The following is a 57,671-nucleotide window of genomic DNA, read 5'->3' on the forward strand; positions in this document are numbered from 1 at the left end:
TTTTCCCGATATTCCTTAGATTTCAGGAATTACCCCCCTCTATGGTTTCACATTTTTCCAATCCTAGAAATTTTAGTGGGAATCTAATACGCATTAGCCCAAAAATGCGCCCCTATAAAAACACATCCCTTATCTCCCTATTCATTTTGGCTTCATTTTTCCCTTGTGGATATTTTGCAATAATTATGCGACACTTATAATCCCCTTGCTTAATCTCTCCAAATCCGTTCACTAATTCAAAGCTATCCATATTTTAAATATCAAAACCATCTATTCCTTTTATAAATGGATTTGTCCAATCCATTCCTGTTAAAAACAATATGTTCTTTGGTTTCCATAGATTTATCTCCTCTTTTATTATTTGAGCACAGTAATCTCTCTGGGCTTTCTGTAATTTAATCCTTTAGGTACATATTACCATTCATGATAAAATAATTGTACAAATGGAGGTAACATTAATGAATGAGAAACAATGTATGAATTGTAATGCTCCAATGTATTTGGATTGTTGGGATACTGTTGACGAGCAAGAAGATGGAACTTTCCTTTTAGATATATTTGAAGCATGAGTGTGTATGGATAGATGCGTTTTTTTTTGAACGGGTTGAAAAAGGAAAGACAAATCTAATATGAATTTGCCTTAAAATAGCACTGTCTACAAATTAGGCAGCAACAAACCCGTGCGATCTTAGTCAAGAATTGTTGCCGGAAATGGCAGATATGTTATTTAGGTGTGTTGTTAATTCTTCTGGTGCTGATAAAAAGGGAGAGTGATCTGTATCAATTGTAAAGGCAGCTTGGCAAGGAACATTCATATACATTTCTCGTTGTGTTTTAAAAGATAAAGCATTATCCTTGAGCGTTTCAATATAATAGCGGGGAATTTTCCCATAGTTTTCATCTGTTATTTCGATCTTTGTTATATAAGGTAGTAACGGTTGAGGACTAAGCTTTTTCTCCATTTCTATTACAATTTCGTCTGAACAATTATTATAGAATAGTCCTCTAGCCGAAGAAGGTTTCAACGTAATATGCATTTGATCTTCGCTTAAAGTGATTGGCAGAGGTGGCATTTTGTATTTTTCACTCAAAATCATTAAGCTTTCCCCATTCATTGGGATGAGTGCAGACAAATAAACAAGTGCTTCAATTTTATGGGAACGATATTCTGTCACCTGTGTGATGACCATGCCACCAAAACTGTGTCCTACTAAAATCACCTTATTTTCCTCTTCATCAATTCTTTGACAAACTGCATTACAATAATCTTTTAAGGAAACATTTGACGGTGGAGTAGGATCATTTCCGTGACTTGGTAAATCAAAGGTAATTACTTTATGACCTGCTTCTTGTAATAACGGGGTTACCTTTTCCCAACACCATTCGCCTAAAAATGCTCCATGTATAAAAACAAATGTACTCATTTTCACTTATCCCCTTCATTTGTCTATTTGTCGTTTTGAATTCCTTTGAAAATCAAATCGATAACAGTGTCGACTTGCTGTTGAGCTTCCTGTTCTGTAAATTCTCCGTTGGCAAACATATCAATCGAATAAGTTAACGCCCCCCAATATACATGAACCATTAATCTAACATTGCTTTCTTTTAACGTTCCTTCTTGAATTCCTTGTTCAAATAACTGAATTAATGGTTGCCTTGTATTTAAGGTATAGCTTTTTAACACATCGTCAGATACACCTTCAAAAACATACCCAATATCCTGTTCCATCTGGCGGTAAAACTTCATGAATCGTGGATTTTTTTGGGTAGTTTCAAGATAAAAACGAACATACTTTTTCAGTTTGACGAGGGTTCCCTCTTCTGAAGTTAAACTTGCTTTAATATATGTTTCAGCTGCTTGAATATATTTTGTAAAAAGATCGCGAAAAAGCTCCATTTTATCTTTATAGTAGTAATAGACTAAACTTCTTGCGACACCAGCCTTTTTAGCAATATCACCAATTTCAGTAGCTCTCACCCCTTTTTCTAAATACACCTCAATCGTTGCATTTAATATTTCTTCGATTCGATTTGAACGTATTTTTTCATTTTGTTCTGATGATCGCGGCGCCATAGTCTTCACCTCTACTATAATCGATTGATTCAATGGTTCTAATATTAAAGTCGGATGCTATTTTAATTGACGCTTATGTCAATTAAAAATATAGAATAAATTGACGTTAGTGTCAATTGAAAGGAATTTTAAAAATTCTAATATGAATTCAACTTAAACCACCCCATCCCTATAACATTTCAAGCCAAACACAAAAACGGCCCGCCCGTTTCTTTTTAAAATGAAACAGACGAACCGCCCCGATGAAGCTTTCTTTTAATTATTATTCAAAGTAAATTTTTACTTCTTGTGTTTCTGAATTATATTCGCTCTTTGCTCCTAGTTCTTTTGCAATAAAGGCAACCGGTACAAAGGTTCTTCCGTTTACGGATTCAGCAGCTGTGTGCATAATGACTTTGTTTCCATTCACGTATGCTTCCTTGCTGCCAAGTGTTAATTTGATTTCTGTATCTTTTACTTTAAGAGTAACCTGATTTGTATTACCGTCCCATTTTGTTTCTGAATCAAGCCATTCTCCAATTACTGCTACCGGTACCATTGTTGAGCCATCTTTAATGTAAGGTGCAGCATCTAATTCTTTAAAATCACTGCCAAGAATTGCATACGGCTCGCCAATTGTAAATGACGCATTAAATTTTTGCAATAATAGCTTTTTAAGCGGAGTGTCATCCGGTAGTGTTCTAACCTTGTTGATATCATTCTCATATTCTGTCACATTTACGGCATCTTTTACTTCCGGTAATTTTACATCCCCATTGACATTCCAAACAAGTGAAGTTGCCTTAATAACTGCACTTCCGTTTTCACCAGTCGTTGGATCTTTTATCCCGATGTTAATTATAGTATCTTCTGATGCAATATATTTTTCTTTTGAAATCCCATACTCAGTTGTAATTTTAAAGTCAATGTCTTTACCAATCATTGCTTCAAGGCTCTCTTCATTCATTCCACTAAGCATTGCTTTAAATTGACCTAATTGAGTTTTCGCTTCGGTAACAGCAGTAGTTAACTCTGCTTCTGTTGGCTGAACTTCAGCAGGCATGAAGCCAGCAAATTCTTTTACAAATATATCCAGTCTTTCATAGTTTGCTAGATTATCCATAGTGTATACTATAAAATCTAAAATTTCATTGATACCAAGCTCAAATTTCACTTTTAAAACTTCTTCTTTTCCTTCGGGAGTTTGGATTGTTTTGAAACCTAAGTCTTGAAGCTTAGGAATTTCATAGTTGAATTGCGATATGTAATTTTTAAATTCGCCTTTCATAAACTCCATAACTTTTTGCTGCATTTCATATTGCGATTGCATGTTAAAATCTTGGCCATCCATTTCGTCCATATCTACTTTGAAAAAGAATGGGTCAGCAGATGTTTTAAAATACATAACATTTTCTTTTACCAATATTTCAGCAGTTGCCTTTTCTTTGGCAGTCCATACACCTAAATCACGAAGCGGTTTGTCATTGTTAGCCGTGATTTTCACATAGGCATTGTGCTCATCCTGCGCCTTTTGCTCAATTACAAAGCCAGCCTCAAATAATTCTGCTATTTTTTTCTGTTCATTAGTTAAATTCATGCCATCAATATTCACATCAGCTGATAATGTTAATTTTGATTCAGATGATGTTTGATTCACAGCGTTGAGCCAAGTATCCTTCAAAGATGGATTAGTCGTTGTACAGCCCACTAACACCAACATTAAGGCTACTAGTAAAAATAAGAATTTCTTCAATTCCTCCACACCTCTCCCTTTTAAATGTTTGTTTATTTATTTTTCTTATAATCCCTATAATACCGGTAACTGGTTTATATTTCCACGCATTTGCTAGATAAAAACAAAAAAGAGGTAATTCATACTAGTCCAAATTAGTAGGTAAATAGTACTTTCTGTTCTTGAAGACGCCAAAATCAAATGCACCTTGGCGTATTTGCGCCCAGATTTTTTAGGCCCACAGGATGTGGGTCACAAAGACGTTGCCACAGGACGTGGCGTTCTTAGTCTTTGATCTTAGCTCGAAAAACTACCTTTGAAAATCTGTGGCATCCGCCGGAGGCTTTAACTTTATTCAGCAGGGGTCTGTACCCCCACTGAATTAAAGTATTAATTCGCATTCATCTCGCCATTTATGGAGGTGGGAGACTTCTGCTGAATAAAGTTAAAAGCCCTTTGCCAGCAAATATCCGATGGCAAAGGGCTCGTACTTTAGTAAGTTAGTTTAAACCAAACTAGTTGGCCTTTCAATTAACAAAAAGTTGCCGGCTCAAGGTTGATACCTCAACCGAGTGGGAAGTGTACAATCCTTAGTTTACCTAGCCAACACTGTACCATTCCCGAATTACCACTTATCTCACTTGCACCCAGCCGTTTTTAATAGCCACGACTACTGCTTGGGTTCGGTCGTTTACATTCATTTTTTGCAAAATGTTGCTGACATGGTTTTTTACTGTTTTTTCACTTATAAATAAGGTTTCACCGATGCTACGATTGCTTTTTCCGTCAGCTAGCATTTGAAGGACTTCGCATTCGCGGCGTGTCAAGATATGTAATGGTTTACGGTATTCAACGTCCTTCAATGTTCCGACAGATTGGCCCACATCTCCTGTAGCTAAGCGACGATATTCTCTTACGAGATTATGAGTCACCTTTGGATGCAGGTAGGAACCGCCGTCTGCAACAATTTTGACTGCTTCAACAAGGGCATCTGCGTCCATTTCCTTTAGCAAATAGCCGCTAGCTCCTGTTTTAAGTGCATGTGTTACATAGCTTTCGTCATCATGAATTGATAAAATTAAGACCTTAACGTCTGGAAACTTTTCAACTAAATTCGCTGTTGCCTCCACACCATTCGTATGGGGCATATTGATGTCCATTACAACAACATCCGGATGGTATTGCTCAACAAGGGCTACCGCATCCTCGCCATCATCGCCTTCCGCTACTACCTCAAAATCTTTTTCAAAATCCAAAATTCGTTTTACACCTTCACGAAACAATTGATGATCATCAATAACTAATATTGACGTAGTTCCATCCACTTGTCATTCCTCCTCAAGATCAAAAAGCGTAGTTTATAGTAGATTCGTATTTATTTTATATCAAATATGTTACACTTAACCGTGCTATGGATATAGGTCAATCATCCTCAACAATCAAAGGCACATCGATCGTAATCATCGTTCCTTTACCGAGGCCTGAGTCAAACGTAATTTCTCCCTTTAAAAGCTCAATTCGTTCCTTCATTCCCATGATTCCAAATGAACCATCTTTTTTATTAGTGGGGTCAAAGCCTTTTCCATTATCCTTGATTATTAGCTTACCAGATTTTTTTCTAAGTTCTATTTTCACTTGGATTTCATTGGCATCAGCATGTTTTAATGCATTTTGGACCGCTTCCTGCACAAGTCGGAATAATGCAACCTCGAAGCGCGGTGGAAGACGCATTTCTTCGCCTAGATTCACGAATTTAATCGGAATCTTGTTGTATTCTTCAGTTGTGGACAGATACCTTTTTAAAGTTGGGATCAATCCCAAATCATCGAGAGCCATTGGCCTTAGATCGTAAATAATTTTACGAACCTCATACAACGCGGATCGAACCATGATCCTTAAATCCTTAATTTCCTTAAGTGCCTCATCCATTCCCCGCTCACGGGAGACTCGCTCAATTAGCTCCGAACGCATCATCACATTAGCAAGCATTTGCGCTGGTCCGTCATGAATTTCTCGTGATAGTCGCTTTCTTTCATCTTCTTGGGCTTCAATAATCCGCAAACCAAATTCTTGCTTTTCCCTTGCATCGTTCAACACTTCGTTGACCTGTTGAAGATCGCTGCTTAAATAATTCAAAATGACACTAATTTGGCTGACAAGATTCTCCGCTCGTTTGACGGTTTGCTCCAGTCTTTTCAAACGCAGCTCTAAATCATTGCGGCGTTCAATCAGCATTTTTTCTTTTTGACGAATATAAGCTAGTTCCATTTGCAACGCATGTGCTTTCTCATAGGCAGAACGCACTTCGTCTTCCGTATACTTTGTAAAATTTCTACTCACTTCAGCAAGACGTTTCCGCGCCAACTTTACATGCGCTTCCAATTGTTCACCTTTATTAATAGTTTCGGTAACTTCTAGCCTAGTTTTTAGTAATTCTGCAGTTAAAATCTCAAATTCCTGTCTGGATTGCTCGCTTATTTCAACAATTTCTCTTTTACTATTAGAAACTGTATCAATCATTTTATCTAAAATTATATCTAATGCTTTTTCATCAATTTTAAACATTTTCTTATCCTCCAGAAAAAGCTCAAAAATTCTTTATTACATTTACATTCGCAAGGCAAGTCGATTTTCTGGGGGGAGAAGATAAAAAAATCAAAATTTGAAGCAATACGAATGTCGTTTTATAATAAGACTGGTTAAGCAGATGAACTAACCCAACCTTTTCCCAAAATACCAAATAAAAGTTTCTAAAGTAAATATATTGAAAAATTGATTGGTTTTGTACATACACGTATGTAACCCTAGGAGGTCATTAATATGCTACTACAATATTATACCGTAAAAAACGCTGGTGAACATGAAATTGTGATCGAAAAGTCGAAATTTGTCGCACAAATCACCCGGGCAACGACGGAGGAGGCGGCACAAGCCTTCATTCAAGAAATTAAAAAAAAGCATTGGGATGCGACTCACAATTGCTCGGCTTATTTAATTGGCGAGCATAATCAAATTCAAAAAGCAAATGATGACGGCGAACCAAGTGGGACAGCTGGTGTGCCGATGCTTGAGGTTTTGAAAAAACGTGATTTAAAAGATACTGTAGTGGTGGTGACCCGTTATTTTGGCGGCATAAAACTTGGTGCTGGCGGACTTATTCGTGCTTACGGAAAAGCAGTATCGGAAGGTCTGAATGCGATCGGCGTTGTTGAAAGACGGTTGATGAGGGTCATTCATACAAAAATTGATTACACATGGCTTGGAAAAATTGAAAATGAACTACGCTCCCATCCTTCTTTTATTTTAAAAGAAATTCACTATCTTGATATGGTTGAAGTCGAAACGTATGTTGCTGAAGAAATGAAAGAAAGCTTCGTTGATTGGATGACGGAACTGACAAATGGGCAAGCTGAAATTTTCGAAGGTGAAACAGAATATTTGGAGACTGATGTTTAGTTTTCTGGGCACACTAATTAATACCAAATCAGAGTATTTAGGGAGTTTAAATAATGGCTCGATTCAAAAAAAGGCGGAAAGTAACGAAAATTTTGATGATCATCTTAATACCTTTGTTAGTCGTATTTGTTGGTGCTGCTGCTTACGCTTCTTATTTGGCGAGTACAGCTAAAACCGTAGTTGAAAGTTCCCAGCATAAATTAGATAGTCGAAAATTTGATGAGAAGTCCGAAATGCGTCTTGAAAAAGTTGACCCAAGGGTTGATAATATTTCGATTTTATTTCTGGGAATCGACGATGGTGAGCATACTTTTAGTGATTCAACCCGAACAGATGCGATGATTTTGGCCACTTTTAACGAAAAATCAAAATCGGTAAAAATGGTCAGCATCCCTAGGGATTCAAGAGTTGAACTTGTTGGCAGAGGCCGTATGGATAAAATCACCCATGCCCATGCCTATGGTGGACTTGACATGGCGGTAAACACAGTAGAAAAACTGTTTGCGATTCCAGTGGATTATTATGTTCGGCTAAATTTCGATGCTTTTATTAAAATTATCGATGCCTTAGGTGGAATCGAAATTGATGTTCCTTTTGATATTGTTGAGCAAAATAGTCATCGGGAAAAAAATAAAATCAAAATCAACAAAGGATTGCAAAAATTAAATGGGGAACAGGCTCTTGCCTATGCTAGAACCCGAAAGTATGACGGTGATGTCGAAAGAGGTCAAAGGCAGCAAGAAATTTTGAAGGCTATTATAAAAAAGGGATTGTCGATCCGGTCGATGACGAAGTACGGCGATGTCATTGAGAGTATCGGTGATAATTTAACAACCAATATGACATTTGATGAAATGCTTGCCTTCCATGACTACGCTTATGCCGGGAAAAATATCGATGTTGAAATGCTGACGTTAAAAGGGAAACCGGCACGGATAAATCGACTGTATTATTATTTGCTAGATGACACGAGTTTGGATGAAGTTAAAACAAAGATGAAACAGCATCTAGAGTTTGATGGGACGGATGCGAATGATAGAGGTAAGACAGAGAGATCGACTGATGATAATGGGGAATAGCGTGATTAACATATTATAAGGCATGGAACGTTGGCTGTACGCCGTTCCATGCCTTTTTTAACAAAGTTTATTTATAAAATTCAACAAATGAATCATAAATGGCTTGTGCTGCTTTTTGACGGAATTCATCTGATTTTAGCAATGCTTCTTCATTTGGATTCGACAAAAATGCCATTTCTACTAAGATTGCCGGTATTTCGGTTTCACGAATAACGTGTAGGCTTTTATCTTGGGAGCCTCGATTCACCGTTCCAAGCTGTGATGTTATTTTTTTGATTGCAATATCTGAAAGCTGCTTACTTTGCTGCCAGCTTGGATTTTTTCCAGAATGATAGAATGTTGTGGATCCCTGTGATGTTTCTTTAAATGAATCTGAATGGACGCTTACAAAAGCATCAGCATCATTGTTATGGGCTACTTTTACCCGTTCAGCCAACGATAAAAATGTATCATTGGATCGGGTTAAAGTAACTTCAGCACCTGCTCCACGCAATAAATCTGCTAATTTTAAAGCTACTGCAAGATTTACGGCTTTTTCTTGAAGGCCTGTTGGTCCTTTTGCACCCGGGTCATGGTCCCCATGTCCTGCATCGACAACGATTCGCTTTCCGGCTAAGCCACTATTTAATAAGGTAACTTTTACATCGTTCGTTGAGTGGCGGACGACGAAATGGTAGCCCGGATTAAAATAAATGCGAATTTTTGAGCCGCTATATTCAATCCGATTAATAGCTGGGTGGCTGCCAGTCCATTCTTCGATTTGTGATGCACTTGCTGTAATCTCTACACCGTTAGAAAGCAATTTATTTGACGTTGTAACTGAACCTACTTTTGACCATTTCAGCCAAGCTCTATTGCCGTCATAAGTTTCTATTTCTGGCTGGGCAAGTGCAGTGAACGGCTGCTTATTCACTTGCATTGTTAAATAATTGGCATGGACATAGCCCCATTGTCCGTTATATTTCACTTGAGCCCATTGGCCTTCAATCTTAAAGACGATGATTTCCTGACCTTTTGAGTAAGCGCCAAGTATTGGTGAATTAGCGTCTGCACTTTCACGAATATTTAGTGAAGTTGCGTTAACTTTCCCCTTGATTACCTCTTTTTGAGAGCGAATTGATTTTGCTTCGATATAGCCTAGATCGTTCTTATACTCGATTTCAAGCCACATGCTAGTGTCTAAATTCTTTGCCTCAGGTTTATCATAGATTTTGATTGAATCACCTTGCGCAAGTTCGCCTAGTTGTTTGCTGTTTGTTGAAGGCTCTTTATAAACTGCTGCGCCTTCTTCATCATCAATGATTGCTGTAGTTGTTGTTCTGACAACATCTTCAATCACTGGTTCCTCTTTGTTTGAATTTGAGGAGGAAGATTCTTCACGCTCTTCTGTTGCCGTTTTTTGTTCAATTATGACTTTTCGTTCTTTTTCATTCCATTGAACGTTGGCACCATAGCTTTCTGCAAAGAAACGCAACGGTAAAACCGTATAATTTTTTACAATTGTTGGTGCCGGATTGATCGCAAGTGCTTCATCATTCACCATTACTTTTGTTTTGTTAATTGTGAATACAACTTTTGTTTCAGCGTCGATTGCTTCAACCTGCTTTGTTTTTTCTAACCATTTTACAGTAATCCCTAGTGTCTCCCCGATGCCTCGAAATGGTACTAACACTCTTCCATCTATAATTGGTGGTTCGATTGGTAAATTTAATAGTTCGCCATTAACGTAGACTGAGATTTTTTTCGAGGAGGATGATGTATTTGGTGTTTTTGTTGCATTAGTAGGTTTATTGGTGTCCGTAGTCTTATCTTTGTCAATTGTGCTTGTTTTATTTGTTGTCGTCTGTACTTTGATATAGTCGCTATGCACATAGCCCTCGACGGATTTCGAGGAAATCTTCAACCACTCACCGGTCCGTTTGATAATCTGGACCTCGTCACCATTTTGTAATTTTCCTACTATGTCACCATTAGTCGAAGGCTCTGATCTTACATTTAAGTTGCCATCTTTCATTATTACTTGCCCTGTTTCATTTGCACTGGCGAGCGTATGCGGAATTGCTATAAATGCCAATAAAATGAGAAAGGTCCATATAACGAAAGATATCGGTGACCTTTTTACCATTAGTCTATCAAATCCCCCTTCTATTCTTGTTTTACTATAACAACTGTAATAGTTTAATAGCAGAATATCAAGGTAAATTAACCAAATTACAACAATTTGAGACAAATGACCCGATTTTGTCATTAATCTGAAATTTTTGTATTATTTTCCGGGAAATGTTGTCGATGTGGAGTGAAATATTTGTCTGAAAATAAGTATAAAAAAACACAGACCTTTTAAGATCTGTGGCGTTATTTGGGATATTTTTTTACTACTTATTCAACAATTCAATCACTTTCTTCGCTGTTTCATTTGCTTTTTGTTGAAGTGGAATGGCCTTTGCTTTCAATTTCTCTACTTCCTCGCTATGTTGACTCATTTGCTTTCCGATCAATTCATACAACTCATCCGCTGACCAATCGTCATCGACATGACCAATTAATGGTTGATCGACTTGGTTAATAAATGAATCGATTTTAGGATCGTAAGAGATACCGATCATTGGTGTGTGAGCAATTGCCGCAAAGATCAGGGCATGAAGTCTCATTCCGATTAATAGTGAAGAATCTCCGATCAAAGAAACCTTCTCTTCAATACTAGCATCATACGGAAAAATGGAAGCCGGATTTTTCATAGCACCCATGATTTCTCTCGAAAATACATCGTCATGCTCACCATGCATGGGCAAAAACACAATCCGGTGCCCTCCCTCATCAGCACAGCGGTCGAGTACCTCAACTATTTTTTCCTTAAATTCGGCAAAACCTAGAGAAGTCCAATCACGGATAGCAACCGTGATGAACGGCTTCTCTGTTAATCCTTCCTTCTCCAACCAAGCACGATTCAATCGTTCCTTATACTCCATGCCCATCACTGGATCGGGAACGAGCTCAATTTCACCATTCAATCCAATTTTTCTTAATAAATCAAAGGATTCCTGATCCCTAACTGATAGAAAATCAGCCTTTGACAGAGCATATTTTACAAGCTTTTGACTCACTGATTGGTCGAGCGGACCAATGCCCTGAGCATACACAAAAAATGGTTTTCGTAGTATCCGGTGCGCAATCATCATGATCCCTGTATAATACGGAACGCTTTTCATACCGGTTTTATCCTGAAGCAAGCTGCCGCCACCGCTAATGACACCATCGGCTGAACGTACCGCCTTAAAAACCTCGCCCAGCTTCCAACGATTAACGGCATCGACACCATATGTTTTTTTCGTATAGTCCGGATCATTTGATAAAACTGTTATTTTAATATCACTTTTTTCAGCACGCAGCGCATGAATGATAGCCTGCAGAATGGCTTCATCACCGACATTATGGAATCCGTAGTAGCCAGATAATACAACCCTCATACTACAACCTCTCCTGAATCATCGGCCAATATTTCTTCGCGAGTCTGTACAAGAAGATTAAAACTAAACCTAACAAAGCACCAAACACAAATCCGTAAACTGTTCTTAAAAGCGAAAGATAAATCGGAATATGTAAATGTGTGAATGTATTAACGGTTGATAAAAATCCGATCGCACCGCCAGCTAATAAATATTTACCGATACGCTGCTCCCAGCCTTTGCCTTGATAAATAATGTACATTCCTAAAACAAGCAGTGGGTAACCGATTAAAAATTCTTTCGTACGAGGACGAACGAATAAAAAATCCTCCAGTTTTTGACGGAGCACTAATTCAGTGCCAGAAACCATTTCACCGGCATCATTTCCGGAACGGACGACTAAAATCATCAATCCAGCGGCAATAACGGCAACAATGACAAGATAATAATTACGGACAACTGTCATGGCTAAATCTTTTACATGATCACGGATCACATGTAGGAATGTCAATACGATTGGTAAAATGAATAACAATTTTACCCCTCTGAATTCTTCGATTTTTACAAGGAATTGATTGCCGTATAACAACGACATAACAAACCAGACACCGATGAGTGCAAGGAACGCCCCTTTTAAAAACTTGAACACCATATCTTTTTTACTATTAATATATTCTCCGGAAATGGCTGCCCAAGTTGCTGCCACAATAGATACTACTAATGATGCGGCTTGTAAAAACATTGTTGCACCGGTCACAATGTAACCTGCAGCAACTAACAGCATTCCTGCAAACGTTAATAATGCAATTTTTTCAGAAACCATTAACGCAGCAAGTCCAATAAATGCTGCGACACCGACCAGTCCGGCAATTGTCATCCATTTTGAAGCCTGTAAAAGATCATAGGATTGAGCAATTCCAGGTTGGTGCTTGTCCGCCATTTGGCTTGTGATAGCTTCTAGTTCTTGGGTTGCTACTTCAAAAGATTGTTCGGCGGTAATCGTTTCTTCCTCTAATTTCTTAATATCAGCGACATGAACATACAATCCACGAATATTACGTTCCTTTACAGCACGGGTTGCACGGTCTGTGTAGCCGCCTCTTCCATCGAAAAAGTCGAGACTGTGAAGGCGAACGATTTTATTATTAAATTGTTTTGCATAAATATTTAGTCCGTCCTGCTTTGTAAATTCAATCGGCATCAAGACGAAGCCTTCATTAACAAGCCTTAATGCATATTGCTCGGCATCCTCCGTCTTTAAATCCTTGTGCGGAGCTACCCCAAGCATTGTATTGCCGGTAAAAATAATTTTGTGGCCGCCCAATTTGTCTTGGAGCTGTTTCATTTGATCTAATACATATTCATTGTTTTCATTAATATTATTACCAATTCGGAAAACTGGCTCAAACCCGTAGGAAGCAAATTCAGTCATCAAATTCTCGTCGAAACCAATTGGTCTTGTTAAAATCGGATTCGCTACCGCACCCATTCCGCGGGTAAGCTCCTCTTTACTTATACCTTTTATAAAATAAATTGATTCACCCTTAAAAATTGGCAGATCCGTTACTTTATCAATTCGATCACCAAACGATTTCACAATCGCATTTTCCCAGCGGTCATCTAAATCATTACGAAGCAACACATACAAACCATTTTCACGTGAATACAATATGCTTTCACGTGTATTTTCATCCTCTTTTTGGAGCATACTGAACAGGTCGCTTTTGGTCAGCGTCATCACAAGTCCTTGTTTCACAAGATCTTGTATACCTGTTGGTTCAAAAGAAATTCCACGAACACCGTTATCATATAACGTTTTTACGATTGTATCCGTATCAAGTCCACGAATGGCTAACTCGCGAATTTCCTCATATGGGACAATCATTTCATATGTATCATTATTCCATTCAATTTTGGCACGATTATAAATGAGCGGTGCTGTTATCAATATCGATATTACAACGATGGCCATTAATACTTTTTTCAAAAGTTCTACATCCCTTCGGTGAAGTTTTTACTAGTTAGGTTGAGCCATGGGGGCGGGTTCTCTGGATCAGTTTTTGGACCGCAGTTCCCGACCCTCTGGCCCAGAACCGCAGAACCCGACCCTCTGGCTCATTTTTTCCTAACTAAAAGGGAAAGCTGAAGCCAGCTCTCCCCCCTTATCCCCTTTTTACTTATGCCCGGTTGGAAATTACGCTCCAAAACTTAGGCTGATCTTCTACCGCTTGCGGTAATTTTTCTAAAAAGTTTATGAACTGGACGGTAGTTTTCTGAAACTAATCCAACTCGTTCAGCTACTAGCTGTGTCACTAATAATACAACCGCAATGATTAATGTTGCTCCCCATAGTGTTGAGTTTGAAAGCATGACTGCTGCGATTGCAAAGAATGCACTCATTGCATAGATGATTAAAACCGTTTGACGGTGTGAAAAACCTAAACGTAATAAACAATGATGCAAGTGTGATTTATCTGGTGCAGATAATGGTTTTTTGTTCACGATTCGGCGAATAATCGCAAACAGTGTATCAGAAATTGGTACGCCAAGAATAATGATTGGCAAAATTAATGAATAAACCGTGATGCTCTTAAATCCAAGTATCGAAAATACTGAAATCATGAATCCTAATAAAAGTGCACCTGTGTCACCCATGAAAATTTTTGCTGGGTGGAAGTTGTATATTAAAAATCCTAATGTACTTGCTAATAAAATTGTACCCATAACTACAACGAATGTATTCCCCATAACCATCGCCATTGCAGAAATAGTAATTAAAACAATGGAAGAAACACCGGCAGCCAGTCCATCTAATCCATCAATCAAATTAATCGCATTGGTAATACCAACAATCCAAAGTAGTGTGAATGGGATTGTAAAGATGCCAAATTCAATCGTGGCTTCAAATAACGGCAGATTAATCGATTCTACTTGAACTCCTCCATAAATAACAACTCCTGCTGCTAGAATTTGTCCTAACAGCTTTACCTTCGGAGAAATTTCAAAGCGATCATCAAATACTCCGGTAATTACAATGATCGTTGCTCCAAGAAGAATCGGCCATGTTGCAATGTCATCGTCAAAAGGCTGGGCAATCGCAAAACCGATAACCATACTAATGAATATCGCCAATCCGCCTAATCGTGGCATTACTCTTTGGTGTACTTTACGTTGATTTGGTTTATCAACAGCGCCGATATAAATTGCAAATTTTTTAACGAGCGGTGTTAGAGCTACTGATGCGAGAAAGCATACAATTGCTGTAATCAATAACATCATATTTGGCACTCCCCAGACGTTTTTCGTCTAATTTTTTTGCGGCCAATTTAGTTATAATCGAACCAAAACCTAGGTTTGTCCGCAATTTTTATCTATCTATTTACTTTTGCAAAAAAATCCTTAATTCCCTAAAATTTGATTCTCTTCTAGCATTCAAAACAAATTATACCACAACTGAAATTAGTAAGAGTATTTTTTTTAGGATAAATTGATTTTTTTCAAAATCAATATGTAAGGCACATTGTTTTTACATTTACTAAAAATGTTCATTATAATCTCTATTTGTATAGGTTAACTCAATTGTGCCGTTGTAATTTGCGAATATAGCGGCCAATTAATGGAAATGCCTGCAATTCCTTGTTGCTTAGGCCTTTTCCAACTATCACTAGTATTGCATAAACGAGCGCACCAATTGGTACGATAACTAGTAAATAGAGCATTGATTGGATTCTTGAGAAATCCGTTACATTAAAATAAAACATAGGCGCAAAAACTACAAATCCCATTATAATACTTGCCCCTATAAATACAAGCGTTTCTTTTCGCCAAATGTTGTACTTTGTCGTTTGAAAAATAAATACAATATTTGCGACCGTTAATAGAACGTAAATTAACAGAGTCGCATAAGCCGCCCCCATAATTCCCGATTGGGACACAAAGATGAGATTGAAAATCCCTTTTAAAACAGCACCAATGACGATAACCCAGGCCGCAAGCTTGGATCGGTTTAACCCCTGAAGGATTCCCGTTGTTAAAACCGTCAGTGATGAATAAACTGAACTGAAGTTAATGATAGCGACGACGTCACTGCCTTGAAAGTCCGTGAAAAGCGCACGATTGACTGGTATTGTTAAAGCTAAAAGCCCGATCGCAGCCGGCCATGAAACAAGGTGGGCATATTTTAAAGACCTTACTATATAACTATTCGCAAGGTCAATGTCGTTTTGGGCCATCGCTTTTGTAATTGTCGGAATTAAAGGCAAAATAACTGCGCTTGAGAACACAGATGCAATTCCTACCAGCGATAAACCTCTGCGATAAATTCCTAATTGTTGTTGAACCTCTTCCGTATGGATTCCCGCCCATGTTAGGCCATGCGGAATCGTAACAGAATCAACAAGATTAAGAAGAGCCATCGTTAGTGAGCCCACCGCAATTGGAATTGAAAGTGCTAAAATTCGCTTCGCCCACTGCCTAAATATATTCATTGAAAAAGATTTCATTCCAACAGGGCGATCCTTGAACTTGGTGTAGAGCGTGCGTAAATAGATTAGTGAGAACAGTGCACCTACTGATGAGCCCACCATTACACCACCGGTAATAATCTCGTTTGGCTCTCCTTTTTTCACCAAAAAATAAGCAATACTAAGGATGAGGATGACGCGTACAAATTGTTCGATCACCTGTGAAACCGCAGTCGGCTTCATATCCTCAAAGCCCTGGAAAAAACCGCGATATACCGCCATATAAGGGGCGACTAAAAGCGTAAAGGATACAATAATGACCGCCGGTCTTGTATATTCCCCGCCGAGGATAATCGAAATTGGCTTAGAAAAAACAAACATAATTGTGAAGCTTACGACTCCGAATATCAACGCAAGCACACTGGCGGAATGAAAAATATCACCAATCTCATGCTCTCGCTTCGCTCCACGTGCCTCAGAAATCAACTTTGAAATCGCAATTGGAATACCGGCAACCGATAAAATCAAGGCAATCATATAAACCGGATAGACAAGTCCAAAAATCCCAAGCACCTTATCACCGGCAATATTTTGTAACGGGATTTGAAAAATACTCCCTATAAATTTCGAAATAATCGTTGCTGCTGTAATAATTAGTGTTCCTTTTAAAAATGAAGATTGGGCCATGCTGTAAGCTCCTACTTGATAGATTTTGGGGACATGGGTCCTCGTTGGTGGGACAGAGGGTCGGGTTCTCTGGCCCGGGCTGGTTCGGGGCTTCCGGGACAGAGTTCCCGACCCTCTGTCCCATCCTCCCCTATTCTAGTTCCGACCGCTTATTTTTTGTCCGACTACTTTAAGGGCGAAATGCGGTAAAGCAAGCATGCGGCGCCACCTTGAAGGTTGTTTTAGCAAACGGTAAAACCACTCCAAGTTTAATTTTTGCCAAAACTCTGGTGCACGCTTTACTGTTCCTGCAATAACGTCAAACGAACCGCCAACTCCGATAAACACGCCTTTTTCTACGTGATCGATATGTTCAGCGATCCATTTTTCCTGCCTTGGCATTCCCAAAGCAACTAAAATCAGATCCGGCTGAGTTTCTTGTATCTCATTAATAATTGCAGGGTCTTCCCATTTAAAAAAGCCGTGATGGTAGCCAGCAATCTGCAAATCAGGATATTCGACTTTTATCGTTTGTACCGCTTTTTCAATTGTTTCTTCTTGGGCACCGAGCATGTACAGCTTTAATTTTTTTTCATTTAAAACCGTTAATAAATTGCGCATCAAATCATAACCTGCCACCCGCTCTGGCAGAGGCTTGCCTAATATTTGTGCCCCTTTCACAACCCCGATTCCATCCGCAGTCACATAATCTGCTTTCTCAACATATTTTTTGTACGTCGGATCCTCCAGAGCCTTCATAACGATTTCCGGATTAGCTGTTACAACAAATCCCTTTTGTCCGCTCTGCATTCGCTCTTTCAAGCGCTCGACCATATCCTTCATATTTGTATTTATAAAATTCACACCTAATATAGAGACGAATTTATCCTCCATTTGTTTCACCAACTTGTAAAATTTTCTAAAAATATTAAGGTTTCGATTTAATTCTACATTGAACTATAACAAAATTAAGGGTAAAAAGAAATAATTTAGTGGTATTTGCACGAAACTCAACGGGACACAGGACCGGGAACTGTGGTCCAGAACTGTGGTCCATATTCAAAAACAAAAATCCCCCCTCAAAACTAGTTTGAGGAGGGTTCCCATCTTCTTCATTAAAATTTTTACTCTTTATTCGTATTCATCTTGATGACACGCTCCATAAAGGATGAGAATTCTGCGCGTGTTGTTGGTTTCGATGGTTTGAAGCTTCCATCTTCGTAGCCACCTGTGACGTTATTTGCTGCAAGGATAGCGATATCTTTAGCTGCCCAGTGGCTTGCTTTTACATCTGTAAATGTTTTGGTTGTTTCGCCTTCCAATTTGTAAGCGCGATTTAAGATGACAGCCATTTCTGCTCTTGTAAGCGGTGCATCTGGGGCAAATTTTCCACCTGGTTGGCCGTTGATGATGCCTGCTTCAGAAACAGCCTTGATGGCTGTGTACGCATAATGTGTATTTTTTACATCATTAAACGGAAGTGCCTTATCTTTTGAGTCTGTTAATTTAAATTCGCGGGCAATCATCGCTGCCGCCATTGCTCTTGTAATCTCGGCATTTGGTCTGAATGTGTTGTCCTCGTAGCCTTTGATAATACCTCTATTGCTTAAAAACACGACAGATTGGTAGGCCCAATACTTGTTTGTAATGTCTTTAAAAGAAACATTTGGATCCGGAACTTGTCCAGAGCCTGTACCGTTGCCATTACCATTCCCAGCACCCTCATTTGGATTCGCCTGTGGTGCAGGATGATTATTCACATAAGCAGATTGTAAGCCATCAAAATAAATGGCACCTTTGTTTTGCTTTTCTTTTACAGCTTCCGCCACATAAATGCGATCGAACTTCAATGGAAGAGTTAAGTTTGCCGGAACCCCGGCACGAACATATTTCCAGCCTGTCCATGTTAATCCGTGTTCTTCTGTAAAATTAATCGTATGCTGCTTGCCTGTTCCATCCGTGATGTTGGCACGAAGCCAATGTCCTGCTCCATCACCTTTTACCCAAAGACCTAATTCTTTTGGATAACCTTTCAAATCGATTGGTGTTTTTGCAGCAGCGTAAGCTACTTTAATTCCTTCCTCGGCTGTTGTAAAGTCATATGAAAGTTTTAAAGAGTTTTTGCCCTCTTGAACATTGCCGCTACCTGATGCAAGTTCAACAGCTGCCTTTGCTTTTGCTTGATCTGCTGACCATTTTGCTAAAGATTCAAAGCCGTCAACCATGACTGGATCAACACCGACTTTTACAGGAATAGATGCCGTAACATTTTCGAATTGAGCAATAATATTTCCTGCTGCTTTTTCCTGACCTGCAATAAATTTACCATCAGGTGTGATTGTGCCGATATTTCCGTCAACTGACCATTTGATAACGGACTTGTCAAAAATAATGGGCTCGCCACCATTGTATATCGCATTCGCCGATAATTGAATCGATTCATTCGTTCCAATCACGACTGATTTTGGTTGAATTTCAATTTTATCAAGCTTGTCCACGACGGTTACTGGTACTTCACCAGTGGCATCGTTGTAACTTGCAATTATTTTTCCAGAGCCAGCATTTTCAGCTGTAAAAGTTAAACCACTAGTTGAGCCGACATTTCCATCGACCGATAAAGTGATGTCGTTCGCATTTACTTGAACCAGATTCATATATTGGTCAAGCGCATATTTATAGGCTAGCTGAACCTTTGTTCCTTTCAAAATTTTTCCATCAGGTTTTGTAAGTTTCAAAGTTTTAGGGTCACTTGTTGGTGCTGTACTAATAACTTGAAAAACAGAAGAAACCTTGCGTTCTACACCTTCTGATGGACTGTTCACTAATTTCGGCTGAGCTGTCCCAAGCTCACGCACCGCTATAGCTGTTGAACCGCCACCATCTAGATTGATAGCATTATAGGCACCAATTGAAATTAAATAGTTTGCAAACTCTCTTAGGGTCGCGCCGTTACTATAGCCGTTTTGACGTCCATCAACGGTTACTAAATAAACTTGGTCACCAGCTTGGTTTGTAGTTATCGCTGTACGTGGATGACGGCTTTTTGCAAAAGAATCATTTTCATCCATTGAAATCGAAACTTGTCCATTTTTCACAAGCTGCGGACCAGTTCCGATCACGTACTGTGCATCCTGCCAAACATCACCTAAAGATAGGCTAAGGTCAACCATGTCTCCTACCTGGACATTCTTTAGCTTCTCACTCCACTCTTGACCATGAGCAGAAATTACAAATCCGTTCGAAGGAATAGCGGCATTTCCACCTTCTCCGAATCTAGTAACCTTTGAAACTGTTCCGGTCATCGTTTGTCCAATGATTTGGCTTGATGGTGATGGTGTTACATCTGAAATGATAATCTCTGTGCCCCATTCATTTGTGCCTGTTGTTTGTTTTGGCGATTGATATAGGTGAATAGCCTTCTCTCCGCGAGTGCCATTGAATTTATCAAGATTTAAAGTCTGACCACCAATAGTTGTAATCATTTCAATTTTATATCGATCGATCACTGCTTTACCGTTACGGTTAATACCGAAGGCAATCGGTTCGTTTGTTGGACTTTTTGCAGTTTTCGTACCGGAAATACCGATATTAATTAACTTATTGTCTTTTGCGATTAAATTTACCGGCATTTTTCCAGCCATATCGAAAAATCCTGCGTTTGCCGCCCCTATTACAAAATGTCCTTCATAGTGATTTTGAAGGGCACGGTTTGATACTGTTGATACTGCCGTTAGCGGCTCAGGTAGACTTACCTCAAGCGCTGTGTACGGATCATTCAAATTAATATTTAATAGATTGACAGCACGGTGGTAACCGCCATTATATTGTTGCTTCGTATAAGTTACCCCTGGTGAAACTTGTGTGCTTACATCACTAAGCAACGTTCCAAAGGATGCAAAGGCAGAAGCGCCAAAGCTTTGGAAGACTAATAAAAACGTCAATAAAATTGTAGTAATCTTGGTGCGTTTCATACGTATCATTCACTATCTCTCCCTTTTGGGACACGGGGTCGGGTTCCGTGTCTCATTTACTTTCTTTTTGCTGAGTTCCCTTAGTATTTCAACCAATAAATGATAAACTTTGCCCACTCTGTCAATACGATTTGTTGTTTTTCAGAATCCTGCCACCAATCTCGAAGACTATCAATTCGGTCATCCGGGGCATTGGCATACGTTAGCTTAATATCTGAACCCGCAAATACTTTGTCGAAAATAAACTTACTTCGTTTCGAATGCCAATCAGTTGTCACGACGATAGCAGATTTAAAGCCGTTATCAAGCATCAACTTTTTCGAATAAACTGCATTTTCATAGGTGCTTCTAGAGTCGGTTTCTTTTTTTATCGCCGTATCCGGAATCCCAAGTTCGCTCGCCAAGACGATCATTTCATCTACAGCCTTTGTTCGCCACGAAAGATCTGTGCCATCTGAAAAAATCAATGTCCCCACGAATCCTTGGTTGTAAAGTTCTACCGCTCTTTTAGTTCGCTCTCCTTTGATTTCCCCACCAAGAACAATGAGCGCATCGCTCTTTTCGGCTGTTTCATCGGCAATTAAAAAATCCGCCACAGATTGTAATAACGGATTTTTTACAACAAAACCTATTATTATTAAAATTAATAAAATCCCTAGAAAGATCTTCAGCTTGCTCATTATTACTTAGTGCCCACAGATTTCATTTGTAAAATAATGTCCTGTACCATTTCCTTTGGATTATTAATAATTGATTTTTCACCTTTTTGATAAGCGGATTGGAGAATCGCCAAAAGCTCCACTTGATTTAATTTTCTCTCAGGTTCTTTTACAATCGTTTTACTCATTATGTATATCACCTTCAATTCTATTTATCTTTGTTTCTACTTAGGTCAAAAAATCTGCCAGCCCTCAAATTATATTTCATTAAAAATAAAAAAGGGATCTCAATTTTTTCCATCTAGTATCATATATTACGGCACAACACTATGTATTTCGACAAAGTCTCACAGTTTTTGTCCGTATCATTATAGCATATTTGTAAAATACTGTCTTTACAGAAAGAGAATTTAATAGCTTTGTAATATAATTGTTATTTAATGGGTGCCTGTCCCCACAGTGCAGTTTTACCTCTGCTACTACACAAAAAAGAGTGCCGCCCCATTAGGTTAAGCACTCCCACATTAAATCAACACTCTATTAAACTAACACTCACTACTTACATCTCCAACCCAGCTTCTTCTTCCACGCTATTCTTCTTCTTGCCTTTTCTTGTGAACAGTCGCTTGAATCTGCGCTTCGTTCCGCTGAGGAAGTCCTCTAAAATTGTGTAGACAACTGGGACGAACAACAGTGTAAAGCACATCGATGATGTTAAGCCGAAGATAACGACGACGGCAAGCGGCATTTGCGCTTCCGCCCCTTCTCCAATTCCAAGTGCCAATGGTACCATACCAAGGACGGTAGTCATTGTTGTCATCAAGATGGGACGTAAACGAGCTGGGCCTGCCTGCAAAATTGCTACTGTGCGCTCTACTCCACGACTTCTTAAAATATTAATGTAGTCAACGAGTACGATCGCGTTGTTAACTACGATACCTGCCAAAATGATGATCCCGATAAAGGCTGGTACGCTGAATGACTGTCCTGTCACAACCAACCCAACGATAACCCCGATAACCGTTGTCGGCATCGCAAACATGATAACAAACGGATGGGCCAATGATTCAAACTGTACCGCCATAACAACATAAACTAAGAAAATTGAGAAAATCAACGCCAACGCTAAGTCTCCAAATGTTTCCTGCATATCCTCAGCCTGGCCACCAACTTTATACGTATAGCCTTCTGGGAAGTTCATCGTATTTAAAGCCGCCATCACTTCTTTCGTTGTCGTACCTAAATCTTTTCCATTTAAATCAGCCGTTACGTTAATTTGTCTTTGTTGATTTTCACGGGTGATTTGAGCCGGTCCTTGAATTTGCTTTAATTCGGCAACCGCTGAAAGCGGCAATAATGTACCAGATGGTGTTTGAATAAACATATTTTCTAAATCGTTAATCGTTACCCGTTTATCCTCTGGAAGAATGACACGGACATCGAATTCATCTCCGGCCTCACGATATTGTGTCGCTAGCTTTCCATTAAAACCGACCTCAACCTCGGACATGATTTGCGAATAGGATAAACCATATTGTGCAGCCACTTCACGATTGGCAACAACCCTAATTTCCGGTCTGCCTTCTGCCGCAGAGTTCTGGATATTCGTTATCCCTTTAATCCCCTCCAAAAGCCATGTGATTTGATCACCGATTTCGGATAAAATTTCCTGTTCAGGTCCTTGAACACTGATCTGTACCGGCTTTCCTGTACCAAGCCCTGCCTCCATTGCCGACACCTTAATTTCAGCACCTGGAATGTTGGCAACATCAGCACTTAATTTTTCAACAAATTGTTTTGTCGTTAGATCTCGTTCATTTTTCTTGACTAACTGAATTTGGAACAAGCCCGTGTTCGTGCTGCTTTGTGTACCCGTCATTTGGTCCGTTCCAATTGATAGGTAATTCACTTCAATTAAGTCTTTATATTTTTCAAGCTTTTCTTGGATTTCGTTTGCAACGGCAGTCGTTTCTTCAAGAGTCGAGCCCGCTGGTGCTTCTAAATTAATCTGAAGCTGTCCTTGGTCTGATGCCGGTATATTTTCCGCACCTAACATCGGTGTTAACCCAAGACTTGCAATAATCAAAACGATAGTAGCGAACACCGTTGTTTTTCGATGACCCAACACCCACTTTAATGATTTTTGATAAAAATGATCTAGTTTTCTAAAAAAGCCAGCAAACTTCCCTTTTTGCTTATCATATTTGTCAATTGGTTTAGTTAAAAGCTTCGATGCTAAAACCGGTACCAACGTAATTGCCACTGCAAGCGAGCCGATTAACGAGAACGAAACGGCCAAAGCAAGTGGTGTAAATAATTCTGATGCCATCCCTTCCACGAAAACAATCGGTAAAAATACAACCAAGGTTGTTGTTGTAGACGCGATTACCGCTGAGCCAATTTCGGATGCTCCTTGAATAGCAGCTTCCTTTACAGAAGCACCATTTTGACGGTATCTAAAAATATTTTCTAAAATAACAATCGAGTTATCGACCATCATCCCAATGCCGAGCGCCAAACCGCCCAAGGACAGGATATTTAACGTCTGACCTGCAAAATACATCATTGCAAAGGTTGAAATGATAGCGAACGGGATTGATACCGCAATAACAAATGTCGGTCTCAAGCTTCGCAAAAATAACAACAGCACAAAGATAGACAAAAGACCACCAGTGATCATATTAGATGTTACCGATTTAATAGAGTCTCGGATAAACGTTGAAGTATCAAATACATTGAAGAGTTTGACACCCTCTGGTAATTTTTTGTTACATTTACATCCGCCTTCATCGTCCCAACAATCTCTTTATCTACCGTTAAAGAGCTGTTCGTAATTTTGGAAACCTTGACGGGAGTTTGCTTTTCCTCCTGCGTTTCTTGGCCAACTGGTTTTGTAGCACATCCAGATCCCGCAAAAGCAATCGAGGCAGCTGCCAAGAGAACCATCCCATGTTTTAAATGCCTTTCTAAAGGATGCTTCATAAAAAATCTCCTTCCATGTTTAAGTAGATTAACAGAATTCTAGTTTCGGTTTGTGGTGGTGTTATGGATAACATTTGTTCAACATGTAAAACTATAAAGTCGAAAAATGCCCCGTTTAATTAGTACGTTGGATCAGGCGAAAAGTTTCATATAATTTAACTTATTTTCATAAATTTAACATTACTGTAAAAATAGTTGAAAATGAGGATCTTCACTGAATGAGATTAAATTCGTTTTTCGAAGAATAGCGATAAGATGGAATTTTGTATTATAATGAAAGGATAGTCAACTGGGATTGGTTTGCCGCGTTGGGGATGTGGGGGCGGGTTCGTTGTCCCACAGTTTCGGGGGAATCTTCGGGCGGAGCCACAGTTCCCGACCCTGCGTCCCAATTGCACGCGTAAAACTGCGGGCCCAGTCTAAAAATTGGTGGTGTCTCTTTTACATGTTAGTGAACAAAATTCCAAAGGATAAAATTAAATATTGCATTGAAAATCTTGAAACAATGTTTGACCCTCAGGTTGAACGTGATTATAGCATGCTGAAACAAGCCCTTTCATTGTTTAGAAATGGTGCTGTTTATAATGCGGCTATTGAAGGTGATACGATCACTGCCGCCGTTCAGGATAAGAGCGACACCTATACAACCACACTGGAGCTAGATTTTATGGAGATCAGCTTTTGCAGCTGTCAGCTAAAAGACGAGATTTTTTGTGTTCATAAATTAGCGACGCTTTTTTATATTTTTTCCTTATTTGACAGCCCTGGAGAGTTTTTTAATCAGTGGAAGGAAGGATTCAAGTATACCGCTACTGAAAAAATGCCGCCAATTACGAAAAAACCAATATTGGAAGAACCCAAGAAAAAAGAGCGCACCTATCAAGAGGATTCGCTTGAAAGCTGGCTCACCTTTTTTAACGAAAAATATATTCAGTTTTCAAAAAAACGAGAAGCGCGCATGTCGACGTACTGGAATTATCAGCGGAGCACCAATTTGGCTGAGGATCTTTATGAGACCTTTTATCCCACCTTACTCGATACGGTGATGCCATCATCACCCATTGGTGAAAATTTATTTCATTTCCACGCAGCGCTTTCAGTTTTTGAAAAAATATTAGAGAATGCAGCGGATATTTATTCGTCCTCATATTCAAATCACTATACCCGCAAATATTTAGGTGAAATTCTGGCTGACATCGCAGAACTTGCATTCAATGTGCGCAAAAGCATTATAGAACGGACAAACGCTGATGAAAAAATCCTTAGCGAAACACCCGAGCGGTTGGTGAACATTTTATTAATGACCAGGGATTTTCAATATGATCGCTTATATCTGTTTCAAATTGCATGTTCCAATTTAATTTTGACAAAAGAGCAGTTAGACAGCCTCAAACGCAAGCTTCTTGCACGGGGCAAAAAAGAAGAGAAATTGAAAGAGCTCGGAAAAGTTAATTTCTCATCTGAATGTAGATTGGCTTTGGCCCACCTTGATTTTATCGTTGAAAAAGACAAAGTGGCCATTAAACGTCTTTCGGATGGCCCTGCAAACGAAGTGTATTATTATACAACATGGTTTAAATCATTGGCGCAAAATAAAGTTTGGGATCGGTTTAAAATCTGGCTTTCTTTTATTGAAAAAAGAATGAATGAATACATCCATCAATATGGGGAGCAGCAATTAAAACGAGAGTTAACGACATTTTATTTATTTTATATAAAAGGATATGCAAACGAAAAAGGCAAAGAAGACGTCTACATCAATACATTGCAAACATGGCTCCCGTATAGCTACGGTGATTTCTGTGAATATTTATTGGAACAAAAAGAATTCCGGATGTGGACTGAGCTTCAATTGTTTGCCGGAATCGCCATCGAAAATATCGATAAAGGGCTTCTAAAGGAAATTGAGGAAAAAGATCGGTCATGCCTCCTGCCGCTCTATCATCATGCGGTGGAAGCCGCCATTTCCGAGAAAAGCCGGGATGCCTACAAACAGGCCGTCAAATATTTGCGGAAGCTCCGCACACATTATAAGTCTTTGAAAAAAGAGGACGTTTGGAACAGCTATATTCATATGCTTTCTGCAAAATATAAGCGATTAAGAGCCTTTCAAGAGGAATTGCGAAAAGGGAAAGGAAAATTAATCAATGATTAAACAACTTCAGTACGAAATTCAAGTCGATTATTTGGATTCTAATCAATTTATTATTTATGCAAAACATTTAGAGCAAAACGGGAGACGAGCCGCGCTGGGAGATTGGCGCCCACTTCTTTTTTCGTGGCATGCCGAAAGTTATTTTGGAACAAAGTTTCCTGAAGTCGGTGAAGGAGTTCAGTTATCTTCATCGGACATTTTGCAGTTTTTTTCGGATGCGGCGCATCAAAGTTCACTTTTTTCGTTTTCTTTTGGTAAGAGTGTTGAATGGCTTCGGAAATGGGCTCCTGTGATTTTTACCGAAGTAGTAGAGGGCCGGATTGTACCGGATTTTGCACAGTGGAATGCCGGTAAGTTCGGTTGGAAGCTGATGAATAGTTTTAGCGAATTAAGAATAGAGGAAGAAAGTTCTTTATTTACATTTTCGTTCATTCGCGAATGGTTATCGGAAGCCATTATGGAGTTTGTCGAGAAGGATGAAGCCCTCGGTACACGCTGGGCCAAAATCTTGGAAAAACATCCAGCTTTATTGAAACAAAACAAAGGCTCAGACGAGACCGTTGTCTTTATTAGTGAAGAAACCTGGTTAGAGCAAATTGGCTGGACTCCGGACCAGGCACCGTTTACCGTTGAACTTAGGTTAAGTGAACCGGTTGATGAATCAACGGATGAGGCGTTGGATGATTCAATGGTGAAGATGCCATCGGGTGTCCCAGAAGCGGAAACGGGTAGCAGAAACTCCTGGACTCTAGATATTCTTTTACGAGATAAAACAAATGCGAATCATTGGATTGAATGGAAAAACAACGATACAGCGAGTGCAGTTCCAGCTGAGTGGCATAGTTTCCTTAGTAAAATAACGAAAAGCATCGAGCTTTGGGGCCATATCGTTCCATGGCTTAAATCTGCCAATCCAGCTGAAGGCATCATCCATTCGCTTCGAGAAGATCAAGCTTGGACATTTTTATCCGAATCAAGCATTCAGCTTGCTGAAGCCGGGGTTGAAATCCTCCTCCCATCCTGGTGGCAGGAAATTCGAGCCATGAACCCGAAAATGAAAATTCAACTGCGCTCCTCGGTTGGATCAGCGCAGCAATCCCTTTTAGGCTTACAAGCGATTGGAGATTTTGATTGGAAATTTGCGACCGGAAATGCCGAGCTTGATGAAGATGATTTTTTACAGTTAGTCGAGCAAAATCGACGTTTAGTTAAAGTGAATGGAAAATGGATGAAGCTGGACCCTGCTTTTATCAAGCAAGTAAAAGAAATCATGGTGCGTGTGAAAAAAGAAGGGCTTTCCTTCCAAGATATCCTTGCACAGGAATTAATGACAGCCAGCACACCAGGTGATCAGGATAATGACGAACTTGATAACCCGTTATCGCAAATCCAAATCGGTCTCAACACTCATTTGGAAAAATTAATTTTTCAATTGCATAACATGACATCGATTCCTTCTATTAATATACCAAATAGCTTGCACGGTGAATTACGCGCCTATCAAAAGCATGGTGTAGAATGGCTTGTATTTTTACGAAAGTTCGGATTTGGTGCATGTTTGGCCGATGATATGGGCCTCGGGAAGACAGTCCAAATGATCACTTATTTTTTATATATAAAAGAACTTGAAAAACCTAAAATGCCAGCACTCATTATTTGCCCAACTTCTGTACTTGGAAACTGGCAACGTGAGTTACAAAAGTTTTCTCCAATGTTAAATGTACACCTTCATTATGGGAGTTCGAGAAAAAAAGGTGAAGAGTTGGCTCAAACCGTTACCGACTACGATATCGTGCTAACCTCCTACGGGTTATCCGCAATGGATGAGGAAGATCTTAAAGCAATTTCATGGAGTACGATTTGTCTTGATGAAGCCCAAAATATAAAAAATGCTTTTACAAAACAATCAAAAGCGATACGGAGCTTCAACGGTCAACATCATATTGCTTTGACCGGTACGCCGATTGAAAACCGACTCACCGAGCTTTGGACTATTTTTGATTTTATAAACAGAGGATATTTAAGCAGCCTCCACTCTTTTTCGAGACGGTATGTAGCGCCAATTGAGAAAAATAAAGATGAAAAAAAGATCAAACAAGTGCAGCAGCTTGTTAAACCGTTTCTATTGAGACGGACAAAAAAAGACGAAATTGTAAGTTTGAACCTACCAGATAAACAGGAACAAAAAGAGTACATCCCGCTTACGGTGGAACAGGCATCGCTTTATGAGCAGCTTATTCAAGATACGTTTGACAGAATTGAAAAGCTGTCAGGAATGGAGCGACGCGGACTTATCTTATCGATGTTAACAAAGCTGAAGCAAATTTGTAACCATCCGGCGCTTTATTTAAAGGATGCTTTTTCAGAACTTTCTTTACTGGAACGTTCTAACAAAATGGAAAAACTAATTGAATTGCTTGAAAATATTTTGAACCAGGGTGAAAGCAGTCTTATTTTTACCCAATATATTGGGATGGGAAAAATGATTCAACATGTTATTCAGGAGCACTTTGGTGAGACCGTTCATTTTCTGCAAGGCAGCTTGAGGAAGCAGGATCGGGATAACATCATTGATTCTTTCCAGGATGGCCAACAAAAGCTGCTGGTTTTGTCGTTAAAGGCCGGTGGAACCGGGCTAAACCTTACAGCAGCCAACCACGTTATTCATTATGACCGTTGGTGGAATCCAGCTGTCGAAAACCAAGCAACCGACCGGGCTTATCGAATCGGACAAAAACGCTTTGTCCATGTTCACAAACTTATTACTACCGGGACATTGGAAGAAAAAATTGATGAAATGATTGAGAAAAAGAAATCATTGAGCGACGACATCATATCGGGAGAAAATTGGATCACTGAGCTTTCAACAGATGAACTTCGCGACTTGTTCACACTCCGGAAAGATTGGAATGAATGAAAATAACCGAAATGGGCATCCACGGATTCCGATAATGGAGAAAAACGACAACGTTAGAAAAAATGAATTAGCAGGCCAATTCGCATAGTGTTTTGGTCTGCTTTTCCATTAACGATTAATTTTCAATTCTTTTTTCAAGTTGGAACAATCGCTTGTCCATTTCAGTTATTCGATTATTGATATAATCCGCCTCAAAATCTGTTTTCTTTTTTGTCTGCTTCAACAATCCTATAACATCTTCTGTTTGAGAAACCTCTATTCTATTTACCGTTTCTTTAATTTCTTGTATATTAGCTTTTACTGGTTTCATATCCTTTTGTAATTCCGATACATCAGTGCTTACTGTTTTCATGTCTATTTGCAATTCCGATACATCAGTGCTTACTGTTTTCATGTCTATTTGCAATTCCGGCAAAATCTCAGTTTTTACCGTTTTCATATCATCTTGTAGTGTTTTCATATCATTCTGTAATTCTAATAAGATCTCAAGAATTCTTTTTTCCATTCTATTCACCTACCATACAGTTATTATAATACGGATTAATACTTCTGACTACGGGCTTTTCCATATTACATTCCCCTACTGAAGTCCCTACTTTTTTTGTGTATAGTAAATCCATCACGCATCGAAAAATTTTCCTTGTTTTCACCCTTTTTCCTTCACATTTTAATCAAAATTTAGCCATAGATTCGACACAGGTGTCTATTTTAATTTTTGATTGCGATGTTACAATAAAAGTGTAAAGAGTAATATTACTATAACAACAATAAAAACCTTAACAATGAAGGATGTGGTGCAAATCAGTATTCAAAATGTGAATTTCATTAGGAATAAAGCACCTAAAAATTTTTATGCATCTTTGTGAAATCTTTCACATATTCAATATTTCATTATTAAAATATAAAATTGTTTAAAAACTAATATGAGGTGATTAATATGTTAAAAGGTAAAAAATTAGCATTGCCTGTTTTAGTAAGTGCATCATTATTCTTAGCAGCTTGTGGTTCAAATGCAGTTAAGCAAGATGTCGCTCCACCTCCAGAACAACCAAAAGAAGTAGCAGCTCAAACTGAAGTAATCGCACCACATAAAGACTTAAACCAAGCACCAGTACCATTAAAAATGGAACGTGTGGGTGAACATGAAGTAAATGTTGAAATGACAGCTCAGATTACTGATATTGAAATAGATAAAGGAAAATCATATAAAGCTTGGACATTTAACGGCGAAGCGCCAGGTCCATTAGTAGTTGTGAACGAAGGAGATACCATTAATTTTACACTTAAAAATATGGACCCTTCTATACCACACAGCATGGACTTTCACGCAGTACACGCATCACCATCTAAATCTTTTATTGATGTAATGCCAAATGAATCTGGAACATTCACTTATAAAGCAAGCAACCCAGGTGTATTTATGTATCACTGTGGAACGAAGCCTGTGTTAGCACATATCGCTAACGGTATGCATGGCGTCATTATTGTAAAACCGAAAAATGGATATCCAACTGACAATCAAATCGATAAAGAGTTTGTAATTGTTCAAAACGAATGGTACAAATATAACGATTTAGACGATATGACAAACGGCGTACCAAGCCAAGTTGTATTCTCTACTAAAGCTTTAAAAGAAGGCCAACCAAATACAAATGGCGACACTTACTCATTAAAAGAAAAACCGCTTTTAGCTAAAGTTGGTGACCGCATCAGAATTTATGTTAATAACGTTGGTCCAAACGAAGTAAGCTCATTCCACGTTGTTGGTACAGTATTTGATGATGTTTATATTGACGGCAACCCTGCTAATCATTACAAAGGAATGCAAACAGTAATGTTACCTGCCAGCGGCGGTGCAGTTGTAGAATTTACAGTGGTTGAAGAAGGCAGCTACTCCATCGTTACACACCAATTTAACCATGTACAAAAAGGTGCAGCAGCCATTATTAAGGTTACAAAAGATGGTACAGATGACGGTTCAGCAACAATGAGCCACTAATTCTACAATATTTCTAGTAGATTAAAAGATTGCATAGCCTATATGTATAGAAAAATCAGGTGAAGTAGTGATACGTTCCACCTGATTTTTCTTTTTTTATGGTGAAAAATCTAAGTAGGGTGGATTGTCTATTGGATGACTGATCGGGCTATTTCCTTTTGCATTTCCGGCTGTCCCTCTCTAATAAGAACAGCTTCGGTGTTATGATTGGCAGTATTATTATTGTTTGTCACTGCATTATTACTATGGCTCTGGCTCGAATTTTTATTATTTTTCAAAGAAATAAACTTGATATCCTCTGCCACAACCTCAGTTACGTAAACGCGTTTACCTTCGCTATTTTCATAATGCCTTGATTGGAGCCTTCCAGTTATTCCGATCAGGGACCCTTTTAGGCAAAAGTTCGCTACTGTTTCCGCTGGTTTACGCCAAATATTGCAATTCACAAAATCGGTATCATACCCGCCATTCGCATTTTTAAAGTTACGATTTAAGGCAATTGTAAAATTGGAAACTGCAACCCCGTCACCAGTATATCGAAGCTCCGGGTCTTTTGTAATTCTACCAACTAAAGTAACCTGATTTATCATTAATCATCACACTCCTTATCAAATGCGCCTTGAACCCTCCACTTATGGAAGTGGGAGACATTTGCTGAATTAAGTTAATATATTGATAGAATGAAAAAATCAACACCTCCTATTTCGCGAAAATTGAAGTGGGGATGCTCTTTCTTTTTACCTCAACCTTAGCAAAATGAAGAATCGCAGGCATTGATTCTTTTGGCGAGGATAAAACATTTCGTCAGAAAGAGAAAGAAAGACCATGCAGGGGATTTCTAAGTAAGTAGATTGCTGGATTACAAATGATTGCATTTTCATGGGGTGAATGATTGACTTAAAGTGCAGCATGATGAGGAAAAATTGTGTAAAGTTGCTCTAATGAACGCTCCTCAGTGGTTTTAAAATCCCCTTACAGCTAAAGCACAGCCTCTTGACTGGCTTAACTTTAAATACCTTGATTTCAATTCCAGGTTTTTGTTCCAACTTATAATGATCCATTAATAAAAAAACGCTATTCTTTACAATCAACTCCTTCCTGCTTAACCTTGGATTTTTCTTGAAATGCTCCTCCGATAAAGCTACATATGTCACTAATAAAAGCGGTGGCCGATCCGGCCTTTTTATGACAAAAGACACATCATATTCCTCCAGCTTCATTTGCTTGCCCTCCTTTCTTACTATATAAAATACTAACAAAAGCGTTTTCATGCAAATCGCTAATTTTGAAAATCTGAGGGTAAAATATACTTAAATTTTCAAAATTCCCTTAGAAGATTTTCAAAATCTCAAGGGTAAAATAGCTGAAAAATTAAAAATTCAACAAAATCGCAATATTTTCGTGCAAATTTTTTCATAGTGGTACGTCAGTGGTGCCTGTCCCCACATCGCGGTTGGGGTGGTAGTTGGAATTTCTGAAATGTTAAAAATTACTTCAATCGTGGTATAATATAGATTGAGACAGAAACCTGAAAGGAAGGTGGCCTGCCTATGAAGTCATTTCGACTATGTTCATTAACGGTATTTACAGAAGCAAATAACCAAACAACTAAGCATGATATTCCACTTTTTGAAGGATTAATTATTAATAAAGAAAACCCAAACGACCACTGGCTTATTGAGGGTCTAATAGAAAAAGGCCTTTTTCAATTTTTCAATAGCTTAAAAGAGAAAAATGAAACGATGCTAGTGGAAGCAGCGATCACCAGCAAAGATAACCCTCCTGCGTCTTTTGTGGCAAAAGTAAGAATTATTAAACTCATTAACGACCATCTTCAACTTCTTCTAGAGGCAAAAAGATTAACTCGCAAAGATACATTTTCCGAAATTATTTTGAAGGATTTAATTGATAGAGGGATTTCAGGGGAAAATTTGTTAAAAGATTTTAAACGAATCAAAAAAGAGCGCGGTGTAGAATTCCGCAAGTTGGTTGAGAACGATATAAAAGAAATGAAAGAAAAAAATTATTTTTAAGAACACAAAAAAGCTTGTCCGCGAAAAGACAAGCTTTTTCTATTTCACCCTATTTACATTTAATTGGGCAAGATGTCCCAGCTTCTGGAGGTGAGTCATTTTTATCTTTTAATAAAACAATTAAATAGCGGTCCTTGCTAATGTAGTTTCTTTTTGCATGTATTTTAAAGCCTTTTTCATTTATCTGTGAATGTTGTTTATGACCTTTTTCATTCATAGAATGATACCTCAACTTTCATTACTTTTGGCTTGATAAAGTAATGGTGATAAATTGGAGACTAAATAATGCACTTCATCCACGTCTTCATAATTCTCTCTTCCTTGTTTTATAAACTCTACAAATGAATTTAAAATTGCCGCTATTTGATTTTGTGGCAGTACCTCCTCTTTTTGATCCAAAATAGATATAACTTCTTTTACGGTATTGGTATTTTTATTCATTGTTTTTGAAAAGCTGAATGCTAAAGCAATTTGAAGGCTTTCGTAGGTGGATTTTGGCAGATATATCGGATATTGTTTTTCACAATCTTTTTGGAGCTTGTATAACATCTCTAAAACACGATCAATTAGAACCTTCGAGGAAGTACGGTTTAACCTATTCAATTCTGGTTTTGTTTCTTTCGGATCTACAAAAAACGTTACTCTTTTAGCCTTTAATTTCATCTTTTGCATTTTCTTTTTCTCTCCCTTCCTTTTTCAAAAAAATCCGCTGGATGAAGGCTCACCCAGCGGTCTACCAGAGGATTCCAGCTCGGTACTCCAGGGTGGTGCGAGGCATTACCTAATAAAGCGGGGCATTTTATGAAGTAATGCTTCCTATATTATGTAAAGAGCGCGATAAGCAATACCTTGGAGGAGGATAAAAAATTGACTGAATGCGCTTTCAATTTATTACTGCTTATCACCTCTATACTAACGTGACTAAAAAGACCCATTTTGCAAGAAAGGATGCTCTAAGTCAGGACTTTGGGATTAGATTATAAAAGTAAAGTTACATAAAACTAGCGACATAATGGATTGGACCGAAAAGTAGAATAATAGACAGGAAATAGAGTTGAAATTTGTTTTGAGAGAAGATTATTTGACAGGAAGAACCCGGATGAGGATTTTACAATTGTGTATTTACTGTGTTCAACAAATAAAATAGTAGCCAAATATGACACCTCTCGTCAAATGGTAGCGTTTTTTTATAAGTTGTGTCGAAAATTATGTTGTAAGTATATCACAGAAACTAAAAGTTAGTAAATAGTTTTTTGAAATTTTTTTATTTATTATGGAAAATATTCTCCCCATGGATTTTTATTTTTCCCTTTAATTCCAGATTAAAGAGCAATTCTTCCAGACCGCTAGTTGAAATTTTAAGGATATTTTGGATCTCTGATACTTGTTTTGGGTTTTCTTCAAGTATTTTTAATAGTTTCCTTTCAATTGGATTGAGATTCTCTGCTTCTAGTAATTGTAGTTTGATAGACTTTTTTGTAGGATAGACCAATTTTCCTTCGGTTTTTGAATGTTCCTTTAGGTTGAGTGACATTATTCCAAGATAAGGCTTAGCAATCGATTGTAAAAGTAAATTTGTTCCCCTTCCATTAGGTTCATCTATACGGTTGGGAACAGCAAATATTTCTCTACTATACTTTTTCGCAAAGTCCACTGTTGTTAGCGCCCCACTTTTTTCACCAGCTTCAACAACGATTACCTTGTCTGACCAAGCACTGATTAAGGCATTTCTTTTTAAAAAATATTTAGGATGAGCATTTGTGCTCGGTGGATATTCCGACAAAATGGCTCCATTTTCAATAATTTGCTCGTAAAGTGAGCGGTGTTCGGATGGATAACATATATCCACACCATTTGCGAGAAAGGCCAGGGTATACCCATTATTTTTGAGCGCTGTTGTATGGGCATAACTGTCTATGCCCTTTGCCATTCCACTTACAATTGTGATGTTCTGTTTTGAAGTTTCAGCCGCAATTTGTTCGGTTACTTTTTTACCATAATCTGTACATCTTCTGGAACCGACAATTGCAATTGAATTTCTCGGCGGTCTAATCTCTCCTTTAACATATAGGACTATTGGGGATTCTGGACAACCTTTTGCAATTCCAGAATAATTTTGACTATCTATTGTTAAAATATTTATTTTTTGCTTCTCACATTTGTCTTTCATGTATTTTGCTCTATCAAGACAATGATTGGAGATGAAAGACTGGATGGCACGGGTACTTAGACCTTTAATATTTTTCTGCAGGTCTTCATCACTTGCCGCATAGACCTTTTCAGGTGTTCCATAATATTCCAGTAATCTTTTTTGCAAAACAGGCCCGATATGAGGGATTAAGGAAAGCCACAACCAATATATTTCTTCCATGCTATCACCAACATTTTATAGTTTTTTAAAATAATAATTTACCGTTCGCTAATTCTCATATTTCATACGAGCAGCGATTTTTAAACTACTAAAAAATCCCGTTGTTCTTTATCGATATCCCGTGACATTAAGCTGTTGACTAAATCGATCCTGCGAATGTTGTCTGAACTATCTAAGTCTGCAAATGTTCTTGCAACTTTTAAAAACCTATGTAAAGTTCTTGCACTATAACGAAAGCGATTATATGCTTCTTTAATCAGCTGTTCATTTTCACTATCTAGTTCACAATATCTTTTTATAAGAGCAGGGGGTAGGTCAGCATTAGAGATTATATTAGGATAACCTTTATATCGTTTTTGTTGGAATTCTCTTGCATTTTCTACTTTTTCTCTTATTTGCGAAGAACTTATTTTACTATAATTTTCTTCAAAGAAGTTTACTGAGGTGACATGCTTTTGAATATCGATACGATCAAGTATCGGACCAGATAGTTTTTGACGATAGCGATGAATTTCATAATCGGTGCATCGGCATTTATCCGTGCCATGATAACCGCACGGACATGGGTTCATTGCAGCAACTAACATAAAATTAGAGGGATATGTGTTTGTATTGCTAACTCTAGTTATAGTTACTTCACGGTCTTCAAGTGGCTGTCGTAAAGAATCTAGGGTCTTCCGATTAAATTCAGCTATTTCATCAAGAAATAAAACCCCATTATGCGAAAGCGAAACCTCTCCCGGTGTTGCATGCTGACTTCCTCCGATAAGGGCATGTTGGGAAATGCTATGGTGTGGGGAACGAAACGGGCGGTCAACGATCAGATTTCCTTTGTTTTTTAATAGATTAGCAACACTATAAATTTTCGTAACCTCAAGGGCTTCTGCTTCCGTCATTTTGGGAAGAACGGATGGAATTCTTTTTGCAATCATAGATTTACCACAGCCCGGAGGACCTGAAAGTAAAAGATTATGATTGCCCGCAGCCGCTACAGTAATATATTTTAAAAGCTGTTCATGCCCTTTTACGTCGGAAAAGTCAAGGTTTATATTTGAAGTAGTTTGTTGCGATTGCCGGGATTTTTTTTCAGACTGAAGTGAGCGGTTTCCTTCAAGTAAGTCTGCCACTTCCTGTAAATCCTTAGCAGAATAGATGTTTATCCCTTCAACCAAAAGGGCTTCTTGCACATTTTCTTTAGGTACAATCAGGTGGCGAATTCCTTCACTCTTCGCCTTGATAACCATTGGCAAAACACCAGATGATGGACGGATTTCTGAGTTAAGTGATAACTCACCAATAAAACCAAATAATTTCAGACAATCTTGAGTGACATTGATTTGATCTGTTCTGGTTAGAATCCCAATCGCCATCGCCAGATCAAAGTGGGTACCTCGTTTTTTCATATCTGATGGAGCAAGGTTTATAACGAGCTTGAACAATGGGAAATCATAGCCTGCAGCAGTGATAGCAGAAACTAATCTTTCTTTTGCCTCCTTAACCGCAGCATCTCCCAACCCGACAATGGAAACTGAGGGCAGTCCATGAATAAGGTCTGTTTCGACCTCAACAACATAGCCATCAACACCTGAAATATTAAAGCTGTAAATCGTTGATGCCATTACATTTGACACCTCTCTTATGAGATTATTTTGATAGGAATTGATATGATAAATTAAGAAAAATAAGCGGTAAAAATAATGAAAGGATTTTGAGGTTGTGGAATGATGTAAAATAAAAATGGTTTATTTTTATTTACTAGTATAGTTGGATTTTGTCGAAATGTAAACATAATTATTTGACTCTTTATAATATTATTTTAATTTATTGTTATAAAAAAAGACCATTAATATTAATTAATGATCTCTGCTAAATTGCCTCTTTCCCCGCTTGCGTAAATGTAACCTTCTTCGTAGTCAGGGTGGTCTGATTTAATTTTATACCATGTACCGTCGTTTCTTTTTATCTCTTCGAGCACTATCATTCCAACACCGGCATATCGATGTTCATATAGTAGTTTGTCGCTTGTGCTTGGGCCGCTTCTTACGTTTAATGATGGCACCTTGCTAAGTGCGATTTTGTAACTATTCCAATCATCTTTTCCTAAATACTCATCAATGACATACATGCGGCCGGCAACTTTTTGGCCCCAGTATGGGTCTGATGCATAAAATAAATTGACGCCGACACCTTTATGTCCTAGGAATGAGCCGTTGTAGAAACTGCGTTCTCCAGGTGTTAAGTAATTTTGCTTTACATATTTTGCTGCATATAAAATACATTCTTCAAAACTATTAAATTGCATTGCATTATTATAGGCATCTGCATCGATTGCCTTAATGCCATATAAATTAAATTTATCCGTTGCTATTTTACTTGTGCCCCAAGCACTTTCATGAATCGCATGGGCCAGCAAGTATAACGCATTGACACCTGTTTCTTCTTCAGCCTGTTTAAAAACTTTTCCCAAACCGATAAGCGGTGAAGTTGGTTTTTGGGATCGTACATAATCATCAAGGTCCTCAGCAGAATAGTTTGTTTCAGAAAGCAATGGTAGATAGTTAAAATATTGAAGGTATGTGCCTTCCGTAAAAGTTTTACCGTCAAAGCTATAGTCTTTTTCCCCTTCTTTCAAAAATTTAGGGGCTGGTCCAAAAATATAGCTTCCTAGTGCACCATTTTCCGTAATGTAATGACGTAGGTAACCCGATGAAACTTTATAATAGGTTCTACTTTCTACTTCGTCCTCGGGAACAATTTTTACATCGGCTTTATTTACATAGCCGACTACGCCTGCTAATTCCACTTCCACCTTGTTGCCAATCAATTCAAGGAATTTCATTTCAGTGCCGACGTTAACATATGTACGGACCCGCTTCATTCCATCTTCATAAACGTTCAAAAGCTTTGTTGCAATAACAATATTGTCTTTGCTTGTATCTATTTTTTCCTTATCAGCTCCAACTTTATTTCCCGCTTGTTCTTTTGATTGTTCTTCTTGTTTTTCTTTTTCAGCTTCCTGCTTCTGTTTTTCTAGCTCTGCTTTTTGCTTTTCTTGCTCTTGTTTTTCAAGAAGATTATACATCTTATAGATTACAGCAGCGGTCTGTGCGCGGGTAACCCCCTCTTTAGGACGGAAGGTGTTGTCGTCATAACCACCCATGATTTCATATGCAAAAATAGGTTGAATTGCTTCTGCGTATTTTATATCTTTAGCATCTTTAAAACTAGAAGTTTGTGCAGGACTTTCATTCAAACCATTTGATGTTAAAACTCGACTAACCATCAGCGCGATTTCTTCACGTGTTAAAGTTCGGTTAGGCAAAAACTTCCCATCACCAACACCATTAATGTAGCCTGCAGCCGCGGCATTATGAACTTCCGCTTTCAATGGATGGTTCATGGTATCAGTAAAAGTTTTAGTACTTGCAGTTGGTAGTTTTAAAGATCTGTTTAAAAAGGCTGCAAATTGCGCTCTAGTAACAAGTTGGTTAGGAAAAAAATTCCCCTTCCCATCACCATTCATAATTTGCAAGGATTCAAGAGAACGCATTTCTCTTTCAAAATAATGTCCGGTGATATCGTCATTCGCTGAAACCGATATGGCCTGGACACTTGTCGTTGTAAGCATAATTGCTGTTAATGCCGTTATTAATTTTTTGTTTTTCATGGATGCCGCCTCCTCTATTAAATCAATTTCACCTTGGCGTATTGGCACTCAGATTTTTTTCAAGCACTTAAAGTAAAAATTCATATGTATACCAGATGAATGGTTGACCTGGCACCGCAAAGATTTCATGCGACCAGGCCACACCCATTCTACTCCGGACTTGCTTCTACTCTACTGATACCACCGCAAAATCTTCACTATTTCCTTGACTCACCAATGCACGATATAGAAAAGTAACAAATTCCCCTCTTGTGACAGCTTTTTCTGGAGAATATGTTGTTTTGGTTGTGCCGCCTGCTAAGCCAGATTGATAGAGTTTTAAAATATCATTAGCGAATGATGATTTCGCAACATCGTTAAATGGGGTTGCGGCTCCAACCCCTAATTCAGCAGCAGCACCTTTAGCCTGCAATTGAAACGCCCGAACTAGTAAAGCCGCCATTTCGCCTCTAGTTAACACATCACCTGTTCCAAAGTGATTCTGCGATTTTCCGTTCATAATTCCAGCCTTTTTAACAGCCGCTACTGACGAATAATAATACTCGCTAGCTTTTACATCCGAAAAACCTGGATTCACAACGCCCTCTGTATCTAATCCTAGTATCCTAGCAAAAAATACAGCTGCCTGCTCCCGAGTAAGCTGGATTTCGGGTCCAAACTTTCTTTCCCCAATTCCTTTTAAAAGCCCTTCATTATATAAAACTATTGCGGAATTCGCGAAAAAGTCCGTTGCTTTTACATCTAAAAATTTTACCTGAGTTGGTTCCTTTTTCTCTATTTTATCAGACGTCTTGAATGATAGAACATAATCTTTTATGCCTGAATCAATTTTTAAAAGATAACTAGATTCCGGTTTTAAAAGTTTTGCAGGTGTTATTTTAAATCCTTCCAATGAGGTCGGTTCTACATTGATTTCAACATTTTTTCCACCTAACTCAATTAAAGAAACTTTTTCCTTCAATGTATCTGCTGAAAAAACTCCATTCAAATGGACTGCGATTTCCACATTAACCGGCACAGCTCCACCAAATTTCTGGCCTGATAACGTTGCCGTTTCCTCATCTAAAAGCAGCATATCCCGGTGAGCAACCTTCAGCTCCTCGCCAATTTCCGTTTCCACATCCGGTTTAATTCCAGTTCCATCAATTACATATCCATCGGGCGTATAAAACTGGGCAACTGTCATTTTGAAAAAATTCCCACTAGACAGCTCAAACACGGTTTGTGCCACACCTTTGCCGAAAGTGGTCTGGCCGTAAAGCCGTGCAGCTTTTTGATCTTGAACAGCCCCAGCCAAAATTTCAGACGCACTGGCACTGTCAGCATTAATCAGTAAAAAAATTGGACCAGTCAGCTGCGGATTTTGTTTATTGCTCGTAAAAGAATTGGCATCATGTTCCTGACCCTCTACGATCAAAGCGACCTCAACGCCAGGAAATAAACCCGCCACATCCTGAGCCGCATCCAAATAACCGCCGCCATTATCACGGATGTCAACAATCCAGCCATCAACCTGGCCCACATTTTTCATAGCCTTTTGCAGCTCCGAAACAGAATCTTCATTAAAACTATTTAAACGCAAATATCCAATATCGCCACCCAACCAAGCGGACTCCACCGTCGGAGCAATTTCGGTCAAAGCCCGATTAACGTCAATCGCTATCGTTTCATTCGTTGCAGGACGAAAAACCTTCAAATGAGCCGTCGTACCCGGGCTCCCAAGCAAGTATTCCTGCGCTTCATCAATCGTTTTTCCAGTCAAACCCGTCCCATTTACTTCAATAATAATATCATCCAATTGCAGCGCGGTCTTAATCGCAGCACCTGTTTCAAACAGATACACAACCTTAACCCCTTGGTCATGTTGCTCGCCGATAATCCCGATACCCACATAATTCATATCAATGGATTTTATAAATTCATCAAACTCTTGCTTCGTAAAAAACTCCGTATACGGATCAAGCTCCTCAAGAATTTCATCAATCGTCGGCTTGTCCAAAATCTCCTGACTAACCGGCACATAATACCCGTCTTTGATAATCTCACGAATTTCATCAATATCATCCGCAAAAACCACGGATTGGCAGGCCAATATAATAGAAAATAATAATGAAGCCCATAATCTCTTCTTTTTTAAAAAAAACAAACCTTGCATAAAAGTACTTCCTCTCAAATTATGACATTATCTATTACTGTTCTATTATATTACCACTAAACCCTTTCAAACTCTGTAAAAACATTCCTAAATTTGCGTATTATTTTGGCGGATCTTTTTGGTGGATTGTTGGTTAATAAAGAGCCGATTTTTATTTTTAAAATAAAAGAAAGATGGCAGCAAATTGTGGTTGGGTGCCATCTTTCTCCGAATACTTTTTAAAAGTAATTACCGTTATCTGGATAATCCTGATTTTATCAGCACCAAACCGAATTCTGTGCTCGGTTGATGATAGATAACCAGATTTTATCCTCACCAAATGGGGCCTTGAACGCGTTTGATGATACATAACTTGCTTTTATCCTCACCAATTCGGCCTCCGAACTCGTTTGATGGTAGATTACTTGGTTTTATCCTCATCAAATTGCACTGCGTACTCATTTGATAGTAGATATCTTGTTTTTATCCTCACCAAATTGCTCTTTGACCTCGTTTGATGAGAATAACTGCCAACCTACTCTTGAATATATCCTTTTTCTTGCAGAAAATTCAAAACCGCTGCTACAGATTCCCTTAGCGTTTCTTTGTCTGTTTCCACCACTAGTTCAGGATCCGCCGGTGCTTCATAAGGGGCATCGATTCCTGTAAAACCTTTGATTTCACCATTTCTAGCCTTTTTATAAAGCCCCTTTGGATCCCGCTTCTCGCATTCTTCCAGGGAGCATTTTACATAAATTTCGAGAAACTCCCCGTCATCAACCATCTCACGGACCATGTTACGGTCTTCACGATACGGTGAAATAAAGGCCGTCAACGTCATCACACCAGCATCAACAAACAACTTCGACACCTCACCAATGCGGCGAATGTTTTCCGTCCGGTCCTCTGGAGAGAAGCCTAAATTGTTATTCAAACCATGGCGCACATTGTCACCATCCAAAACGTAGGTCCGAATTCCGCGTTTGTGTAATTCCTTCTCAACAGCTACTGATAACGACGATTTCCCTGCGCCAGAAAACCCAGTAAACCAAAGGATAGCACTTTTATGTCCATTTAAGCGGCGGCGATCACGTTTCGTAATTTGTGCTTTGTGCCAAACAATATTCTTGGATTTCACACACCGTCATCCTTTCATTTTCATTTGGGACGCGCGAAGCAACGGGGACAGGCACCGCCGATAGCACTACTGCCATGCCGACTGCAACATGGGGACAGGCATCTGACCCCATGGCCCAGCCCACACCCTCGTGGCCCACACACCCTACCTCGCAGCACCCCCGTCTCTCACTGTTGTTCCGTTTCTCCCTGCATCCCCCGTATCAACACTTCGGCAACTTCTGGACGGGAAAATTCTGCTGGTGGCTTTTCTCCGTTTCGCAGCATTTCTCTGACCCTAGTGCCACTAAGGTGCACATGGTCTTCTTTCCCGTGCGGGCACGTTTTCGTTGTGCCCATGTTGCCACATTTTTTACAGAAAAAACTATGTTCGAATTTTAGAATTTCAATGCCAATCTCCGCTTTTGTAAATTGATCAAAAATGCGCTGGGCGTCATAGGTTCCATAATAGTCGCCTACCCCAGCATGGTCCCGGCCCACTATGAAATGCGTGCATCCATAATTTTTCCGAACTAAAGCATGCAAAATTGCTTCCCGTGGACCTGCATAACGCATGGCTGCCGGATAAATGACCATACATGTACGATCTTTCGGATAATATTTTTCTAAAATAACTTGATAGCTTTCCATCCGGATCTCAGCGGAAATATCATCACTTTTCGTTTCACCTACAAGCGGATTCAGAAGCAAGCCATCGACGATCTCCAAGGCACTTTTTTGAATATATTCGTGGGCGCGATGTACCGGATTTCTCGTTTGAAAGCCCACGACCGTCTTCCAGCCTAATTCACGGAATAGCCGCCTTGTTTCCGCTGGGTCCATATAAAATTTTTCAAAAGGCTCATGGGTTGGTCGATTTAATAAAACGATTGGACCTGCCAAATAAACATCGCCTTTTTCAAAAATCTTATTCACACCAGGATGAGCATCATCCGTTGTTCCATATACATACGATGCCTCAAGTTCCTTATCGTACAAAAACTTTTCCTTCAGCTGTAAAACACCGTAAACCACACCGTCGTTTCCTTTTAGAGCAATATTTGCCCCAACGTCAAAACGCATAGCCTCCTTTTCTGAAACCGGCAGTGTAATCGGAATACTCCAAACGAGTCCGTTCGCCAGCCTCATTTTTTCCAAAACACTTTCATAATCCCGCTTTCCAAGGAACCCGTTTAACGGGCTGAATCCCCCAATCGCAATTAATTCAAGATCGGAGATGCTCCAATCCGAAATGGTTAAGGAAGGCATTTTCACAGCCCTCGCCAAAAGCTCCTTCCTATGTTCACCAGTCACTACTCTGTTGATCAATTCACCACCATGAGGTGATATCGTCCATTTGTTGGATGTAGACTGAGTAATCATCTTAAACCTCCAGCTCTGATTTTTTCGCCTTTAAAACCCATAAATAACAAATTCAACACCAAAGATACTAATAACCTATGAAAGGTAGGCCAAAAGGGAAGTTGTCAACCGATAAAAATCCTGGGAGTCAGCTAAAAAAATTTTATGGGACAGAGTTTGGGACAGAGTTCCCGACCCCGCGACCCAGAAAATGATAAAGGGTCAAGTTCACCAAAGAACTTGACCCTTTTGTTTTTGAGACGGAGTTGAGACGGAGTTCCCGACCCTGTGTCCCACATTTTACGGTTTTGACCTGCTGCTTTTTTCTTCATTAATACGGACGTTGATGTTATTGATGATATTGTCGTTATCATCAGAGATCGCTGCTTTTTGTTTGACGTATTCGCCAACTAGGTCTCGAGCACGGTTTCCGTTTAATTTTACAACTAAAGAAATTTTGTCATTGTTTTCGACAACAGCTGACTCTACTTCATAATCTTTGCCGTCGCCAATTACAAATGACAGCCTTGTTAATGTGTTTTTATCGATATCGTCGGTAAATTCGAGACTGACGATTGCTCTTGATGAGTCGTTTGTCACCGGTTGAACATAAACGAGCTCTGTTCCACGATACGTATCAATTTTTGGTGCAATGCCGTCTTGAACTCGAAGGTTATTGATCTTGATCGTTTGACCGTAGCGCGTTTTCGTTTTAACGTTGCTGTCCGTTACCACATACACGTATTTTTTGTCATATCTTCCGTCAGCATCTAATTTATCATCAAGTTTAATGGTAATCACGGATTTTCCGCCAACCGTATTCATTGACATCTTGGAATCCAATTTCTCGTTCGAGTCGAACTTGCCATCACTATCTCGATCCCAGAAAACGATAAAGTCGTCATCATCAAAATTGGTTAGTTCTTCATCAAATGTTAGCTTAATTATTTTGTCATCGATAGCTTTTGCGGTCACCTGATTCGTGCTGAATTCCCCCTGAACACTAAGCTTAATTTTGTTAACGATGCTTTGAGTGCGATTGTCATCCTCATCAGCAAGACGGCCTACAACGAGCTCAACATCATCCAAATCATCATCGTCAACGGCCTCCACTAGGTCCCAGAAAAAGTCATCCCAAACTCCTGCAAGCTTGCCAGTTTTTTCAATCAAAATTTCTGCTTTTTTTCCATTATCAAAGGCCTTAAATGTTACGTTAAAACCATCTATCCTATGCAAATCATCTAATAAAGCTATTGTTTTGTTTACTTTTAGCTCATAAAGATCCAATTGATTAATAGAATAGCTGCCGGATGTGGACATTTTCTTTCCGTAATCTATGATTATTCGCACAGATTCTTCATCATCATTCGTAATCATTTTTGCGGTAAAATCGCCTGGCGGCTTTTCGCTGCTTGTTGTAAAGCTGTACTCAAACTCATCGGACACGTTGCCAACTAAGTCTTTTATTTTATCAGCCTGAAGTGTGAACTGTTGCTTCGGAAGTTCCCCGTAATATCGATCAATTGTAAATGTTGCGATTTTATCATTTGTCGAACTGTTTTCAAATCTGATATCTTTTATTTTGATTGTTGTACCCTTGCCGTCCTTAAGCTTGTAGTTGTCAATATCGTCGGCAATATCCTTTTTCACAGATTCAGAGAATGTCACCTTCATTTTGATATTTTTACTGTCAGCGACGGTGCTGTCAACAAACTCCACACTTTCAATAGTTGGAGGCGTTTTGTCTTCGGCAACTTGGATGGCCTTTGTTGCTTTCGTATTTTGATTGCCCCACAGGTCTTCAACTGCTCCATTTTCTAAAATAATATCGGTTGATTTAGTAATCATGTGATTAGAATCGAACGTCAGTACAAGCTCATTCCCATTTTGGACAACTGCCTTGCTTGGGTAATGTGCACTCGATGTGTGATACAAGTAGCCGCGGTAACGCAATTTTATATATCTATCAAAAACAAGAGTGGCCTGATTCGGCTGTACGTTTTTGACCTCAATAAGCTGCGGAGCCGTCTTTTCATACTTCATTGTAAAATCAAAGCTTGAAGTTCTTAGCTCGTTGCCTGCATAATCATGGAGCCAGTCTGTATCCAAAAACTCAAGTTCAAACTCACCTTCACGAAGATTGGATTCGAGCTCAATATGAAGGGCCTGTCCAAATTCCTCGACCGTCGCCTTTTCAATAGAGTATCTGTAATCATTGAGTTCAAGCGTTTTTTCGATATCTTTTTTGGTAAGGGTCTTGCCATTTTCAACCCCAAAATCTAACGGCTCGGAAAAATAAATCACATAAGAGTTTTTGCCAGTAGGCTTAATGCTTGTGACGGTCGGCTTTTCTCTGTCACTAAAGTTGAGGCGGAAGTTCTCCACTTCTCCAGTGATGGCAGAGTCAACAACAAGCTTTGCACTTCCGTCCTTTAGAGCTTTTTCAAGCGTTAGTGTAATTTCTTTTTGGTTCAGCTGAATGTTAGCAACTTTAATCTTGTTGCCGTTGCTATCTTCTATTTTATAAAGTTCCTGATTTGTAACCTGCTGTGTATTATAGCCTGCGTGGTTTGCTGTGATTTTGACTTGCTTTAAGTTAATGGCTTTTGCTTCTTCAAACTTTAGCGGCGTTGTTTTTTCCACCTCGTCTGTTCTGCTCGGACTGGTCATCGCACGCTTCATAAAAATGGCAAACTGGGCGCGTGTTACCCCACTTTTCGGAGCGTATGAACCATCTGTATTACCTTGAACAATTTCGTTTTGGTACAAGGTTTTTACATTGGAAAGATGTTCAGTTGCAATTTTGTCAATGTCCGTGAACGGTACACTCGTGCTATTTTTTTCCTTAAATTGAAAAGCATTCACTAGCCAGCTCGCCATAACCTCACGTGTAAGCGGGGCTGATGGGTAAAAATAGGATGTATCATCATCGTTAATTCCCTCATTTATAAAGGCAGCAAGGTCAGCAGCACTCCAGCTTGATTGGTTAATATCTTTATATTTTTCTAGAATACTAGTGCTGTTGGTCGGCTTATCGAGCTTAAGGGCACGAACAAACATCGCCGCAGCCTCTTCGCGACTAAGCGATTTGTTCGGTTGATAAGTCCCATCCGAATACCCAGTTATAATCCCCTCCTGCACAAGCCATTGAACATCATTATAATAATAAGCATTCGTGCTAACGTCTTTAAATTGAACGGTTTCAGCCTGAGTGATTGTGGGCACACTTGCGCTCGCAACGACAGCAACCGCAATCGTACTAGGTAATAGTTTACGAGATTTCTTCATATGTAAACCTCCATAATAATTATTTTTGGTTAGTCTGGATGTGGTTGATTCTAGATGTATTATTGTTGGATAATTTGCATTTTAGGTGGAAGCCCTGTTTAAATTCGATTATTTTTTCATTATTATTGTCGTTAAATGCTAGGAATAAGTTTCAAGAAAATGTAGGGTTTTCCAACTTTAGCTTACAATACTTGCATATTATGGCGCAAGGATTACATGGAATGTTGGAGGCTTATTGTGGTGTTGGGGAACATATGTGGGACAGAGTTCCCGACCCTGTGGCCCTGTCAGTTCCCGACCCAACGGCCGGTGCGATAGGGGGACAGGCACCATGAATCGACATTAAATGGTACAAAGATGTTTTTCTTGTTGTTCTTTGTTATACTATAGGGTAGGATTTTTACTGTAAAATTTACAAAATGAAAATCCGCAAAGTTTTTACATAACCAATTTATTCATAAATTCAGGCAGTTTTTGTCATAATGAATACATACGACGCTTTTAATTGTAAAAGGAGAGAACGGCATGCTGAATGCAATCAAAAAAATCATCGGTGATGATCAACAACGTAAGTTAAAAAGGTATTATAAGATTGTTGATGAAATCAACAGTTTAGAGCCCGAGATTGAGAAGCTTTCTGATGAGGAGCTTAAGGGGAAAACTGCACAATTTAAGGAAGAGCTTGCGAATGGGAAGACGGTTTTTGACATTCAAGCTGAGGCGTTTGCAGTGGTCCGGGAAGCGGCAAAGCGTGTTCTTGGGATGCGCCATTTTGATGTTCAGTTGATTGGCGGGCTTGTTCTTACTGGCGGCAACATTGCCGAGATGGCTACTGGTGAAGGGAAAACATTGGTTGGTTCGCTACCTGCCTACCTGCGTGCTCTTGAAGGAAAAGGTGTACATATTATTACGGTTAATGATTACTTAGCGAAACGTGACCGTGATCTAATCGGAAAAATTCATGAGTTCCTTGGGCTCACAGTTGGCCTGAATGTTCCAATGATGGAGCCAGAGCAAAAGAAAGCGGCTTACGAAGCGGATATTACCTACGGTATTGGGACTGAATTTGGATTTGACTTTTTGCGTGACAATATGGTGCAGGATGTAAGCCAGCGCGTTCAACGTCCGTATCATTATGCGATTATTGACGAAATTGACAGCGTTCTTATTGACGAAGCAAAAACGCCGCTGATTATCGCCGGAAAAATGGAGGCTGCGGCCAATCTTCATCAAATTTGTGCACGTCTAGCAAAGCGGTTTGAACGTGATGTTGATTACACTTTTGATGATGAAACAAAAGCAACAAGCCTGACTGAGGAAGGTATTAATAAGGTTGAACGTGCTTTTGGTGTTGATAATCTATATGATTTGGAACATCAAACATTATATCACTATGCCATCCAAGCACTCAGGGCACATGTTATGTTCAAACGTGACGTTGATTATATTGTTCAAGACGGTAAGGTTATGCTTGTTGATATGTTCACAGGCCGGATCATGGAAGGTCGTACCCTTAGCGATGGCTTACATCAGGCGATTGAGGCAAAAGAAGGTCTTGAAATCACGGAGGAAAATAAATCTCAAGCCTCTGTTACAATTCAAAACTATTTTCGGATGTACCCAATCCTTTCGGGAATGACAGGTACGGCGAAAACGGAGGAAAAAGAATTCAGCAACACGTACAATATGGAAGTTGTTCCTATTCCAACGAATAAACCTATTCAACGTGTTGACATGTTAGAGCGTGTATACGCAACTAAGCATGACAAATATGTAGCGATGGCAAATGAAATTAAAGAGCGTCATGAAAAAGGACAGCCGATCCTGGTTGGGACAACATCCATTATCCAATCAGAAAAAATTGGAGAATACCTAAAAAAAGAAAACTTGCCTTGTGAGATTCTAAATGCAAAAACAGTTGAGCAAGAGGTGAGTATTATTTCCCTAGCCGGTCAAAAAGGCCACATTACGATTGCCACAAATATGGCCGGTCGTGGTACTGATATCCTGTTGGGTGAAGGCGTTGCAGAACTTGGAGGCTTACACATTCTTGGTACGGAAAAACATGAAAGCCGCCGCATTGATAACCAGCTGCGCGGTCGTGCTGGACGTCAAGGTGACCCAGGGTCTTCGCAATTTTTCATCTCGATTGAGGATGAATTATTCCGTCGCTTTTCTCATGAGGAAATTGAAAAATTACAGCAAAAGCTGCAAACGGACGAAACAGGGCTTATTTTAAATAAAAATATTCATGAATTAGTTGAACGCACCCAACGTATTTGTGAAGGTAGTAACTACGCCATACGTGAATACAACTTAAAACTGGATGACATCGTCAACGACCAACGTAAGGCTATCTACAACCTGCGTGACAATGCTCTTATTAATGAAGATGTTCTATCACTTATTTTGGAAATGATCCCACGATACAGCCACTACCTTGTTGACAAATATTGTTCGAAAGAGCTTGAACCTGAAGAATGGCCATTAGATCGACTTGTTAATGAATTAAATCAACTGATTGTTGGGCAAAAAATTCAGCTTCCAGTAGAAGTCAATGAAGTAGATGAGGTTCATGGTGCAGTCGCTCAAGCGATTGAACCGTATTTAGAAAATCTTGAAAAATTGAAGGACAATACGAATCTTCAACAGGTTTTAAGACGTGTCCTTGTAGCGGTCATCGATAAACATTGGGTTAATCATTTAGAGAGCATGACACGGATTAAAGAAGGCATTGGGTTGCGCCATTACCAGCAAGAAGACCCACTTCGCCTTTACCAAAATGAAGGTCTTGAAGTTTTCCACCACACATTCTCTTTAATCGACCATGATTCAAGTGTCCAGCTGGCTCGCATCGCAGCCCCATTACTTGAACAGCTTGCAGAAGAGGAAGCAGCTGAGCAGGATGGAAAAGGCGAGGAAGAGCTAGATGCTGAGTAGGGTTGAATTTATGGTAACAAAAAGTTATTAGCTTGCTCGAAAATTGGTTTAGAGTGGGTGCGGGGTTTCGGGAACGTTCAACTGGCGATCGTAACCGAGTGGCTGGCTTGCACTGGGTTTTGGGAACGTTCGTGTGGTGAACGAGTGGCAAACTTTTGTTTTCGGAACGACGAATGCCCTTTTTGCACGATGTAGGAATGTTAGAGGCTTCGGGAAAAAACAGATGGGATAGCCACTTTTAAATTAGAAAAAACTGAAACGGGAGGATTTTTACCATGTTATCGTTTTTTAAAAGAAAAAAAACAAATGATGAGGATATAAAAAGTACGGGTAGCGAGAATGCTGTGTCAGCGAAAGATTTATTGAATTTGGAAGGCGTGGAGTCAGAGGGCGACCCGGAGGAAGAGGTTTATACGGAGCTTTCGATTCACCCGGACTGGAATATTCCGCAGGAGCAGGAGTATGTTTTTCGCTTTTTGAATAATGAGTTAAGTCCGCTAAAAGCTGATGAGATTTCCTTGAGTGGGATTGAGATTGTGAAGAATGAACGGCAAGTGGTTTGTTCGGCGTTCGTTCGCAGCAGTATTAATCAAACGATTGAGATTGGGACGACAACCCTGTTGTTGATTGGAGAGAATGAGGTTTACGGGCGCAAGGAGTTTGATTTGACGAAGGTGGGGCATATTCCGCCGCGCAGCAGCCGTCCATTTCAGTTTGTGTTTGAGCAGAAGGATCTTTATAAGCCGATTTCAGCCATTGAAACGGAGATTTGGGGGCTGGCTTTCCAGTTGCAGAGTGAGAACCAGGATCATACATTAGATCTTGCGGAGAGTTGGGAAAAGACGTTGGCCGATGAGGACAAAGAGAAGCTGAGAAATATGCTTGGGTCCATCACTCCGCCAAAGCCAGGCGAAATTCAGTTGGTCGGCATCCAGTCGAAATTTATGGATAATGGAAAATTGCAGGTTTCGATTTTGATTCAGAATGGCTCGCAGCAAAATATTAAGTTACAGCAACTGCCGTTGGTGGTTGAGGATGCAAGCGGTGAAGTAGTGGCGCAGGGCGGGTTTGTATTGGAGGACCTTGAGATTAAGGCGAACACAAGCAAGCCGTGGAATTTCGTCTTCCCTACTTCGCTATTGACGAAGGATCCAAGTGAGATTGATTTATCGCAGTGGAGAGCTTATCCGCCACAGGAGTAGGGTGTGGAATGGCACCAACTGGTGGGTGGGGGCTCGTCCCACTATAGTTCGGACTCGATAGCCTTGGTTTTCATCAATGCTGTCTGAAGGCGGCCCGGGTTCGGACTCTATGGCCTTTATTTTCACGAACACTGTCCGAAGGCGGCACAAGTTCGGACTGTACGGCCTTGGATTTCATCAATCCAGTACGAAGTTGACTCTGGTTTACATTACTACAAAAAGTAAAGAAGGATATAAGGATGATTTAATGAAAATTAATCATATTGCTAGTCTCGTAAATTTTATATTAATTAATTTAATAGTGTTATTGGGTTTGCAATTCCAAACGCAGGTTGGTTATGCTGAGACGAATGCAACCTCAGATAACGCAAAAGCACAAAAACAAGACAATGCACAGGCACAAAACCAAACGGAAACAAAACCACAACCGCGCCTGCTCGTGGTCCCGTTAGACAATCGTCCGGCAAATACATATTATCCCAAGAAAGTTGGGCAAGCCGGTGGCGTTGAGGTTATTCTTCCACCACAAAGCCTGATTAATCATCAAACTGCGTCTGATACGCTTGATCAGCTTTCAGCTTGGATTTTAGAAAATAGCGATAATGTGGATGGCTTTATTATTTCTGCGGATATGCTTACTGATGGCGGGCTAGTTGATTCGCGGACAAGTAAGCAAACGACCGATGGTGCCCTTCAGCAACTTCAAATTATTAAAGCACTGAAGGAAAAATACCCAACCAAGCCACTGTATGTATATGATACGATTCAACGTTTGGCGCCTACGGTTCTGAAGGATGGGAATCTTGAGAAATACAATCTTATCCGCGACTGGGCGATTACTTATGACGAGGTAAAAAATTTAAATAAAACCGGCCAGACAACCAAGTTGATTCAGCTGGAAACGAAAATTGGCAGCAACTTAATTGATGAGTATAAGCAGATTCGTGCCCGAAATAACACCATAAATGCAACACTAATTGATTGGACGAAGCAGGGTTACATCGACTACCTTGTTCTGGGGCAAGATGATGCCAACCAAACCGGCCTCCACCGTGAGGAACATGAGAATTTGATTCAAAAAATCAATTCTTCCAACATCCAACACAAGGTGAGCGTATTTGATGGGGCAGACGAAGTTGATGTTATTCTAGTATCACGTTTTCTTTCTACTCTTAAAAACTATCAAACTAGTTTTAAAATCCACTATCTAGGGGTAAGTGGTACGGAGTGGATTTCACCTTTTGACCATTATACGCTGCAAACAAATATTGCCAAACACGTGATTGCTGCAGGCGGAATCATTGCTTCCCCTTCTCAGCAGGCTAACATTGAGGTATATGTGAACACACCTAATACTCTTGCAAAAAACAACGACGCAATGCAGAATCTTTTATCTACCAACATTGAAAAAAATGATGAGGCAACAGTATCAATAAACGATGAGGTATCACAAGCTGTTGCTGAGATCAAACGTCAGATTGCAAACGGGAAACATGTTGTTTTTATAGATGTTGAAAAAGTAAATCAGGCTAACCAAGCGTACGGGGATGCCGTCATTAATGATATTGGCATAACAAATTTATTATCGTACAGTGCCTTTAACACGGCAGGAAATGCAATTGGAACAGCCATTGGTCATGCAAATTCAAGATTTTTATATTTAGAAAAAGGGCCACAAACGCCTGACATCGACGAACGTGCTGCCAAAGGTCATATTGAATTTTTATTAAATTCAATTTCATCCGATCATATCTACCGCAATAAAGTGGCACCTAAAACCGAGTGGTATGTCCGTTATATTGGCGGCAATGCTTGGGACATTGGACCGATGAAGAAATCAGTTTTATTTTTTACAAATGAGCAATTTAATAAAGAATTTGATTTGCTTCATGCAAAGGTCAAGGGCTCTAAAGTATTATTAAGCAAAAAAACAGGAAGTACTGCGGAAATCGAGAATTTTTCCATTCAAAAAATTGACATGCCATGGAATCGTCTTTTTGAGATTGAATTTGATTTTGGAGTGAATTTGAAGTGAGACAGAGGGTCGGGAACTCTGTCCCATTGGGAACTCTGTCCCATTCCATTCCATACAAAAATGCAGGGGAAGGATCCTCTGCATTTATTTTATATTCATTTTAAACTTAAAACTTCCCAGCCGTCTTCGCAACTGCTTCTAAACCGTCTGCAATAATATCTTGAGCACGGTCAGGGTATTGATTGTGACCCTCAATTACGATTGTTTCTATATCTGTGATTCCCCAAAATCCAAGGTTAGTTTGGACATATTTAATAGCCATTTCAAATGGGGCCATTGCTTCTGAAGAATAATCTCCACCACGTGCATTAAGCAAAACTACTTTTTTATCAGTGACTAGACCGACTGGTCCCTCGGCAGTGTATTTGAAAGTTCTACCTGCTTGAGCCAGGTAAGAAATATAATTTACAAGTGGTGCTGGAACCATGCTATTCCATAACGGGAAAGCTAAAACGATTTTATCTACTGATAAAAATTGGTTCAAATATTGCTCAACTAAGTCAGCTGCTTTTGCCTCCTCGGTAGTCAACTCGAGTCCCTGGTTACGTTTGTATACTCCCATGATAGCGGTATTTCCGTAATCGGGTAGGTCTGCATTGAAAAGGTTCAACTCAGTAATTTTATCTGCTGGATTTGCTTCCTTGTATGTGTTCAAGAATGTTTCATACATTTTAGAGCTGATTGCTTGCTCAGCTGGACGATCGTTTGCTATGATAAATAATACTTTTGACAAGATGTTCTCCCCCATTGTTTAAATTCGTTTTAAGTTTCTATACTTTTTAGTTACTTAAATATACTAATATAAATCTTTCGTAGTTTCAAATGATAAGCTCATGGTGATTTTTTAGTGGGATTATAATTGTGGGTATTTTCATGTTTTAAAGAACTTGTTTTAGTGTTAGTGTTAATAGCAGTGAAGCCTACCATAAGTAGATTCAGTTTTTCACAATAATTCCTCTATATTAGGTTTCGATATAATTGGAAGTACTGGAAAAGAAGGCCATATACAGAAAGAGAACTGCCTTCAAAAGTCATATTTCAATGAACTTTTTTAGACAGCCCTATACAATAAAATTCCTTTATCATAAAGAGAGCAATCAAAAGGCTTTTACCATATTTCTCCCGTTGTTCTTAGCACTATATAGTGCTTGATCGGCACGCTTTATTAAGGTCTTAGAAACATCGGTTGGCTGAAAGCAAGCAATTCCAAAACTGGCAGTTACATGGTCGACATAACGAAAAGAATGATTTTCGATAATTCCCCGAAGTCTTTCTGCAAACTGTGTTGCCTCAGCTAAGGACTGGTTTGTTGAGATAATAAACTCCTCTCCTCCCCAACGTCCAAAGAAGTCGCTAGACCGAATATAACTTTTCACTAAGGAGGAAAATTCCTTAAGTACGTGGTCTCCAACATCGTGACCATATTCATCGTTAATTTTCTTAAAATGATCAATATCAAAGTAAATAATAGAAAAAACACTATTACACTCATGACAGCGATTAATCTCATTTTCTAACCATGTATCCACCGACCTACGATTTCCAATATCAGTTAAAGAGTCATAATATGCATTTTTTCTAAGTATATCTGATTCTATATAAGCGGAAACAATTCTTTGAAAATAAAATAGGATTAAGGTATATAAAATGGTGCTGATATAAAATTGAATAAGAGTGTCATTGGCTCTCGGATTATCGAAGTGAATGATCCCCATTGCTACTGTGATTAAGATAATAAAGAGCGAATATCCAAGTGCCTTTTTCCTCTCAAGAACCATAAAGATATAAACGAAGTAAATAGGAGACCATAACACATAGACATTAATAATCCCTTCTTCAAGTTGGCCAGTCAAGGAATACACTCTAAACAAATGATAAATGCCAAATACACCTAAACTTATAATCTCACAGGTACGCATCAAACGATTATAATAGATGAGCACCCAAACTATCGCAAAAAACAAGCATAAAAAAGGAAGAACTGATCCCATAAAACGATCAACATAGGGTGAAAATAACCAATATGTTGCATTTGTAATAAAAAGTAATGGGAATATGACAAGATATATTCTTCGTTTAAGTCTTACATATTTATTGTTATCTTTATTATCCATACTATACCATTCCCCCACCTTATTACACCTGCCAATTCCCCTTACAATCTAGAATGTTTAAAAATACAGACCCGAAATCAATAGGTGAAAGCCCTTATGCTGAAAGATCCCAATTTCAATTGGGGAGTATAGCATATTATACTATACATTTCTCAAGTAATTAAGCCGGAGTTCCCGACCCTGTGTCCCGCTCCTAAAACAGGAAAATTTACCAAAAATAAACTAAACTCAGTTTTCTGAATATGGGTCTTTACACCTAATTCCGTGATAAAATTAAAACTATATTACAAAAATATATCCAAACAGGAGGGCTAATGAACCCTTATGAACCACCCCTTATTAATTCGATTGTTTAATAACCCTGCATACTCTCGTAATGGTTTTTTTGGCCTTTTGATTTTCAGTGTTATTTTGAACAGCTTTTTACTCCAGGAAAATCCATTATATATACTATATATTTTTTCCGTTCTTTTTCTAGGTTTCGGTTTTTACAACAAGCCTCTGTGGCTTCTAACCCTGCTAACTTTAATCGTTGTAGTTTGTAGGTACTTTTTTATTCCTGACCCCGAATCCAATTTAGGCGTTTTTCTAATACATTTGCTAACCTACCTTTTAATTACACTTCTTTCGGCTAGTTTGATGAGGTATGTACAAAAAGTCAAAAGAGATGATTTGGAGCTGATAACGGCACTTGCCAATGCTTTGGATTCGAGAGACACTTATACGATGTGCCATTCCGAGAATGTAGCAAAATATTCACTTCAAATTGCGAAAAAAATGAATCTGTCCAAAGAGTCTTGCGACATTATTCACAAAGGTGCATTGTTGCATGATATCGGAAAAATCGGAATCCCGGAACATATTTTACAGAAACACGGAAGATTAACCAACGAAGAATATAAAATCATTCAATCCCATCCGATGATTGGATACGAAATGATTAAACATGTTGGCAATTTCCACAATAACGGAATTTTAGATATTGTTTTATATCATCATGAAAGATTTGATGGCAAAGGTTACCCAACTGGGTTAAAAGGAAATCAAATTCCTTTATACGCTCGAATAGTGGCTGTTGCAGATACATTTGACGCCATGACCACGAAGCGTGTATACAGAGATGAACTTAATTTAGACTACACCTTACATGAAATTTGGAAAAATAAAGGGGGCCAGTTCGACCCTGAGGTTGTAGATGCATTTCTTAGTTTGTTTGACCAACAGGAACTTGAACTGTGTTTACAATCTTCATAAAAAAATAATATGGGCCATTACCTATTGACAGCACTTGGGAATCCAAGTGCTTTTTTGTTAAAGGAACCCGCTTGACCCCCATTAACGGATGAACACCTCCGAATCATTTTAGTAAAAAGATGAGGTGAATTTTTCATGAATCAACGACCTATAAAGCTGACTTATGACGAAATCGATAAGCTTCTCGAAGTATTTGATGAAGATTGGTCTAAAGATATAAAATTGAAAATCGTAACCGATGAAGAATTGGACACATTGTTAAAGGTACACTAAAGCCAAAGTTCCCGACCATATGGACCCACATTTTCCAACACGAGCCGGAGTTCCCGACCCTGTGTCCCTCCCATCTCACACCCACCTGCGCCAGAGTTCCCGGTCCCATGTCCCAGAACAGAAAACGTCTACAAACCAAAACCGTGGCAATACTAATAATTATAAGTTCATGTTAAGATTCTTATATACATACTCACTAGTTAGGATGCGTGTTATGAAGTTCCATTTTATTTTCACCATAATTATAGTTTTGCTGCTTACCTCCTGCGGTCCTACAGCTAATCAAACATCAGTAGCCCTCGAA

42 protein-coding genes (1 of these 42 running past the window's edge) are annotated in these 57,671 nt (G+C 39.1%); 12 read left to right on the forward strand and 30 right to left on the reverse strand.

Annotated features, from left to right (window positions below):
- Positions 1-692: 692 nt before the first annotated feature.
- The 5 genes from BAZO_RS03355 to BAZO_RS03375 all read right to left on the reverse strand — a co-directional run bounded on the left by BAZO_RS03355 (position 693) and on the right by BAZO_RS03375 (position 6,350).
- Positions 693-1,424 carry an alpha/beta fold hydrolase gene (locus BAZO_RS03355; RefSeq protein ID WP_003329861.1) on the reverse strand — a complete coding sequence of 244 codons (732 nt, stop codon included), beginning with the start codon at positions 1,422-1,424 and terminating at the stop codon, positions 693-695.
- A 23-nt stretch (positions 1,425-1,447) separates the two neighbouring features.
- Positions 1,448-2,074, reverse strand: coding sequence for a TetR/AcrR family transcriptional regulator (locus BAZO_RS21065; RefSeq protein ID WP_003329862.1), 627 nt, complete (start codon positions 2,072-2,074; stop codon positions 1,448-1,450).
- A 262-nt stretch (positions 2,075-2,336) separates the two neighbouring features.
- Positions 2,337-3,815, reverse strand: a complete 1,479-nt coding sequence (locus BAZO_RS03365) for a copper amine oxidase N-terminal domain-containing protein (protein ID WP_003329863.1) — start codon at positions 3,813-3,815, stop codon at positions 2,337-2,339.
- A 602-nt stretch (positions 3,816-4,417) separates the two neighbouring features.
- Complete coding sequence (locus BAZO_RS03370; protein WP_003329864.1) at positions 4,418-5,110, reverse strand: response regulator; 693 nt, start codon at positions 5,108-5,110, stop codon at positions 4,418-4,420.
- A 97-nt stretch (positions 5,111-5,207) separates the two neighbouring features.
- A complete protein-coding gene (locus tag BAZO_RS03375) occupies positions 5,208-6,350 on the reverse strand; it encodes a sensor histidine kinase (RefSeq protein ID WP_003329865.1) in 1,143 nt (380 codons plus the stop codon).
- Positions 6,351-6,605: 255 nt separating this feature from the next.
- On the opposite strand from BAZO_RS03375, the gene BAZO_RS03380 reads away from it, so the two are divergent.
- Together BAZO_RS03380 and BAZO_RS03385 are read left to right on the forward strand one after the other, a co-directional pair.
- Positions 6,606-7,241, forward strand: a complete 636-nt coding sequence (locus BAZO_RS03380) for a YigZ family protein (RefSeq protein WP_003329867.1) — start codon at positions 6,606-6,608, stop codon at positions 7,239-7,241.
- Between the two features lie 53 nt (positions 7,242-7,294).
- Complete coding sequence (locus BAZO_RS03385) at positions 7,295-8,320, forward strand: LCP family protein (RefSeq protein WP_003329868.1); 1,026 nt, start codon at positions 7,295-7,297, stop codon at positions 8,318-8,320.
- A 67-nt stretch (positions 8,321-8,387) separates the two neighbouring features.
- On the opposite strand, the gene BAZO_RS03390 is transcribed toward BAZO_RS03385, so the two are convergent.
- The 11 genes from BAZO_RS03390 to BAZO_RS03435 all read right to left on the reverse strand — a co-directional run bounded on the left by BAZO_RS03390 (position 8,388) and on the right by BAZO_RS03435 (position 24,507).
- A complete protein-coding gene (locus tag BAZO_RS03390) occupies positions 8,388-10,445 on the reverse strand; it encodes an N-acetylmuramoyl-L-alanine amidase (RefSeq protein ID WP_003329869.1) in 2,058 nt (685 codons plus the stop codon).
- A 250-nt stretch (positions 10,446-10,695) separates the two neighbouring features.
- On the reverse strand, positions 10,696-11,787 hold the full coding sequence (csaB, locus tag BAZO_RS03395; protein ID WP_003329870.1) for a polysaccharide pyruvyl transferase CsaB: 1,092 nt from the start codon (positions 11,785-11,787) through the stop codon (positions 10,696-10,698).
- A gap of 1 nt (position 11,788) precedes the next feature.
- Positions 11,789-13,753 (reverse strand): DUF5693 family protein, encoded by a 1,965-nt coding sequence (locus BAZO_RS03400; RefSeq protein ID WP_003329871.1) that lies wholly within the window; start codon positions 13,751-13,753, stop codon positions 11,789-11,791.
- Between the two features lie 221 nt (positions 13,754-13,974).
- Positions 13,975-15,042 (reverse strand): glycosyltransferase family 4 protein, encoded by a 1,068-nt coding sequence (locus BAZO_RS03405; protein ID WP_003329872.1) that lies wholly within the window; start codon positions 15,040-15,042, stop codon positions 13,975-13,977.
- A gap of 299 nt (positions 15,043-15,341) precedes the next feature.
- Complete coding sequence (locus tag BAZO_RS03410; RefSeq protein ID WP_003329873.1) at positions 15,342-16,916, reverse strand: putative polysaccharide biosynthesis protein; 1,575 nt, start codon at positions 16,914-16,916, stop codon at positions 15,342-15,344.
- A gap of 135 nt (positions 16,917-17,051) precedes the next feature.
- Positions 17,052-17,789, reverse strand: coding sequence for a WecB/TagA/CpsF family glycosyltransferase (locus tag BAZO_RS03415; RefSeq protein WP_003329874.1), 738 nt, complete (start codon positions 17,787-17,789; stop codon positions 17,052-17,054).
- 230 nt (positions 17,790-18,019) lie between these two features.
- On the reverse strand, positions 18,020-20,875 hold the full coding sequence (locus BAZO_RS03420) for an S-layer homology domain-containing protein (RefSeq protein WP_003329875.1): 2,856 nt from the start codon (positions 20,873-20,875) through the stop codon (positions 18,020-18,022).
- Positions 20,876-20,946: 71 nt separating this feature from the next.
- Entirely contained in the window at positions 20,947-21,546 is a 600-nt protein-coding gene (locus BAZO_RS03425; protein WP_003329877.1) for a YdcF family protein, read from the reverse strand.
- Positions 21,547-21,548: 2 nt separating this feature from the next.
- Positions 21,549-21,713: a YwzD family small protein gene (locus BAZO_RS22225; protein WP_157382053.1), complete on the reverse strand. Its 165-nt coding sequence runs from the start codon at positions 21,711-21,713 to the stop codon at positions 21,549-21,551.
- A 371-nt stretch (positions 21,714-22,084) separates the two neighbouring features.
- Positions 22,085-24,238, reverse strand: coding sequence for an efflux RND transporter permease subunit (locus BAZO_RS03430; RefSeq protein WP_235786694.1), 2,154 nt, complete (start codon positions 24,236-24,238; stop codon positions 22,085-22,087).
- Positions 24,214-24,507, reverse strand: a complete 294-nt coding sequence (locus BAZO_RS03435; protein ID WP_003329879.1) for a hypothetical protein — start codon at positions 24,505-24,507, stop codon at positions 24,214-24,216. Before BAZO_RS03435 ends, BAZO_RS03430 begins: the two co-directional genes overlap by 25 nt.
- Positions 24,508-24,952: 445 nt before the next feature.
- Here BAZO_RS03435 and BAZO_RS03440 point away from each other — a divergent pair, with 445 nt between their 5' ends.
- Together BAZO_RS03440 and BAZO_RS03445 are read left to right on the forward strand one after the other, a co-directional pair.
- On the forward strand, positions 24,953-26,662 hold the full coding sequence (locus BAZO_RS03440) for an SWIM zinc finger family protein (RefSeq protein WP_003329880.1): 1,710 nt from the start codon (positions 24,953-24,955) through the stop codon (positions 26,660-26,662).
- Entirely contained in the window at positions 26,655-29,579 is a 2,925-nt protein-coding gene (locus BAZO_RS03445) for a DEAD/DEAH box helicase (protein WP_003329881.1), read from the forward strand. The genes BAZO_RS03440 and BAZO_RS03445 overlap by 8 nt, the downstream gene beginning before the upstream one ends.
- A 115-nt stretch (positions 29,580-29,694) precedes the next feature.
- Here the strand turns inward: BAZO_RS03445 and BAZO_RS03450 are convergent, their stop codons facing one another.
- Positions 29,695-30,084 carry a hypothetical protein gene (locus tag BAZO_RS03450; RefSeq protein ID WP_003329882.1) on the reverse strand — a complete coding sequence of 130 codons (390 nt, stop codon included), beginning with the start codon at positions 30,082-30,084 and terminating at the stop codon, positions 29,695-29,697.
- A 432-nt stretch (positions 30,085-30,516) separates the two neighbouring features.
- On the opposite strand from BAZO_RS03450, the gene BAZO_RS03455 reads away from it, so the two are divergent.
- Positions 30,517-31,578, forward strand: coding sequence for a multicopper oxidase domain-containing protein (locus BAZO_RS03455; RefSeq protein ID WP_003329883.1), 1,062 nt, complete (start codon positions 30,517-30,519; stop codon positions 31,576-31,578).
- Between the two features lie 128 nt (positions 31,579-31,706).
- On the opposite strand, the gene ssb is transcribed toward BAZO_RS03455, so the two are convergent.
- Positions 31,707-32,168: a single-stranded DNA-binding protein gene (ssb, locus tag BAZO_RS03460; protein WP_003329884.1), complete on the reverse strand. Its 462-nt coding sequence runs from the start codon at positions 32,166-32,168 to the stop codon at positions 31,707-31,709.
- A gap of 348 nt (positions 32,169-32,516) precedes the next feature.
- Entirely contained in the window at positions 32,517-32,798 is a 282-nt protein-coding gene (locus BAZO_RS03465; RefSeq protein WP_003329885.1) for a hypothetical protein, read from the reverse strand.
- 330 nt (positions 32,799-33,128) lie between these two features.
- Between BAZO_RS03465 and BAZO_RS03470 the strand changes: the two genes are divergently transcribed.
- Positions 33,129-33,611, forward strand: coding sequence for a YwpF family protein (locus tag BAZO_RS03470; RefSeq protein ID WP_003329886.1), 483 nt, complete (start codon positions 33,129-33,131; stop codon positions 33,609-33,611).
- Between the two features lie 49 nt (positions 33,612-33,660).
- On the opposite strand, the gene BAZO_RS22230 is transcribed toward BAZO_RS03470, so the two are convergent.
- From BAZO_RS22230 to BAZO_RS03510, 9 genes are all read right to left on the reverse strand, one after another.
- The gene (locus BAZO_RS22230) at positions 33,661-33,828 is read right to left on the reverse strand and encodes a hypothetical protein (RefSeq protein WP_157382054.1); all 168 of its coding nucleotides are present in this window, start codon (positions 33,826-33,828) and stop codon (positions 33,661-33,663) included.
- Positions 33,829-33,839: 11 nt separating this feature from the next.
- Complete coding sequence (locus BAZO_RS03475; protein WP_003329888.1) at positions 33,840-34,283, reverse strand: hypothetical protein; 444 nt, start codon at positions 34,281-34,283, stop codon at positions 33,840-33,842.
- Positions 34,284-34,875: 592 nt separating this feature from the next.
- A complete protein-coding gene (gene dprA, locus BAZO_RS03480) occupies positions 34,876-35,982 on the reverse strand; it encodes a DNA-processing protein DprA (RefSeq protein ID WP_003329889.1) in 1,107 nt (368 codons plus the stop codon).
- An 80-nt stretch (positions 35,983-36,062) separates the two neighbouring features.
- Positions 36,063-37,601, reverse strand: coding sequence for a YifB family Mg chelatase-like AAA ATPase (locus BAZO_RS03485; RefSeq protein WP_003329890.1), 1,539 nt, complete (start codon positions 37,599-37,601; stop codon positions 36,063-36,065).
- Positions 37,602-37,831: 230 nt separating this feature from the next.
- Positions 37,832-39,649 (reverse strand): S-layer homology domain-containing protein, encoded by a 1,818-nt coding sequence (locus tag BAZO_RS03490; RefSeq protein WP_003329891.1) that lies wholly within the window; start codon positions 39,647-39,649, stop codon positions 37,832-37,834.
- Between the two features lie 166 nt (positions 39,650-39,815).
- The gene (locus tag BAZO_RS03495) at positions 39,816-41,804 is read right to left on the reverse strand and encodes a S41 family peptidase (protein WP_003329892.1); all 1,989 of its coding nucleotides are present in this window, start codon (positions 41,802-41,804) and stop codon (positions 39,816-39,818) included.
- A 514-nt stretch (positions 41,805-42,318) separates the two neighbouring features.
- The gene (cysC, locus tag BAZO_RS03500) at positions 42,319-42,921 is read right to left on the reverse strand and encodes an adenylyl-sulfate kinase (protein ID WP_003329894.1); all 603 of its coding nucleotides are present in this window, start codon (positions 42,919-42,921) and stop codon (positions 42,319-42,321) included.
- Positions 42,922-43,088: 167 nt separating this feature from the next.
- A complete protein-coding gene (sat, locus tag BAZO_RS03505; RefSeq protein WP_003329895.1) occupies positions 43,089-44,282 on the reverse strand; it encodes a sulfate adenylyltransferase in 1,194 nt (397 codons plus the stop codon).
- A gap of 279 nt (positions 44,283-44,561) precedes the next feature.
- The gene (locus tag BAZO_RS03510) at positions 44,562-47,549 is read right to left on the reverse strand and encodes an S-layer homology domain-containing protein (RefSeq protein ID WP_003329896.1); all 2,988 of its coding nucleotides are present in this window, start codon (positions 47,547-47,549) and stop codon (positions 44,562-44,564) included.
- A 525-nt stretch (positions 47,550-48,074) separates the two neighbouring features.
- Here BAZO_RS03510 and secA2 point away from each other — a divergent pair.
- The 3 genes from secA2 to BAZO_RS03530 all read left to right on the forward strand — a co-directional run bounded on the left by secA2 (position 48,075) and on the right by BAZO_RS03530 (position 53,726).
- The gene (gene secA2 / locus BAZO_RS03520) at positions 48,075-50,489 is read left to right on the forward strand and encodes an accessory Sec system translocase SecA2 (protein WP_003329899.1); all 2,415 of its coding nucleotides are present in this window, start codon (positions 48,075-48,077) and stop codon (positions 50,487-50,489) included.
- 275 nt (positions 50,490-50,764) lie between these two features.
- The gene (locus tag BAZO_RS03525) at positions 50,765-51,691 is read left to right on the forward strand and encodes an accessory Sec system S-layer assembly protein (RefSeq protein ID WP_003329900.1); all 927 of its coding nucleotides are present in this window, start codon (positions 50,765-50,767) and stop codon (positions 51,689-51,691) included.
- Between the two features lie 247 nt (positions 51,692-51,938).
- Complete coding sequence (locus BAZO_RS03530; protein WP_039956971.1) at positions 51,939-53,726, forward strand: DUF4127 family protein; 1,788 nt, start codon at positions 51,939-51,941, stop codon at positions 53,724-53,726.
- Between the two features lie 106 nt (positions 53,727-53,832).
- On the opposite strand, the gene BAZO_RS03535 is transcribed toward BAZO_RS03530, so the two are convergent.
- Both BAZO_RS03535 and BAZO_RS21070 read right to left on the reverse strand, forming a co-directional pair.
- Positions 53,833-54,474, reverse strand: a complete 642-nt coding sequence (locus tag BAZO_RS03535; RefSeq protein ID WP_051015753.1) for an FMN-dependent NADH-azoreductase — start codon at positions 54,472-54,474, stop codon at positions 53,833-53,835.
- A 349-nt stretch (positions 54,475-54,823) separates the two neighbouring features.
- The gene (locus BAZO_RS21070; RefSeq protein ID WP_003329903.1) at positions 54,824-55,840 is read right to left on the reverse strand and encodes a GGDEF domain-containing protein; all 1,017 of its coding nucleotides are present in this window, start codon (positions 55,838-55,840) and stop codon (positions 54,824-54,826) included.
- Positions 55,841-56,512: 672 nt separating this feature from the next.
- Here BAZO_RS21070 and BAZO_RS22870 point away from each other — a divergent pair.
- From BAZO_RS22870 to BAZO_RS03550, 3 genes are all read left to right on the forward strand, one after another.
- Positions 56,513-57,094 (forward strand): HD-GYP domain-containing protein, encoded by a 582-nt coding sequence (locus BAZO_RS22870; protein ID WP_235786692.1) that lies wholly within the window; start codon positions 56,513-56,515, stop codon positions 57,092-57,094.
- A 135-nt stretch (positions 57,095-57,229) separates the two neighbouring features.
- A complete protein-coding gene (locus BAZO_RS22235) occupies positions 57,230-57,367 on the forward strand; it encodes a hypothetical protein (protein ID WP_157382055.1) in 138 nt (45 codons plus the stop codon).
- A gap of 214 nt (positions 57,368-57,581) precedes the next feature.
- Positions 57,582-57,671: the 5' end (the start) of an FAD-dependent oxidoreductase gene (locus BAZO_RS03550; RefSeq protein ID WP_003329905.1), read on the forward strand. The gene runs 1,773 nt beyond the window's last position; 90 of the gene's 1,863 nt are visible here — the first part of the coding sequence; it begins with the start codon at positions 57,582-57,584; the stop codon falls past the right edge of the window.

Source organism: Schinkia azotoformans LMG 9581 (assembly GCF_000307855.1).
In the GTDB taxonomy this organism is placed as follows: Bacteria; Bacillota; Bacilli; order Bacillales; family Bacillaceae_J; genus Schinkia; species Schinkia azotoformans.

Excerpts from the sequence above, each read along its gene's own strand:
- BAZO_RS03470 (WP_003329886.1), top strand. The coding sequence starts at position 33,129 with ATGAAGTCATTTCGACTATGTTCATTAACGGTATTTACAGAAGCAAAT.
- BAZO_RS03475 (WP_003329888.1), bottom strand. The coding sequence starts at position 34,283 with ATGCAAAAGATGAAATTAAAGGCTAAAAGAGTAACGTTTTTTGTAGAT.
- BAZO_RS03455 (WP_003329883.1), top strand. The coding sequence starts at position 30,517 with ATGTTAAAAGGTAAAAAATTAGCATTGCCTGTTTTAGTAAGTGCATCA.
- BAZO_RS03435 (WP_003329879.1), bottom strand. The coding sequence starts at position 24,507 with ATGAAGCATCCTTTAGAAAGGCATTTAAAACATGGGATGGTTCTCTTG.
- BAZO_RS03535 (WP_051015753.1), bottom strand. The coding sequence starts at position 54,474 with ATGGGGGAGAACATCTTGTCAAAAGTATTATTTATCATAGCAAACGAT.
- BAZO_RS03530 (WP_039956971.1), top strand. The coding sequence starts at position 51,939 with ATGAAAATTAATCATATTGCTAGTCTCGTAAATTTTATATTAATTAAT.
- BAZO_RS03510 (WP_003329896.1), bottom strand. The coding sequence starts at position 47,549 with ATGAAGAAATCTCGTAAACTATTACCTAGTACGATTGCGGTTGCTGTC.
- secA2 (WP_003329899.1), top strand. The coding sequence starts at position 48,075 with ATGCTGAATGCAATCAAAAAAATCATCGGTGATGATCAACAACGTAAG.
- BAZO_RS03465 (WP_003329885.1), bottom strand. The coding sequence starts at position 32,798 with ATGAAGCTGGAGGAATATGATGTGTCTTTTGTCATAAAAAGGCCGGAT.
- BAZO_RS03490 (WP_003329891.1), bottom strand. The coding sequence starts at position 39,649 with ATGAAAAACAAAAAATTAATAACGGCATTAACAGCAATTATGCTTACA.
- BAZO_RS03525 (WP_003329900.1), top strand. The coding sequence starts at position 50,765 with ATGTTATCGTTTTTTAAAAGAAAAAAAACAAATGATGAGGATATAAAA.
- BAZO_RS03355 (WP_003329861.1), bottom strand. The coding sequence starts at position 1,424 with ATGAGTACATTTGTTTTTATACATGGAGCATTTTTAGGCGAATGGTGT.
- BAZO_RS03405 (WP_003329872.1), bottom strand. The coding sequence starts at position 15,042 with ATGTTATTGATTACAGCAATTGTATGCTTTCTCGCATCAGTAGCTCTA.
- BAZO_RS03415 (WP_003329874.1), bottom strand. The coding sequence starts at position 17,789 with ATGGAGGATAAATTCGTCTCTATATTAGGTGTGAATTTTATAAATACA.
- BAZO_RS03385 (WP_003329868.1), top strand. The coding sequence starts at position 7,295 with ATGGCTCGATTCAAAAAAAGGCGGAAAGTAACGAAAATTTTGATGATC.
- BAZO_RS03380 (WP_003329867.1), top strand. The coding sequence starts at position 6,606 with ATGCTACTACAATATTATACCGTAAAAAACGCTGGTGAACATGAAATT.
- ssb (WP_003329884.1), bottom strand. The coding sequence starts at position 32,168 with ATGATAAATCAGGTTACTTTAGTTGGTAGAATTACAAAAGACCCGGAG.
- BAZO_RS22230 (WP_157382054.1), bottom strand. The coding sequence starts at position 33,828 with ATGAATGAAAAAGGTCATAAACAACATTCACAGATAAATGAAAAAGGC.
- BAZO_RS03420 (WP_003329875.1), bottom strand. The coding sequence starts at position 20,875 with ATGATACGTATGAAACGCACCAAGATTACTACAATTTTATTGACGTTT.
- BAZO_RS21070 (WP_003329903.1), bottom strand. The coding sequence starts at position 55,840 with ATGGATAATAAAGATAACAATAAATATGTAAGACTTAAACGAAGAATA.
- BAZO_RS22225 (WP_157382053.1), bottom strand. The coding sequence starts at position 21,713 with ATGAGTAAAACGATTGTAAAAGAACCTGAGAGAAAATTAAATCAAGTG.
- dprA (WP_003329889.1), bottom strand. The coding sequence starts at position 35,982 with ATGGAAGAAATATATTGGTTGTGGCTTTCCTTAATCCCTCATATCGGG.
- csaB (WP_003329870.1), bottom strand. The coding sequence starts at position 11,787 with ATGAGGGTTGTATTATCTGGCTACTACGGATTCCATAATGTCGGTGAT.
- BAZO_RS03485 (WP_003329890.1), bottom strand. The coding sequence starts at position 37,601 with ATGGCATCAACGATTTACAGCTTTAATATTTCAGGTGTTGATGGCTAT.
- BAZO_RS03450 (WP_003329882.1), bottom strand. The coding sequence starts at position 30,084 with ATGGAAAAAAGAATTCTTGAGATCTTATTAGAATTACAGAATGATATG.
- BAZO_RS03425 (WP_003329877.1), bottom strand. The coding sequence starts at position 21,546 with ATGAGCAAGCTGAAGATCTTTCTAGGGATTTTATTAATTTTAATAATA.
- BAZO_RS03410 (WP_003329873.1), bottom strand. The coding sequence starts at position 16,916 with ATGGCCCAATCTTCATTTTTAAAAGGAACACTAATTATTACAGCAGCA.
- BAZO_RS03390 (WP_003329869.1), bottom strand. The coding sequence starts at position 10,445 with ATGGTAAAAAGGTCACCGATATCTTTCGTTATATGGACCTTTCTCATT.
- sat (WP_003329895.1), bottom strand. The coding sequence starts at position 44,282 with ATGATTACTCAGTCTACATCCAACAAATGGACGATATCACCTCATGGT.
- BAZO_RS03445 (WP_003329881.1), top strand. The coding sequence starts at position 26,655 with ATGATTAAACAACTTCAGTACGAAATTCAAGTCGATTATTTGGATTCT.
- BAZO_RS03375 (WP_003329865.1), bottom strand. The coding sequence starts at position 6,350 with ATGTTTAAAATTGATGAAAAAGCATTAGATATAATTTTAGATAAAATG.
- BAZO_RS03440 (WP_003329880.1), top strand. The coding sequence starts at position 24,953 with ATGTTAGTGAACAAAATTCCAAAGGATAAAATTAAATATTGCATTGAA.
- BAZO_RS03495 (WP_003329892.1), bottom strand. The coding sequence starts at position 41,804 with ATGCAAGGTTTGTTTTTTTTAAAAAAGAAGAGATTATGGGCTTCATTA.
- BAZO_RS21065 (WP_003329862.1), bottom strand. The coding sequence starts at position 2,074 with ATGGCGCCGCGATCATCAGAACAAAATGAAAAAATACGTTCAAATCGA.
- BAZO_RS22235 (WP_157382055.1), top strand. The coding sequence starts at position 57,230 with ATGAATCAACGACCTATAAAGCTGACTTATGACGAAATCGATAAGCTT.